68 protein-coding genes (2 of these 68 running past the window's edge) are annotated in these 51,963 nt (G+C 69.2%); 40 read left to right on the top strand and 28 right to left on the bottom strand.

The window, feature by feature from the left end:
• Positions 1-240: the 5' end (the start) of a flavodoxin family protein gene (locus tag ACFV15_RS07185; RefSeq protein WP_378349266.1), read on the bottom strand. The gene continues 366 nt to the left of window position 1, outside the view; the window shows 240 of its 606 coding nt (coding positions 1-240); it begins with the start codon at positions 238-240; the stop codon falls past the left edge of the window.
• A gap of 437 nt (positions 241-677) precedes the next feature.
• On the opposite strand from ACFV15_RS07185, the gene ACFV15_RS07180 reads away from it, so the two are divergent.
• The 12 genes from ACFV15_RS07180 to pcaB are packed head-to-tail and all read left to right on the top strand — an operon-like array spanning position 678 to position 12,529.
• On the top strand, positions 678-1,484 hold the full coding sequence (locus ACFV15_RS07180; protein ID WP_378349265.1) for a 2-amino-3,7-dideoxy-D-threo-hept-6-ulosonate synthase: 807 nt from the start codon (positions 678-680) through the stop codon (positions 1,482-1,484).
• Positions 1,481-2,560, top strand: coding sequence for a 3-dehydroquinate synthase II family protein (locus tag ACFV15_RS07175; RefSeq protein ID WP_378349264.1), 1,080 nt, complete (start codon positions 1,481-1,483; stop codon positions 2,558-2,560). Before ACFV15_RS07180 ends, ACFV15_RS07175 begins: the two co-directional genes overlap by 4 nt.
• A complete protein-coding gene (locus tag ACFV15_RS07170; RefSeq protein ID WP_378349263.1) occupies positions 2,560-3,927 on the top strand; it encodes a class I adenylate-forming enzyme family protein in 1,368 nt (455 codons plus the stop codon). Before ACFV15_RS07175 ends, ACFV15_RS07170 begins: the two co-directional genes overlap by 1 nt.
• Before the next feature lie 14 nt (positions 3,928-3,941).
• A complete protein-coding gene (locus ACFV15_RS07165; RefSeq protein ID WP_378349262.1) occupies positions 3,942-4,211 on the top strand; it encodes an acyl carrier protein in 270 nt (89 codons plus the stop codon).
• The gene (locus ACFV15_RS07160) at positions 4,208-4,459 is read left to right on the top strand and encodes a hypothetical protein (protein ID WP_378349260.1); all 252 of its coding nucleotides are present in this window, start codon (positions 4,208-4,210) and stop codon (positions 4,457-4,459) included. Before ACFV15_RS07165 ends, ACFV15_RS07160 begins: the two co-directional genes overlap by 4 nt.
• A complete protein-coding gene (locus tag ACFV15_RS07155) occupies positions 4,452-5,600 on the top strand; it encodes a beta-ketoacyl-[acyl-carrier-protein] synthase family protein (RefSeq protein ID WP_378349259.1) in 1,149 nt (382 codons plus the stop codon). Before ACFV15_RS07160 ends, ACFV15_RS07155 begins: the two co-directional genes overlap by 8 nt.
• Complete coding sequence (locus tag ACFV15_RS07150) at positions 5,597-6,178, top strand: beta-ketoacyl synthase N-terminal-like domain-containing protein (RefSeq protein ID WP_378349258.1); 582 nt, start codon at positions 5,597-5,599, stop codon at positions 6,176-6,178. The genes ACFV15_RS07155 and ACFV15_RS07150 overlap by 4 nt, the downstream gene beginning before the upstream one ends.
• A complete protein-coding gene (locus ACFV15_RS07145; RefSeq protein WP_378349257.1) occupies positions 6,175-7,845 on the top strand; it encodes a class I adenylate-forming enzyme family protein in 1,671 nt (556 codons plus the stop codon). The genes ACFV15_RS07150 and ACFV15_RS07145 overlap by 4 nt, the downstream gene beginning before the upstream one ends.
• Complete coding sequence (locus tag ACFV15_RS07140; protein ID WP_378349256.1) at positions 7,842-8,357, top strand: hypothetical protein; 516 nt, start codon at positions 7,842-7,844, stop codon at positions 8,355-8,357. The genes ACFV15_RS07145 and ACFV15_RS07140 overlap by 4 nt, the downstream gene beginning before the upstream one ends.
• 3 nt (positions 8,358-8,360) lie before the next feature.
• Complete coding sequence (locus ACFV15_RS07135; protein WP_378349255.1) at positions 8,361-9,275, top strand: NAD-dependent epimerase/dehydratase family protein; 915 nt, start codon at positions 8,361-8,363, stop codon at positions 9,273-9,275.
• Positions 9,265-11,118, top strand: coding sequence for an FAD/NAD(P)-binding protein (locus ACFV15_RS07130; RefSeq protein ID WP_378349253.1), 1,854 nt, complete (start codon positions 9,265-9,267; stop codon positions 11,116-11,118). The genes ACFV15_RS07135 and ACFV15_RS07130 overlap by 11 nt, the downstream gene beginning before the upstream one ends.
• A 10-nt stretch (positions 11,119-11,128) precedes the next feature.
• Positions 11,129-12,529 carry a 3-carboxy-cis,cis-muconate cycloisomerase gene (gene pcaB, locus ACFV15_RS07125; protein WP_378349252.1) on the top strand — a complete coding sequence of 467 codons (1,401 nt, stop codon included), beginning with the start codon at positions 11,129-11,131 and terminating at the stop codon, positions 12,527-12,529.
• Between the two features lie 51 nt (positions 12,530-12,580).
• Here the strand turns inward: pcaB and ACFV15_RS07120 are convergent, their stop codons facing one another.
• Genes ACFV15_RS07120 through ACFV15_RS07080 form a run of 9 tightly spaced genes read right to left on the bottom strand, consistent with a single transcriptional unit; the run spans position 12,581 to position 16,417 of the window.
• On the bottom strand, positions 12,581-13,144 hold the full coding sequence (locus tag ACFV15_RS07120; protein WP_378349251.1) for an alkaline shock response membrane anchor protein AmaP: 564 nt from the start codon (positions 13,142-13,144) through the stop codon (positions 12,581-12,583).
• Complete coding sequence (locus ACFV15_RS07115) at positions 13,141-13,665, bottom strand: DUF6286 domain-containing protein (protein ID WP_378349250.1); 525 nt, start codon at positions 13,663-13,665, stop codon at positions 13,141-13,143. The genes ACFV15_RS07120 and ACFV15_RS07115 overlap by 4 nt, the downstream gene beginning before the upstream one ends.
• On the bottom strand, positions 13,662-13,973 hold the full coding sequence (locus ACFV15_RS07110) for an Asp23/Gls24 family envelope stress response protein (protein WP_378349249.1): 312 nt from the start codon (positions 13,971-13,973) through the stop codon (positions 13,662-13,664). The genes ACFV15_RS07115 and ACFV15_RS07110 overlap by 4 nt, the downstream gene beginning before the upstream one ends.
• A gap of 2 nt (positions 13,974-13,975) precedes the next feature.
• A complete protein-coding gene (locus tag ACFV15_RS07105; RefSeq protein WP_091287281.1) occupies positions 13,976-14,152 on the bottom strand; it encodes a hypothetical protein in 177 nt (58 codons plus the stop codon).
• A 22-nt stretch (positions 14,153-14,174) separates the two neighbouring features.
• On the bottom strand, positions 14,175-14,621 hold the full coding sequence (locus tag ACFV15_RS07100; RefSeq protein WP_378349248.1) for an Asp23/Gls24 family envelope stress response protein: 447 nt from the start codon (positions 14,619-14,621) through the stop codon (positions 14,175-14,177).
• A 54-nt stretch (positions 14,622-14,675) separates the two neighbouring features.
• A complete protein-coding gene (locus tag ACFV15_RS07095) occupies positions 14,676-14,981 on the bottom strand; it encodes a hypothetical protein (protein WP_378349247.1) in 306 nt (101 codons plus the stop codon).
• Positions 14,978-15,346, bottom strand: a complete 369-nt coding sequence (locus ACFV15_RS07090; RefSeq protein WP_378349246.1) for an Asp23/Gls24 family envelope stress response protein — start codon at positions 15,344-15,346, stop codon at positions 14,978-14,980. The genes ACFV15_RS07095 and ACFV15_RS07090 overlap by 4 nt, the downstream gene beginning before the upstream one ends.
• Complete coding sequence (locus ACFV15_RS07085; protein WP_378349245.1) at positions 15,336-15,869, bottom strand: Asp23/Gls24 family envelope stress response protein; 534 nt, start codon at positions 15,867-15,869, stop codon at positions 15,336-15,338. The genes ACFV15_RS07090 and ACFV15_RS07085 overlap by 11 nt, the downstream gene beginning before the upstream one ends.
• Positions 15,860-16,417, bottom strand: a complete 558-nt coding sequence (locus ACFV15_RS07080) for an RNA polymerase sigma factor (protein WP_378349244.1) — start codon at positions 16,415-16,417, stop codon at positions 15,860-15,862. Before ACFV15_RS07080 ends, ACFV15_RS07085 begins: the two co-directional genes overlap by 10 nt.
• Positions 16,418-16,612: 195 nt before the next feature.
• Between ACFV15_RS07080 and ACFV15_RS07075 the strand changes: the two genes are divergently transcribed.
• From ACFV15_RS07075 to ACFV15_RS07065, 3 genes are all read left to right on the top strand, one after another.
• Positions 16,613-16,777, top strand: coding sequence for a CsbD family protein (locus tag ACFV15_RS07075; RefSeq protein WP_378349243.1), 165 nt, complete (start codon positions 16,613-16,615; stop codon positions 16,775-16,777).
• A 295-nt stretch (positions 16,778-17,072) separates the two neighbouring features.
• Entirely contained in the window at positions 17,073-17,495 is a 423-nt protein-coding gene (locus ACFV15_RS07070; RefSeq protein ID WP_378349241.1) for a hypothetical protein, read from the top strand.
• A gap of 10 nt (positions 17,496-17,505) precedes the next feature.
• On the top strand, positions 17,506-18,687 hold the full coding sequence (locus tag ACFV15_RS07065; RefSeq protein WP_378349240.1) for a cysteine desulfurase-like protein: 1,182 nt from the start codon (positions 17,506-17,508) through the stop codon (positions 18,685-18,687).
• Here ACFV15_RS07065 and ACFV15_RS07060 read toward each other — a convergent pair.
• Positions 18,667-19,428 (bottom strand): spherulation-specific family 4 protein, encoded by a 762-nt coding sequence (locus ACFV15_RS07060; RefSeq protein ID WP_378349239.1) that lies wholly within the window; start codon positions 19,426-19,428, stop codon positions 18,667-18,669. The genes ACFV15_RS07065 and ACFV15_RS07060 overlap by 21 nt on opposite strands.
• Positions 19,429-19,590: 162 nt before the next feature.
• Between ACFV15_RS07060 and ligD the strand changes: the two genes are divergently transcribed.
• The gene (gene ligD / locus ACFV15_RS07055; RefSeq protein ID WP_378349238.1) at positions 19,591-20,532 is read left to right on the top strand and encodes a non-homologous end-joining DNA ligase; all 942 of its coding nucleotides are present in this window, start codon (positions 19,591-19,593) and stop codon (positions 20,530-20,532) included.
• 1 nt (position 20,533) lies between these two features.
• On the opposite strand, the gene ACFV15_RS07050 is transcribed toward ligD, so the two are convergent.
• Both ACFV15_RS07050 and ACFV15_RS07045 read right to left on the bottom strand, forming a co-directional pair.
• Complete coding sequence (locus ACFV15_RS07050; protein WP_378349236.1) at positions 20,534-21,643, bottom strand: response regulator transcription factor; 1,110 nt, start codon at positions 21,641-21,643, stop codon at positions 20,534-20,536.
• A 134-nt stretch (positions 21,644-21,777) separates the two neighbouring features.
• Positions 21,778-21,975, bottom strand: coding sequence for a hypothetical protein (locus tag ACFV15_RS07045; protein ID WP_378349235.1), 198 nt, complete (start codon positions 21,973-21,975; stop codon positions 21,778-21,780).
• Positions 21,976-22,094: 119 nt separating this feature from the next.
• On the opposite strand from ACFV15_RS07045, the gene ACFV15_RS07040 reads away from it, so the two are divergent.
• The 11 genes from ACFV15_RS07040 to ACFV15_RS06990 all read left to right on the top strand — a co-directional run bounded on the left by ACFV15_RS07040 (position 22,095) and on the right by ACFV15_RS06990 (position 28,695).
• Entirely contained in the window at positions 22,095-22,574 is a 480-nt protein-coding gene (locus ACFV15_RS07040; protein WP_378349234.1) for a DUF1992 domain-containing protein, read from the top strand.
• Positions 22,564-23,091, top strand: coding sequence for an EF-hand domain-containing protein (locus ACFV15_RS07035; RefSeq protein WP_378349233.1), 528 nt, complete (start codon positions 22,564-22,566; stop codon positions 23,089-23,091). The genes ACFV15_RS07040 and ACFV15_RS07035 overlap by 11 nt, the downstream gene beginning before the upstream one ends.
• Before the next feature lie 60 nt (positions 23,092-23,151).
• On the top strand, positions 23,152-23,634 hold the full coding sequence (locus ACFV15_RS07030) for an RDD family protein (protein WP_378349232.1): 483 nt from the start codon (positions 23,152-23,154) through the stop codon (positions 23,632-23,634).
• 178 nt (positions 23,635-23,812) lie between these two features.
• Positions 23,813-24,781: a hypothetical protein gene (locus tag ACFV15_RS07025; RefSeq protein WP_378349231.1), complete on the top strand. Its 969-nt coding sequence runs from the start codon at positions 23,813-23,815 to the stop codon at positions 24,779-24,781.
• Between the two features lie 170 nt (positions 24,782-24,951).
• Entirely contained in the window at positions 24,952-25,341 is a 390-nt protein-coding gene (locus ACFV15_RS07020; protein WP_378349230.1) for a response regulator transcription factor, read from the top strand.
• A gap of 319 nt (positions 25,342-25,660) precedes the next feature.
• A complete protein-coding gene (locus tag ACFV15_RS07015; protein WP_378349229.1) occupies positions 25,661-26,251 on the top strand; it encodes a sigma-70 family RNA polymerase sigma factor in 591 nt (196 codons plus the stop codon).
• Positions 26,252-26,293: 42 nt separating this feature from the next.
• Positions 26,294-27,436 carry a M24 family metallopeptidase gene (locus ACFV15_RS07010; RefSeq protein ID WP_378349228.1) on the top strand — a complete coding sequence of 381 codons (1,143 nt, stop codon included), beginning with the start codon at positions 26,294-26,296 and terminating at the stop codon, positions 27,434-27,436.
• A complete protein-coding gene (locus ACFV15_RS07005; protein ID WP_091287340.1) occupies positions 27,433-27,885 on the top strand; it encodes an Lrp/AsnC family transcriptional regulator in 453 nt (150 codons plus the stop codon). Before ACFV15_RS07010 ends, ACFV15_RS07005 begins: the two co-directional genes overlap by 4 nt.
• Before the next feature lie 24 nt (positions 27,886-27,909).
• Positions 27,910-28,140 (top strand): hypothetical protein, encoded by a 231-nt coding sequence (locus ACFV15_RS07000; protein ID WP_091287343.1) that lies wholly within the window; start codon positions 27,910-27,912, stop codon positions 28,138-28,140.
• Entirely contained in the window at positions 28,127-28,426 is a 300-nt protein-coding gene (locus ACFV15_RS06995; RefSeq protein WP_091287346.1) for a hypothetical protein, read from the top strand. The genes ACFV15_RS07000 and ACFV15_RS06995 overlap by 14 nt, the downstream gene beginning before the upstream one ends.
• A 47-nt stretch (positions 28,427-28,473) precedes the next feature.
• Entirely contained in the window at positions 28,474-28,695 is a 222-nt protein-coding gene (locus ACFV15_RS06990) for a hypothetical protein (RefSeq protein WP_378349226.1), read from the top strand.
• Positions 28,696-28,749: 54 nt separating this feature from the next.
• Here ACFV15_RS06990 and ACFV15_RS06985 read toward each other — a convergent pair whose 3' ends face one another.
• Together ACFV15_RS06985 and ACFV15_RS06980 are read right to left on the bottom strand one after the other, a co-directional pair.
• A complete protein-coding gene (locus tag ACFV15_RS06985; RefSeq protein ID WP_378349225.1) occupies positions 28,750-29,541 on the bottom strand; it encodes an alpha/beta fold hydrolase in 792 nt (263 codons plus the stop codon).
• Positions 29,542-29,553: 12 nt separating this feature from the next.
• Entirely contained in the window at positions 29,554-30,264 is a 711-nt protein-coding gene (locus ACFV15_RS06980) for an SRPBCC domain-containing protein (protein ID WP_378349224.1), read from the bottom strand.
• A gap of 149 nt (positions 30,265-30,413) precedes the next feature.
• On the opposite strand from ACFV15_RS06980, the gene ACFV15_RS06975 reads away from it, so the two are divergent.
• Positions 30,414-30,944 carry a hypothetical protein gene (locus ACFV15_RS06975; RefSeq protein WP_378349223.1) on the top strand — a complete coding sequence of 177 codons (531 nt, stop codon included), beginning with the start codon at positions 30,414-30,416 and terminating at the stop codon, positions 30,942-30,944.
• Between the two features lie 12 nt (positions 30,945-30,956).
• Entirely contained in the window at positions 30,957-31,406 is a 450-nt protein-coding gene (locus tag ACFV15_RS06970) for a hypothetical protein (protein WP_378349222.1), read from the top strand.
• Between the two features lie 25 nt (positions 31,407-31,431).
• Here ACFV15_RS06970 and ACFV15_RS06965 read toward each other — a convergent pair whose 3' ends face one another.
• Positions 31,432-32,511 carry a GDSL-type esterase/lipase family protein gene (locus tag ACFV15_RS06965; RefSeq protein WP_378349221.1) on the bottom strand — a complete coding sequence of 360 codons (1,080 nt, stop codon included), beginning with the start codon at positions 32,509-32,511 and terminating at the stop codon, positions 31,432-31,434.
• 225 nt (positions 32,512-32,736) lie between these two features.
• On the opposite strand from ACFV15_RS06965, the gene ACFV15_RS06960 reads away from it, so the two are divergent.
• The gene (locus ACFV15_RS06960; protein WP_378349220.1) at positions 32,737-33,201 is read left to right on the top strand and encodes a hypothetical protein; all 465 of its coding nucleotides are present in this window, start codon (positions 32,737-32,739) and stop codon (positions 33,199-33,201) included.
• Entirely contained in the window at positions 33,198-34,091 is an 894-nt protein-coding gene (locus tag ACFV15_RS06955) for a hypothetical protein (RefSeq protein ID WP_378349218.1), read from the top strand. Before ACFV15_RS06960 ends, ACFV15_RS06955 begins: the two co-directional genes overlap by 4 nt.
• Here ACFV15_RS06955 and ACFV15_RS06950 read toward each other — a convergent pair.
• The 7 genes from ACFV15_RS06950 to ACFV15_RS06920 all read right to left on the bottom strand — a co-directional run bounded on the left by ACFV15_RS06950 (position 34,088) and on the right by ACFV15_RS06920 (position 41,902).
• Positions 34,088-34,750: an ABC transporter ATP-binding protein gene (locus ACFV15_RS06950; RefSeq protein WP_378349217.1), complete on the bottom strand. Its 663-nt coding sequence runs from the start codon at positions 34,748-34,750 to the stop codon at positions 34,088-34,090. The two genes, ACFV15_RS06955 and ACFV15_RS06950, sit on opposite strands and share 4 nt — an antisense overlap.
• A complete protein-coding gene (locus ACFV15_RS06945; RefSeq protein ID WP_378349216.1) occupies positions 34,747-35,415 on the bottom strand; it encodes an ABC transporter ATP-binding protein in 669 nt (222 codons plus the stop codon). The genes ACFV15_RS06950 and ACFV15_RS06945 overlap by 4 nt, the downstream gene beginning before the upstream one ends.
• Positions 35,408-37,951 (bottom strand): ABC transporter permease, encoded by a 2,544-nt coding sequence (locus ACFV15_RS06940; protein ID WP_378349215.1) that lies wholly within the window; start codon positions 37,949-37,951, stop codon positions 35,408-35,410. Before ACFV15_RS06940 ends, ACFV15_RS06945 begins: the two co-directional genes overlap by 8 nt.
• A 727-nt stretch (positions 37,952-38,678) precedes the next feature.
• Positions 38,679-39,305: an alpha-ketoglutarate-dependent dioxygenase AlkB gene (locus tag ACFV15_RS06935; protein WP_378349213.1), complete on the bottom strand. Its 627-nt coding sequence runs from the start codon at positions 39,303-39,305 to the stop codon at positions 38,679-38,681.
• Between the two features lie 38 nt (positions 39,306-39,343).
• Complete coding sequence (locus tag ACFV15_RS06930) at positions 39,344-39,901, bottom strand: dihydrofolate reductase family protein (protein ID WP_378349211.1); 558 nt, start codon at positions 39,899-39,901, stop codon at positions 39,344-39,346.
• A gap of 23 nt (positions 39,902-39,924) precedes the next feature.
• A complete protein-coding gene (locus tag ACFV15_RS06925; RefSeq protein ID WP_378349210.1) occupies positions 39,925-41,145 on the bottom strand; it encodes a hypothetical protein in 1,221 nt (406 codons plus the stop codon).
• 10 nt (positions 41,146-41,155) lie between these two features.
• Entirely contained in the window at positions 41,156-41,902 is a 747-nt protein-coding gene (locus ACFV15_RS06920; RefSeq protein ID WP_378349209.1) for an NAD-dependent deacetylase, read from the bottom strand.
• Positions 41,903-42,022: 120 nt separating this feature from the next.
• Here ACFV15_RS06920 and ACFV15_RS06915 point away from each other — a divergent pair, with 120 nt between their 5' ends.
• The 4 genes from ACFV15_RS06915 to ACFV15_RS06900 are packed head-to-tail and all read left to right on the top strand — an operon-like array spanning position 42,023 to position 43,669.
• Positions 42,023-42,301, top strand: a complete 279-nt coding sequence (locus ACFV15_RS06915) for a YggT family protein (protein ID WP_378349208.1) — start codon at positions 42,023-42,025, stop codon at positions 42,299-42,301.
• Positions 42,302-42,342: 41 nt separating this feature from the next.
• Complete coding sequence (locus ACFV15_RS06910) at positions 42,343-42,660, top strand: ArsR/SmtB family transcription factor (RefSeq protein ID WP_378349207.1); 318 nt, start codon at positions 42,343-42,345, stop codon at positions 42,658-42,660.
• A complete protein-coding gene (locus ACFV15_RS06905) occupies positions 42,657-43,079 on the top strand; it encodes an SRPBCC domain-containing protein (RefSeq protein ID WP_378349206.1) in 423 nt (140 codons plus the stop codon). Before ACFV15_RS06910 ends, ACFV15_RS06905 begins: the two co-directional genes overlap by 4 nt.
• A 20-nt stretch (positions 43,080-43,099) precedes the next feature.
• The gene (locus ACFV15_RS06900) at positions 43,100-43,669 is read left to right on the top strand and encodes a TetR/AcrR family transcriptional regulator (RefSeq protein ID WP_378349205.1); all 570 of its coding nucleotides are present in this window, start codon (positions 43,100-43,102) and stop codon (positions 43,667-43,669) included.
• A gap of 182 nt (positions 43,670-43,851) precedes the next feature.
• Here ACFV15_RS06900 and ACFV15_RS06895 read toward each other — a convergent pair whose 3' ends face one another.
• Positions 43,852-44,757 carry a GNAT family N-acetyltransferase gene (locus tag ACFV15_RS06895; protein ID WP_378349204.1) on the bottom strand — a complete coding sequence of 302 codons (906 nt, stop codon included), beginning with the start codon at positions 44,755-44,757 and terminating at the stop codon, positions 43,852-43,854.
• 248 nt (positions 44,758-45,005) lie between these two features.
• Positions 45,006-45,350 (bottom strand): hypothetical protein, encoded by a 345-nt coding sequence (locus ACFV15_RS06890; RefSeq protein ID WP_378349203.1) that lies wholly within the window; start codon positions 45,348-45,350, stop codon positions 45,006-45,008.
• Positions 45,351-45,485: 135 nt separating this feature from the next.
• Between ACFV15_RS06890 and ACFV15_RS06885 the strand changes: the two genes are divergently transcribed.
• Complete coding sequence (locus ACFV15_RS06885; RefSeq protein ID WP_378349202.1) at positions 45,486-45,806, top strand: helix-turn-helix domain-containing protein; 321 nt, start codon at positions 45,486-45,488, stop codon at positions 45,804-45,806.
• Here the strand turns inward: ACFV15_RS06885 and ACFV15_RS06880 are convergent.
• The gene (locus tag ACFV15_RS06880) at positions 45,803-46,237 is read right to left on the bottom strand and encodes a GNAT family N-acetyltransferase (protein ID WP_378349201.1); all 435 of its coding nucleotides are present in this window, start codon (positions 46,235-46,237) and stop codon (positions 45,803-45,805) included. The genes ACFV15_RS06885 and ACFV15_RS06880 overlap by 4 nt on opposite strands.
• Positions 46,234-47,181 carry a helix-turn-helix transcriptional regulator gene (locus ACFV15_RS06875; protein WP_378349200.1) on the bottom strand — a complete coding sequence of 316 codons (948 nt, stop codon included), beginning with the start codon at positions 47,179-47,181 and terminating at the stop codon, positions 46,234-46,236. The genes ACFV15_RS06880 and ACFV15_RS06875 overlap by 4 nt, the downstream gene beginning before the upstream one ends.
• Before the next feature lie 50 nt (positions 47,182-47,231).
• Here ACFV15_RS06875 and ACFV15_RS06870 point away from each other — a divergent pair, with 50 nt between their 5' ends.
• The 4 genes from ACFV15_RS06870 to ACFV15_RS06855 are packed head-to-tail and all read left to right on the top strand — an operon-like array spanning position 47,232 to position 50,678.
• Positions 47,232-47,723, top strand: coding sequence for a GNAT family N-acetyltransferase (locus tag ACFV15_RS06870; RefSeq protein WP_378349199.1), 492 nt, complete (start codon positions 47,232-47,234; stop codon positions 47,721-47,723).
• 38 nt (positions 47,724-47,761) lie between these two features.
• Entirely contained in the window at positions 47,762-48,847 is a 1,086-nt protein-coding gene (locus ACFV15_RS06865) for an epoxide hydrolase family protein (RefSeq protein ID WP_378349198.1), read from the top strand.
• 31 nt (positions 48,848-48,878) lie between these two features.
• The gene (locus ACFV15_RS06860; protein ID WP_378349197.1) at positions 48,879-49,637 is read left to right on the top strand and encodes an SGNH/GDSL hydrolase family protein; all 759 of its coding nucleotides are present in this window, start codon (positions 48,879-48,881) and stop codon (positions 49,635-49,637) included.
• A gap of 39 nt (positions 49,638-49,676) precedes the next feature.
• Positions 49,677-50,678, top strand: a complete 1,002-nt coding sequence (locus ACFV15_RS06855; protein WP_378349196.1) for a tetratricopeptide repeat protein — start codon at positions 49,677-49,679, stop codon at positions 50,676-50,678.
• A gap of 42 nt (positions 50,679-50,720) precedes the next feature.
• Here the strand turns inward: ACFV15_RS06855 and ACFV15_RS06850 are convergent, their stop codons facing one another.
• On the bottom strand, positions 50,721-51,963 hold the 3' end of the coding sequence (locus ACFV15_RS06850) for a glucodextranase DOMON-like domain-containing protein (protein ID WP_378349195.1). 2,015 nt of this gene lie beyond the right edge of the window; the window shows 1,243 of its 3,258 coding nt (coding positions 2,016-3,258); the start codon falls outside the window, past its right edge — the gene reads right to left on this strand; it ends in the stop codon at positions 50,721-50,723.

Here is a 51,963-nt window from a genome sequence, read left to right as displayed (position 1 = left end):
GAAACCGTGGAAAGCCGCGGACGCGGTGCCCATGTAGGTGGGTGCGCCGAAGATGATCGCGTCGGCGTCGTCGAGCCGGTGCCACTGCGGGGTGGTGATCTCGCTGACCTCGACCATGACGACCTCGACCCCGCCGACCGCCGACACGCCGTCGGCGACGGCCTCGCCGAGCCTGGCGGTGTGCCCGCGTCCGCCGTGATAGGCGATCGCGACTGTGACGGCGGGGAACGCTTCCGGCACCGGTCCTCCTCAGTGGGTGCGAGTATGTGCGCTGAATATCGCAGACGAGGCTGAGAGATTTTTCAAAGCGAACGAGTGGATTCTCAGAGTTCTTTGAGAAGTGTCCCTTATGCTTGTTCTGTGGGGCCATAGTCCCGGGGTTATTGGCTCCGAGGCAACAGGCAACGGCGATTTCAAGGGTTATCCCTCACAACGCTCACAGCAGGCCCTCAGCAGCGTGTGACTCGGATCTCCGGGTCGGCGACAGTCGTGTGACGCCGTTACGAAACCCGCCCGCCGTCGCGAGCGACGCCATCTTAAAGGGCTTTTTAAGAATATACTCAAAAAGCCATAACCTCCGAGTTATGCCGGGTCGGTATTGGTGTCTACAGGTGTAATCAATGCACTATTACGGCATTGATTGTTCGACCCGTGAACGCAGATGAGAGGAGGATAAGATGGCTATCGACGGCAAGAATTTCCGGTTGCGCCGGCTTTCTGTCGCCGGCGACGGGAAATACCTTTTCGTGCCACTGGACCACAGTGTTTCGGACGGGCCCGTGGTGCGGCGCGGCGGCTGGGATGACCTGATCAGGGCGGTCGTGGCAGGCGGTGCGGACGCGGTCATCGTGCACAAGGGCCGGGCCCGCACGATCGCGCCGGAACTGCTCGGCCGATGCTCACTGATCGTGCATTTGTCAGCGGGCACGATACATGCCGGCGACACCGACGCGAAGGTGCTGGTCGGCGAGGTCGAGGAGGCCGTGCGGCTCGGCGCGGACGCGGTGAGCGTGCACGTCAACATCGGCTCCGACACCGAGTCGAAGCAGCTGGCCGATCTGGGCGCCGTCGCGAATGCCTGCGACACCTGGAACATGCCGCTGCTCGCGATGATCTACCCGCGTGGCCCGCGTATCAAGGACCCGCACGACCCCAAGCTGCTCTCGCACGTGGTGAACATCGCCGTCGACCTCGGTGCGGACCTGGTGAAGACGACCTCGGCCACGCCGGTCGACCGGATGGCCGAGGTCGTCGAGAGCTGCCCGATACCCATTCTCTGCGCCGGCGGTGCCGCCGACGGCTCCAACGTCGTCGCGTACGGCGCGAGCCTCATGCTCGCGGGCTGCGCCGGGCTCGCCATCGGCCGCCGGATCTTCACCAGCCCACAGCCCGCGCCGCTCGTCGCCCGCCTCGCCGCGGTCGTGCACGCCTCACCTGTCCAGACCACCGAAACCCGTCCAACCGTGAAGACAGGCGCCGCATGAAATTCGCATGGATCGACGTCCGCACAGTCCCGATCGAGCACCGCGAGGGGGTGATTGACGCGGCCATCCACGCCAAGGTCCACGGCGTGCTCGCCGACGACGCCGCGCTGCTGGCGACGTTGCCGCCCACGGTCGTCGGCGTCCTCGCCGGTGAGGGCACCGCAGGCATCAACGTCACCGACGTCACCACCGAGGACGAGCTGTCCGCGTTGAGCCACCAGGCCGACAAGAACGTCGCGGGCTGGGTCCACGTCCGCGACGACCGCACGCTCAAGCTCGCCTGCTCCGCCGCGGTCGACCTCCCTTACACCGTCGTCGAATTCGCCGACCCGACGAAGATCCCGCTCGAGATCGTGCTTGCCGCCGCCGACAAGTCGCCCGGCGCGCTGATCTGCGTCTGCGCCGACCTCGAAGAGGCTTCGATCGTCGTCGACGTACTCGAACGCGGTTCCGAGGGCATTCTGCTGGCGCCCAAGGACGCGGGCGAGGTCTTCGCGCTCGTCCGCATGCTGGAGGCCCAGTCGCCGGAGCTCGCGCTCGCGACGCTGACCGTCGACCGGATCGAACACCACGGACTCGGCGACCGCGTCTGCGTCGACACCTGCTCGCACTTCGGTGAGGACGAGGGCATCCTCGTCGGCTCCTACTCGACCGGTTTCATCCTGTGCTGCAGCGAAACGCATCCGCTGCCGTACATGCCGACCCGCCCGTTCCGGGTCAACGCCGGCGCGCTGCACTCGTACGTTTTGGGGCCGAACAACCGAACCAACTACCTCAGCGAGCTCGGGTCCGGCAGCACGGTGCTCGCGGTCAACGCCGACGGCAAGACCCGCCGCGTCGTGGTCGGCCGCGCGAAGCTCGAGTCGCGTCCGCTGCTGACCATCACCGCGCACTCGGCCGAAGGCGTCATCGTGAGCCTGACCGTGCAGGACGACTGGCACGTGCGGGTGCTCGGCCCCGGCGCGAAGGTCCGGAATGTCACCGAACTCCAGCTCGGCGACGAGCTGCTCGGCTACATCGCGACCGACCAGCGCCACGTCGGCATCCCGATCGGCGAGTTCTGCCGGGAGTCCTGATGACGGGGATGACCAGGCTACTGCGGGAGCTGTTCGACGCGCACCCCGGCGACCTGCCGTATCTCGCGCACGGCGACGACATCCGCACCCGCGTCCGCGTGCGCACCGAGGTCGCGCGGGAGGCCGCCGTGTTCGCGGGCTGCGGGATCCGCGAAGGCAGCACGGTGATGCTGCAGGTGCCGCCGAGCTACACGCAGGTGCAGGCGATGCTCGCGCTGTGGAGCCTCGGCGCGCAGGTGATGCTCGTCGACCACCGGTTCAAGCCTGCCGAGGTCACCGCGGTCCGCGCGACGGCGCATCCCGAGTTCACCGTCCGCGGCGGCGTCGCCGGGCAGACGCCGAGCTTCGCCAGGGAGTACGAGCTCATCACCCGGCACCACGGCGACGGGCTGCCGGCGGCCACCGCGCACCGGCTGGTGCAGTTCAGCTCGGGGTCGACGGGCACGCCCAAGGTCATCGGCCGCACACCGGAGTCCATCGCCGAGGAGATCGACCGCTTCACCCGCATCGACGGCATGCCGAAGGCGGGGGAGCGGGTGCTCCTGCTCAGCTCCACCGCGCACAGTTTCGGCCTCATCGCGGGACTGCTGCATTCGCTGAAAGCGGGCGTGACCGCGGTGTTCGCCGACCGGGTGTCCGCAAAGGACATTCTCGCCGCGGCGTCACGGCACGACGTGCATCACCTGTTCGGCACGCCGTTCCACTACGAGCTGGTCAGCACGGCTTCGCGGCTTCCGCCCCTTCCTTCGCTGCGCGCGGCGGTCAGCGGCGGCGAGATCATGGACCCGGCCACCGCGAAACGGTTCGAGGACCGGTTCGGCTTCGCGGTCGGCGAGTCGTACGGCACCACGGAAACCGGTGTCGTCGCGATGGACGTCAGCGGCTCGATGCGCCCGTCCGTCGGCAAGGCCACCCCCGGTGTCCGGATGCGCGTGCTCGACGGCGAGCTCGAAGTCCACCTGCCCGAGGGCTCGCCGTACCTGCACCCGGTGCCCGGCGAGCGCTATCGCGACGGCTGGCTGCGCACCCGCGACCGCGCCGAGATCGCCGACGACGGCGGCCTCCTGCTGTTCGGCCGCGGCGACTCGCTGGTCGTCATCGGCGGCCTGAAGGTCGATCTCGGCGAGGTCGAAGCGGTGCTGCGCAGGCATTCCCAGGTGCTCGACGCGGTGGTCGTGCACGACGGCCTCATCGAGGCCTACGTGACCGGCACGGCCTCGGAATCCGAGCTGCTCGCCTGGTGCCGCGAGCGGCTCGCCGACTACAAACTGCCGCGCCGGATCCGGGTGCTCGCCGAACTTCCCCGTACCCCCAACGGAAAGCTCGTCCGCCGCGGCGAGGTGCTTCGCGGGGCGATTCCCGCTTAACCGGAAGGACAGAAATGCAGACCACCCTTGAAACCGAGATCCGCCTGTTCGTGCTCAAGACCGTCACCGACGACATGAGCCACCCGCTCGAGGGCGAGGTCGACGACGCCGCGCCGCTGGGCTCCGGCGGCATCGACCTGGACTCGCTGAGCCTGATCGAGCTGACCATGCGGCTGGAGCGCCGCTTCGGCGTCGAGTTCCCGGAGACCGACATCGAGCCGCTCGGCGCGATGAGCCTCGGTGAGCTCGTCACCGACGTCGCGAAGCGCGGCGCCAAGGCATGACCACCGACGCCGGGACGCGGATCACCGCCGAGCAGGTGCGGCTGCTGCTGTCCGATCCGAAGATCTTCCCCGATCTGGACTCCGACGACGCCGAGGTCGTGCTCGACTCGCTCGGCCTGGTGTGGTTCCTGCACCTGCTCGAACTGCGGCACGGGATCGCGCTCGATCCCGAGGACGAGCACGTCACCGGCGTCACCTCGGTCACCCGCATCACCGAGGGCCTGGCGAAACGAGGCAGCGATGGCTGAGGTCGTCGTCACCGGGTACGGCGTGCACACCGCGTTCGGCGAGGGCCCGGCGCGGGTGCGGGACGGTGTCTTCGCCGGGCGCCAGGAGTTCCCGGAGATCACCCGGTTCGCCACCACCGGCCTGCGTTCGCATGTCGCCGCGACCTATGACGCCGAGGACACGCCCGCCGTGCGCCCGGTGCTGTCGCGGTGCGCCGACACCGCCGTCGAAATGGCGGATCTTCCGGCCGGTCGGGACACCGCTGTCCTGGTCGGCACGGCTGGCGATTTCACGGCGCTGACCCGGTTCTGGCGTTCGGGCGGGACGAATTCGGCCGGTGTCGGCGGCACCGTGCCCGCCAGGCTGGCCGAAGCGCTGGCCGTCCGGCTGGGGGCGCGAGGGCCGAGGATGGCGTTCACGAACGCGTGTGTCGCGTCGGCCAGCGCGTTGATCCACGGCTGCCGGATGATCGCGTCCGGTCGCGTGGAGAGCGCGGTCTGCGCCGGGGCTTACCTGGTAGAGGAGGAGAACCAGGCCAAGTTCGACTCCGGCTGGGCGCTCGCACGCGATGGCGTCGTGCGGCCGTTCAGCGCGGACCGGTCGGGACTGCTGCTCGGTGACGGCGCGGCCGCCGTGGTGCTGGAATCGGCCGACAGCGCGGAAAGGCGCGGGGCACTGCCGCTCGCGCGAGTCGTCGGCTGGGGTGCGGCTTCCGACGCGCATCACATCGCGCGGCCTCATCCCGAAGCAAGGGGCCTGGTCACCGCGGTGCGCTCGGCACTGCGTCGCGCGGGCGACGACGCCGGCGCGCTCGTCGACTACGTGAACGCGCACGGCACCGGCACCAAGCACAACGATCTCGCGGAGACGCGGGGCTTCCACGAGGTCTTCGGCGACCGCGCGCCGGAGGTGCCGATCAGCTCGACCAAGAGCACCACCGGCCATCTGCTGGAGGCCTCCGGTGCGGTCGAGTTCGTGATCTCGCTGCTCGCGCTGCTCGACGGTGTCGTGCCGCCGACCGCCGGTTTCACCACGCCGGACCCGGAGTGCGACCTCGACTACGTGCCGAACGAACCGCGTAAGGCGAAGCTGCGCCGCGCCTTGACCGTCAACGCGGCCTTCGGTGGCGCGAACACGGCATTGCTGCTGGAGCGAGTATGAAGATCCTGTCCGCGGCGATCGCGGGTCCCGGCGAACCGGCGCAGGTCAGCGGCTTCGTCGAGTCCCCGTTCAACCCGCTCGTGTACGAGGTCGCGGCAGGCTGCCTGAACACCTACCCGGCCGACGGCACGCGCACCGCCATCGTGCTGGCGAGCGTGATCGGCGACAGCGGCACCACCGATCTCGCCAGCAAGCTGCTCACCGAGGGGCAGCCGCACAACGCGCTGCTGTTCATGCAGGCGACGTCGAACGCGATCCTCGGCTACGTCAGCAAGGAGTTCGGCATCACCGGGCCGCTGCTGTCGGTGTCCACAGGGGACGAACCCGGCTCCGGACCGCTCGACGTCACCTCGGTCCTGCTCGCCGACGAGGACCTGGACCAGGTGCTGGTCATCGGCGTCGAACTGGCCGAAAACCCGCGCACGGCAGCGGTGCACCGGGTGCTCGGCACCGCCGCGCCCGCCGAACACGTCGCGGTCGCGCTGCTCATCGCGAGCCTCGACGACGAGCCACCCGCCGGCGGCGTGCCGGGACTCGTCGCGCTGGCCCAGACCTCACTCAAGGGAGAATCATCGTGATCAGCAAGGAAGATCGGGCCCAGATCCTCGGCGACGAGCGGCTCGGCGCGGGCAACGTCATCCACCGGCTCAAGGCCTACGGCCGGTCGATGGACGACGAGGTGCTGTGGACCGACGGCACCTGGCTGGCGCCGGACGGCACCCGGCCGGATGTGCTCACCCTCGGGCAGCTGCACGACATCGTCGAGATCTACGCGGGCTGGTATCACGCGCGGGGCGTCAAGCCGCGTGATCCGGTCGCGGTCCAGACGTTCTCCAGCACCGAGTTCGCGATCAACTTCATGGCGGTGCAGTCGCTCGGGGCGATCCCGTCGTTCGTCAACGGCAACCTCAAGCCCGAGATCGCGCTCGAGTACGTGCGCCGCCAGGGCGCCGTCGGGATCATCACCGACGAGGCGCATCAGGAGAACTTCAAGCAGAACTACGAACGCCTCGGCCTCGGCTTCTGCGTCACCGCCTCGGCGATCCGAGCCGACGACCGGCAGCCGCTGCCGAAGGTCTTCCCGTACGCGCACGACAAGACCGACCCGATCATCATCTCGCACTCCTCGGGCACCACCGGCATGCCGAAGGCCGTCCCGCACACCCACGAGACCCTGCTCTATGCCCAGCTGCACCGGCTGAAACTCTCCGTCGGCACGGCCATGGGGAGGTTGCTAGTAGCACTTCCGGGCTCGCACAACGCAGCCATGTCCGTGATGATGTTCGGGCTGCTGCTCCGGTCGCCGGTCTACCTGCAGTCCAGCCAGCGTGGGTCCGATGTCCTCGATGCCATCGACCGGTTCCAGCCGACTACCGTGTTCGGTTTCGCAGGGACCTACGGCGAGATCGCCACGAGTGATCTCAGCGAGCGCAAGATGAGCAGCATCGAGGCCTGGTACAACACCGGCGACGCCGCGCACGAGGCCCACGTCCGCGAGCTGATCGCGCAGGGCAGCTACGTGACCGTCGGCGAGGACTTCAAGCGACACCGGGTCGCGGGTTCGGTGTTCACCGACGGGCTCGGCTCGTCGGAGACCGGGTACTCGATCTTCCACAATGGACACAAGCCGGGCAGCGCCTCGTACGGCAGGTGCATCGGCAAGCCGATGAGCTTCGCCGAGGGCGCGGTGCTGTCCGAAGAAGGCGTCCCGTTGCCGCCGGGGCAGGTCGGCAGGCTGGGCGTGAAGTCGCCGACGCTGACCCCCGGCTACTGGAACGACACGAAGACCTGGCATCAGCTACGGCTCGGCGGCTACTGGCTGACCGGTGATCTGTCCATTCAGGACGAAGAAGGCAACTTCTATCACCTCGACCGCGCGCCGGACGCGATCCGCACCGTCAACGGGATCGTGTTCAGCACCCGCACCGAGGAACTGCTGTTGCGTGAACTGCCCGAGCTGGCCGACTGCACAGTCGTCGCCGTCGCGCCGGACGGCGTCCGCGCAGACTGGGATGGTGACGGCGTCGCCGATGCATACGTGCTTGTCCAGGTCGCGGACGACGCGTCGCTCAGCGACGCCGAGTGGACGTCGGTGATCAACGAAACCCTTGACACGCATGGCTTCCCGCAGCTGACGAAGGCGATGCGGATGGACGCCGCCGACGTCATCAAGGGCGCCACCGGCAAGGTGCTCAAGCGTGAGATGCGCGAGAAGTTCCGCACCCGTCTCTTGGCGGAGAAATGACCGCGGTCGAACCGCGCGCCGCGCGCGCGATGGACGTGTATCGCCAGTGGTGGCTGCACGACGCGCGCTGGTATCAGGGCGTCGCGAAACGCTTCGGGCACGCGGTCGCGAACGAGATCAACGCCGAGGCGCTGCGGTTCGTCGCCGCGCACGTCGGCAAGCGGATGCTGCGCCAGTTCGGCGGCAAACCGGCCGCTGACCTGGACGAACTCCGCGCCCGCTACGACGCCTGCGCCGAGTACATGTTCCCGTCGGAGCTGCGTGACGGCGGGATCGAGGTGATCGGCGATGACCTGCTGGAACTGACCATGCGGCAGAACTTCGCCGTGACCATGGTCCGGATGGCCGGTTCGCTCGACGGCTACGAATGCCCGTGCACCGAGATCCACGCGGGCTGGTCGGCAGGGCTCGGCGTCGAACTCTCGGAGAACTGCGCCACCGGATGTCTCCGGCACGGCGATCCGGCCTGCCGCCTGCTGATGCGGGTCGCGGCCCACGACGGAAAGGACTGAGGGATGCGCGTGCTGATCGCCGGCGCGACCGGGGTGATCGGGCGGAGGTTGCTCCCGCTGCTGCGGGCGCGCGGTCATCACGTGACGGCCATGGTCCGCGAGCCCGCCCGCGCGCCGTCAGCCGATCTGACGGTCGTCGCCGACGCGCTCGACCGCGACGCGGTACGCGCCGCGCTGCTGGTGGCGAGACCGGACGTGATCGTGCACCAGCTCTCGGCGCTGCGTGACCGTGGTTCGCTCGGCTTCGAGGTGACGGCCAGGCTGCGCACCGAGGGCACGGCGAACCTGCTCACCGCCGCGCGTGACGCCGGTGTCCGGCGGATCGTCGCGCAGAGCATCGCGTTCGGCACGGCGCCGGAGGGTGACCCGGTGCTCAACGAGGACGCCCCGCTCTACCTCGACGCGCCCGACGAGGACTGGGCGCGCACGGTTCAGGCGATCGCCGAGCTGGAACGGCTCGTCCTCGGCACCAAGGACATTTCCGGTGTGGCCCTCCGCTACGGCACGCTCTACGGCCCCGGCACCTGGTACGGCCGCGACGGCGCGACCGCCACCGCGGTCGCCGCCGGAAAGCTGCGGATGCCGGACATCGCGGGCGGGATCACGTCGTTCGTGCACGCCGACGACGCCGCGCAGGCCGCGGTGCTCGCCGTCGAGAGCGACGCGACCGGGACGTTCAACATCACCGACGACGACCCGGCCGAGGCCTCGGTCTGGCTGCCGCACTTCGCCGAGCAGCTCGGCGGGCCACCGCCGCGGGCCGTTCCGGCCGACCTCGCCGGGCGGCTGCTCGGCTGGTTCACCGCGTACCAGCTCACCGAGATGCGCGGCGCGTCGAACGACCGGGCCAGGCTCAGCCTCGATTGGAAGCCGGGCAGGCCCAGCTGGCGCGACGGGATGGCCGACGATGAGCGGTGAGCTCCGGCTCTGCCTGGTCGGTGCGGGGCCGCGTGGCACCTCGGTGGTGGAACGGCTGCTGGCCAATGTGGACAGCACGCGTGTCCCGGTCGTGCTGCATGTGGTCGACGAGTTCCCGGCAGGACCCGGTGCGGTGTGGCGGACCAGGCAGCGCACGGGGCTGCTGATGAACACGGTCGCGTCGCAGGTCAGCCTGTTCACCGACGAAAGCGTCCAGTGTGCAGGCCCGATCGTGCCGGGTCCGAGCCTGTACGAATGGTCGACCTGGCTGCGTGATGGCGAGCTGCCCGGCGCGTACCCGGCCTGGGTGCGTGCCGAGGCCGATCAGCTCGGCCCGGACGACTACCCGTCACGCGCCTACTACGGCCACTATCTGCAGTGGGTCTTCAGACGATTGGTCGCCAACGCGCCGGAGCAGGTGTCGGTGATCGTCCACGCGTCGGCCGCGGTCGCGCTGGACGACACGGCCGATGGCAAGCAGACGTTGTCATTGCGGGACGGCACCGTCCTTTCCGGACTGGACGCCGTGGTGCTCGCGCTGGGCCACGGCCCGGTGGCGCGCTCGGCCGAGCAGGAGCGGCTGAGCACGTTCGCCCAGGCGCACAAGCTGATCTACCTGGAGCAGTCCAACCCGGCCGACGCCGAGACCCGGCGGTTCATGCCGGGCGAGCCGGTCGCGTTGCGTGGGCTCGGCCTGAATTTCTTCGACTACATCAACCTGCTCACGGTCGAACGCGGTGGTGTCTACGAAAGGCACGCCTCCGGTCTTCGGTACGTCAAGTCCGGTTTGGAGCCTCAGCTGTTCGCCGGTTCGCGGCGCGGAATCCCTTACCACGCACGAGGCGAGAACCAGAAAGGCGCGTCGGGACGCCATCTGCCGCTGTTCCTGACCTCGGCGAAGATCAGGGAGTTGCGCACGCTGGCGCCGGTCGCGTTCTCGGACTCGGTGTGGCCACTGGTCGACCTCGAGGTCAAGGCGGTCTACTACCAGACCTTGTGTTCGTCCGAAAAGGACGGCCAGGCGTTCGTGTCGGAGTTCGTCCGCACCCGTGACGAGGAACCACTGCTGGAGCGCTACGGCATCACCGAGCGCTGGAGCTGGGAGCGGATCAGCAGGCCGCAGGGTGACCGGGAGTTCGCCGACACCGGCGAGTTCACCGCCTGGCTGCTGGACTACCTGCGCGCTGACGTCGAGCAGGCCAGGATGGGCAACCGGACCAGCCCGCTCAAGTCCGCTTTGGACGTGCTGCGCGACCTGCGCAACGAGATCCGCCAGGTCGTCGACCACGGCGGCATCGACGGCGAGTCCTATCGGGACGAACTGGAAAGCTGGTACAACCCGCTCAACGCCTACACCTCGATCGGCCCGCCCGCCCGGCGCATCGAGGAGATGATCGCGTTGATCGAGGCGGGTGTGCTGCACATGACCGGTCCCGGCATGACGGTCGAACCGTCAGGAGGCCGTTTCCTGGTGGGCTCCTCGATCCCGTCGCCCGCCGTCCCGGTCACCGGCCTGATCGAGGCCAGGCTGCCGGAGATCGACCTGCGCCGCTCCGGGAACCCGTTGCTGCGGCACCTCTTGGCGACCGGGCAATGCCGCCCGTACCGCTTGCCGGACGGAGCCTACGAAAGCGGCGGCCTGTCGGTCACCGCCCGCCCGTACCGCGTCGTCGACTCACACGGCCGCGCGCATCCGTCGCGGTTCGCGTTCGGCGTCCCGACCGAGGGCGTGCACTGGGTGACGGCGGCGGGCATCCGTCCCGGCGTCGGCTCGGTCACCCTCGAGGACGCGGACGCGATCGCCCGCGCGGTGCTGGCACTCGACGCCACGCTCGCCGTCTGACAGGAGAGCCATGACCACCAGTTTCACCGACGGGGGCCTGCTCGCACCGACCTGGGCCGGCACCCCGGTCGAACCGATCGTCGCCGACGAGGCCTGGCTCCAGGCCATGCTCGACGCGGAAGCCGCACTGGCGCGAGCCCAAGCCAGGCTCGGCCTGATCCCAGCCTCTGCGGCCACGGCCATCACCGCGGCCGCCCGCCATGAGTATCTGGACGTTGCGGAACTGGCCCGCGCGGCCAGAGCGGCGGCCAACCCGGTCGTCGCCTTCGTCCCGGCCTTCACCAAGGTCGTCGCCAGGCTCGACCCCGAGGCGGCCGAGTACGTCCACCGAGGCTCGACCAGCCAGGACATCCTCGACTCGGCGTCGATGCTCGTCGCCCGCCGCGCACTCGACCTGATCAACACCGATCTGGAGGCGATCGCGGCGGCGTTGGCCCGCTTGGCCGACGAGCATCGCCACACGGTGATGGCCGGGCGGACGCTGGCCCAGCACGCCGTCCCGATCACGTTCGGTTTGAAGGCGGCGAACTGGCTCCAGCTGATCTTGGACGCCCAGATCCGCCTGCGCGCACTGGTCTGCGCCGGCCTGCCCGCCGAACTGGGCGGCGCGGCAGGCACCCTCGCCGCGTACGGCGAGTACGCCGAGATCGACTCGGGCACACGCCTGCCACTGGGCGGCGTCGAGCTGCTCGGGCCGTTCGCCGAGGAGCTGGAGCTGACGGAACCGACGACGTGCTGGCACACCGCGCGGACCCCGATCGCCGATCTCGGGGCGGTGCTGCAGTTCGTCACGGGGGCTTTGGGGAAGTTCGCACTGGACGTGCAATTGTTGTGCCGCACGGAGATCGCGGAGGTTTCGGAACCAGAGGCCGCGGGGCGCGGCGCCTCGTCGGCGATGCCACAGAAGCGGAATCCAGTGCTGTCGACGCTGATCGTGTCGGCGGCCCGGCAAGTGCCCGCGCTGACGTTGATCCTCGCGCAGAGCATGCTCGCGGACGACGAGCGACCCGGCGGAGCCTGGCATTCGGAGTGGCAGCCGTTGCGCGAGGCACTGCGATTGGCCGGGGGAGCGTCGCATACCGCGGTCGAGCTGAGCGAGGGCTTGGTGGTGCATCCCGAGCGTATGGCCGAGAACCTCGCGCTGACCGGGGGAGCGATCGTGACGGAACGCCTGAACGTGGCATTGGCGCCGTTGCTGGGCAAGACCCAGGCCAAGAAGTTGCTCACCTGCGCGGCTCTGCAGGCGGCCGGCACCGGCAAGACACTGGCCGAGGTCGTCCAGGCGACACCGGAACTCGACGGCTTGATCCGTCCACAACGCCTGACCGAGCTGCTGGACCCGGCCGGCTACCTGGGCGGCGCTGAGAGCCTGGTCGACCGGGTGCTGAACCGGTACCGCCGCACCCTCTGACCTGGGGTCGTGAGTGGTATGGCCGGTTCTAACCGGCCATACCACTCACGACTACCTAGCCCGAGCCCCGGCTTTGGCCGAGAACCGGAACTCGAGCCGGACCGGCAATTCCTCGAGGTCGAGCGCCTGCCGTAGCCGGGGAAACCCTTCTTCGTCGAGACGCCGCCGGATCGCGGTCAGGTCCCCGTCCTGTTCGACGGTCACCACCAGCGCCAGCGAAGCCGACTCCTGGTTCCCCGCCAAGGCCGCGCTGACGTCGTGCACTCCCGGATACCCGCCGACCTCGGCCGCGAACGGCGCGCAGGCCGTGGCGGCGGCCAGTTCGGTCCGGCCGCGATCCTGATCGAACACCCAGGCGGAGGCCTTGGGCTTGCGCACCAGCTGAGCGGCCAGCCAGCGCACCATCAGCAGCCCGGCCACGATCGCGGCCGCGGCCGCCACGTAGTACACCCAGGTCGACGGCGTACCGGCGGGCAACACGGTCGCGTCCGGCGCGATCACCGTCAGCTTGCCGAAGTGCGTGGCGACCGCGAAGCCGCCACCCGCGATCAGCACCAGCCCGAACAAGGCGAGCACCGCGCGGTTGAGCCGTGCCGGACGATTATGGCTGCTCATGACACACTCCTGGCCGCTTTGACCCTGACCTTCACCGTCGGCCGCTCGACCGGCCCGATCTGCTCCAGCCGGTGATCGAGCGCCGAGCGCACGGCGTCGGCCAGGCCGTCGACGACCGTGCGCTCGGTCGAGACCACCGCCGCCACCTGACGACGGCCCACCTTCAGCTTCGCGCTACGGACACCGTCCACTCCGGACGCCGTGGCCCGCAGCGTGCTTCGGTAGCTCCGCCGGGAAGCCCCTGAGTCGATGCCGGATTCCTCCCCGCGCAACGGGAACACCGTCAGACGGCCAGGAACGACGGCCGCGAGCAGCAACACCAGGCCCAGCGCGGCCGCGACCCCGCCCGCGATCGCCGGGACCAGCTCGTTCCAGCGGACTCGCGTCACGACCCGGTAGTCGACCCACGGCCGCTCACCGACGATCAGCTGGATCGACACGATCGCGACCAGCGCACACAGCGCGAGCAGGACGAGCGCGGTCAACGTCGCGGGGAGACTCCTGCGCGACCGTCGCTTCACAGGACCCTCCTGGTGACAGCGGCCGCACTGGCCAAAGAGGTGACAGTGATGTCCATTCGCGACACGGTGAGGCCGGTGTATTCCTCGACCCTGCTCAGCAGGTGCGCGCGGGCCCGCTCGGTCGTCTTCGCGACCGAGAGCGGGTAGTCGACCGAGAGCCGCACACCGAGGCTGGTGAAACCGCCGTCGACCTTCGCGCTGGCCTTGGCGGTTTCCCCGATGCCGTCGACCTCGGTGGCGGCGCGCGCCGCGATGCGCTCGACCGCGCGGTCCGCGATCGTGAGCGTGCCCAGCTCGGCGATGGTCATGGTCAGCCCCGATCGCGGCCGGTCAGCTGGGACAGGTCGAGCTTGCCGTCGAGCACACGGCCTGCGAGCAGGCCGAGCGCGCCGAGTACGAGCACGACCAGGAAGGCGCCGAAGCCGCCGAAGGCCGCGGCGAACCCGAGTGCGAGGCCGGTCAGCAGGCCGAGCTGGGTGGCGGACATGGTGTTCTCCTTGGCTCAGTGGTTACTGGACGCGGGTGGAGTCCGAGCTTTCGTCGTCGTCGCCGGGGATGTGCACGTCCGAGACATTGATGTTGACCTCGACGACCTCGAGCCCGGTCATCTGCTCGACCGCGGTGATCACGTTGCGGCGCACCGAACGCGCGAGCTCGGCGATGGACACGCCGTACTCGACGAGGATCACCAGGTCGATCGCGGCCTGCTTCTCGCCGACCTCGACCGCGACGCCCTGGCCCGCGCTGGCCGAACCGCCGGGGATGCGCTCACGCAGCGCCGAGAACGCCCGCGCGGTGCCGCTGCCGAGCGCGTGCACGCCGGGGACCTCGCGGGTGGCGAGCCCGGCGACCTTCTGCACGACGGTGTCGGCGATGGTCGTGGTGCCCTGCGAAGAGGCCAGCGCGTCGGTCTTGGCGATCTCGGTGCCGGGTGCCTTGGTGGTCGTGTTCGTCATGGCTGCTCCCTCAATTCGTCGGTCTGGTGTTAGGACCCGCGGTGCGCGGGAATGTCACGGGCTGATCATGTGACCCGGCTCTCTTTCCCGGGTGAGCGCGGCCGCGTCGAGATCGGTGACCAGCAGCCGCAGCCGCGCGGCCTGCCACGGCGAACCGTCCACAATGGAACGCAGGACGGCTTCCGCCTTGCTCAGCAAGGGAGGCAGGGGGAGTGCCAGCGCGACGAGCCGGATCTCGATGAGGTCCGCGTCCACGCCGATGGCCAGCGCGCCGAGGTCCCCAGGCGCGGCGGGACGGAGACCGTCCAGCTCGCGCAGCGCGGCCAGCAGTGCCTGGGTCAGGTCGCTCCGCGCGGTCATCGCAGCCCGCCCTCGATGTCCACAATGGACACGGTCACCGAGGCCGCCGTCAGCCCGGTGGCGTCGGCGACGGCGCGGGCGACCGTGCGCTGCACGGCCTGCCCGACGGCGGCGACCTGGTCGAAACCGGAGCTGGTCAGATCGATCTCCAACCGGACCTCCCCCTTCTCGATCGTGACCCGGACGCCTTCGGTCGGCGCCGGGTCGAGGCCCTTGATCTTCTGGCGTGCCGTGCGGACGACCGAGCCGGCGAGCCCGCGCAGTCCCGGTTCGAGCCGGATCACACCGGGCACGGTGGCCGCGGCGTACGCGGCGACCGCGGCGATCACCGGCTCGGCGATCACGGATTCGGTTTCAGGATTCATAAAGGTCGTCCATGGTGAGATCGAGCCGGGCCAGCCGGACGCCGACACGGGCGCTCGCCGCCGCTGCCACCCGATCGCGGACCAGTGCCAGCGCGGTTCCGCTGAACTCCCGATACGCGACCGCGATGGTCATCTCGACGATCACGGAGTAGTCGGCTGCCTCGGTCACCTTGCACCGGCGCGCGCGCACGCCCTCGACACTGTCGGCGGCGAACCGCAGCACCGCGGCCACGGCCTGCGCGCTCACCCGCACCGCGCCGGGTTCGGTGGTCGCCACCGGCAACAGGTCGCGCTTGCGCACGTCGGCGCGCACGGCCGCCATGATCCGGCCGGTCAGGTCGAGCGACGGTTCCGGCTCGTCCGCGATCAGCTCACCGGTCAGCTCACGCAGCACCAGCAGGCTCGCCCGCGCGCCGCCGCAGTGTTCACAGCCGGTTTCGTGCTCGTCCGGCTCGTCGAGCCGCTCCCACATCGTCTCGACGTCGCGGCCGCAGGGCAGGAGGTAGTCCTGTGCTATTTCCATGGCGCCATCACCTCCGCCAGTTGTGCCCGAGCGCGCGCGATCCGTCCGCGCGCGGCCGTGGCCGTGGTGTTCAACGCCTGCGCGATCTCGTTGTAGGACCGCCCGTGCACCTCGCGGAGGAGCCAGCAGGCGCGTTGTTCCGGAGTCAGCAACGCGAGCGCGTCGGTCAGCGCCGCCAGCTGCGCACTCGTTTCGGCGGCACGCTCCGGCCTGCCCGCCGAACCGGTCGACGCGTGCTCGTCCAGCTCGACGTCGGCGACCGGCTTGCGGCCGCGGATGACGTTGAGGCACCGGTTCGTCGTGGTCCGGTAGAGCCACCCGACGAACGCGGCGTCCTCCTGCAGCTGCCCGAGCCTGCGCCACGCGGTGAGGAACACTTCCTGCACCACGTCCTCGGCGTCCCCGGTGCTCGCCAGCATCCGCATCGCGAGCCGGTACATCGGCCCCTGATAGCGCCGGACCAGCTGTTCGTAGGCATTCGTATCGCCATCGCGCGCGCGAGCCACCAGCGTGGCGTCGTCGAGCGCGATCTCGGTGGATGTCGTCATCTGCTGCTCGACAATCCTTTCCCCGCGGGAGCTGACGTCCTCAAGACACGGCATGTCCGGATTCGTCACGCTTACCCGCAAAAATGGGTCCAGGTGATCGTTGTCACCCGAAGGAGGTCGTGACGATCCCGCGCACCCCCGTGTCGATCCAGTGAACGGCGCCGCGGGGTGCCGCTGAAGAGCGAGGAGAACGCGATGTCTTTGAGCGACAAGCTGGGCGGCAAGGCCAAGGAAGCGGCGGGCGAGGTCACCGGCAACGACAAACTCCGCGCCGAGGGCAAGGCCGACCAGGCGGCGGCCAAGGTCAAGGAAGCCGCGACTGAGGTCATCGACAAGGTCAAGAACATCGTCAAGAAGTAGGACTCGTGCGCGTTGCGGGCGGTTATTGGGCGGAAGGGCGAAGGTGTCATGTCGTGCTGGCGACCTTGGCCGGCGTCGGCCCTGGCCTCGAAAGAGTGACTGTGTGGGTTTTGGGTCGTCTAACGCCCCAAAACCCACACACCCCCAGCCGATCGGGGTCATGACTGCTCGCGACGGCGCCTGGCCTGCGCAGGATCCGTGGTGACGGTTGCAGGCGAGGGGTTCCCCTGCTGCATTGCGCGGAGCGGGGGAACCTCTCGTTCAACATGGGCGAGTGGTAACTCTGCTCCGTTAGATGCAGCAGAGTTACCACTCGCGGACCCCGCCAGAGGTGGACGGCGGCGTCGACTTCGCCGAGGCCTGCAAGATCCTGGCCGCCGAGCATCAGGCAGGGCCCAGGCCATGGGCGAGCTGGGGTGACTACGACCGCCATCAATTCACCCGCCAGTGTCAAGCCGCGGGAGTCGCGTACCCGTTCGGCGCGAAGCACATCAACGCCAAGGCTGTCTTCACCACCGCGCGCGGGCTTAAGAAACGTCCTGGGATGGCTCAGGCGCTCAAGCTGGCGGACCTGCCGCTCGAAGGCCGTCCGCGACCGGCGCGCACACCCTGCGTGCCCGCGCCACCGACATCACCGGCGCCACCCAGCCGGACGTCGCGCGCTTCAACACCCAGGGCTACCTTTTCGGCGCCGTCGTCCGGCATCCGGTGCGGGTAGTTTGACAACCGTGGCCTATGACGTGACTTCGGTACGCAAGCACTTCCCGGCGCTGGCAGACGGAACGGCCTACTTCGACGGCCCCGGCGGCACGCAGACGCCGTCCGCGGTGGCCGCCGCGATCGCCGAGACGCTGACCGCCGGCGTGTCCAACCGCGGCCGGGTGACGGCGGCCGAGCGCCGGGCCGACGCGGTCGTCGCCGAGGCCAGGCAGGCCGTCGCCGACCTGCTCGGCGCGGTGCCCGATGGCGTCGTCTTCGGGCGCAGCATGACGCAGGTGACCTATGACCTGTCGCGGGCGCTCGCCAAGGGCTGGCGTGAGGGCGACGAGATCGTGGTCAGCAGGCTCGACCACGACGCCAACATCCGGCCGTGGGTCCAGGCCGCCGAGGCACGCGGCGTCACGGTGCGCTGGGCGGAGTTCGACCGCGAGACGGGCGAACTCGGCGAGCTGCCGCTGACCGACCGGACCAGGCTGGTCGCGGTGACCGGCGCGTCCAACCTGCTCGGCACCAGGCCGGACCTTCCGGCGATCGCCGCCGAGACGCACGCGGCCGGCGCGCTGCTGTACGTCGACGGCGTGCACCTGACCCCGCACAGCCCGGTCGACATCGAGCAGCTCGGCGCGGACTTCTACGCCTGCTCGCCGTACAAGTTCCTCGGCCCGCACCTCGGGCTCGTCGCCGCGAGCCCCGCGCTGCTCGAAACCGTCCACCCCGACAAGCTGGAGCCGTCGGTGAACGTGGTGCCGGAGCGCTTCGAACTCGGCACGCTGCCCTACGAACTGCTCGCGGGCACGACCGCCGCCATCGACTTCCTCGCCGGGCTCGTCCCGGGCACCGGCACGCGCCGCGAACGGCTGACCACGTCGATGCGCGCACTGGAGGAGTACGAGTCAGCGCTGCTCAACCGCCTCGAAACCGGCCTTGACGACCTCGGCGCCCGGCGATACGGCTCGCCGGAACACCGCACGCCGACGGCCTTGTTCACCCTCGACGGCGTCAAGCCCAAGGCCGTCTACGAGCACCTCGCCACCCGGGGCGTCAACGCGCCGGCGGGCACGTTCTACGCGCTCGAGCCCGCCCGCAGGCTCGGGCTCGAGCGCGGCGCGGTACGCGCGGGCATCGCGCCGTACACGGACGAATCCGATGTGGACAGACTGCTCGCCGGGCTACTTGAGATAGCAAAGTAGCTTGTCCAGATAGGGCGGCAGCCCGTCCCACGGGTTCGGCATGCCGCCGTGGGTGAAGTAGACCCAGCCGACCTTCGAGGTACACGAGTCCACTGTGGACTCGCGCAGACTTTCGATGTTGTAGCCCAGCACGGCGAAATTTCCCTTGTTGTGCCGCCGTTGCCAGCTCGCCGTCGAGCACGTGGCTGGCAGTCCCGAGTTCTCGTAGACGATCAGCGTGTCCACGGTGCCGACGAAACTGCGCAGCGTCGACGTACCCGGATTGGCGACCGTCCGCTTGAACCCGGCCTTCTTCGAGTACTGTGAGAGGTCGCGGTAGTACCCTTCCAGACCCTCCACATTGGACATCTCGTCGAGGAACATGCCCTGAAGTTTCGGGTACCAGGCCTGGTAAAGATCGATTTCGGCCCGTACGGCCTCGGCTGTCCTGGTGGCGTAGGAGGTGGTGACGTACCCGATCGGGATGACACCCGCCTCGCGCAGCCTGCTGATGCCGATCAGGTATTCCGGATCGGGCGCGACACCAGGCCCGCTGGCCGGGTTCACGATCGCGATGACCGGGACACTCGGGTACCGCTTCTTGGCCTCGATCAGCGTGGTCCAGGTGCCCGCGGTCGGGTAGCTGTAGAGCGGGACGATCGTGCCGGGCCGTTCGTCGCAGGCCGCCGCGATCCCCGGCGCCGAAACGGCGGTGGCGAGCAGCAGTACCGCGGTCGCGGCCAGGTGTCTTCGGAGTTTCACCGGTCTTCTCCCGCCCATAGCAAGGTCGCTATACGAGCTGGTCGCGGCTCGGCGCGTGTCCGTTACGTCCTAACCGCGAATGGCACACGGATGGCTTGTTTCGCACCACGGCCACTCGCCGCGGTCGGTGCAGGTCAGCGCCCGGCGCGGTAGGTTGAGCCCATGGCCAAGGATTCCGCGGTGGAGCTCGAGGTCGGGCATCGGACAGTGCGGATCTCGAACCCGGACCGGGTGTACTTCCCGGCGCGCGGCGAGACCAAGCTGGACCTCGCCCAGTACTACCTCTCGGTCGGCGACGGCATCGTGCGCGCGCTGGCCGAGCGGCCCTGCATGCTGCACCGTTTCCCGTCAGGGGTGGCGGGGGAGAAGGTCCACCAGAAGCGCGTGCCGAACGGCGCGCCGCCGTGGCTGGAGACCGTCCGCGTCGACTTCCCCCGCTTCAAACGCCATGCCTACGAGCTGTGCGTGACCGAGCTGGCCAGCGTCATCTGGGCGGTCCAGATGTCCACAGTGGAGTTCCACCCGTGGAACTCGCGCCGCGCCGACACCGAGAGCCCCGATGAGTGGCGCATCGACCTCGACCCGATGCCGGACTGTGACTTCGCGGCCGTCCGGCGGGTCGCCCACGTCGCGCACGAGATACTCGACGAGCTCGGCGCCGTCGGCTGGCCCAAGACCTCCGGCGGCAGTGGTCTGCACATCTACGTCCGCATCGAACCCCGCTGGGGCTTCAGCGATGTCCGCCGCGCCGCGCTCGCGTTCGCCAAGGAGGTCGAGCGCCGCGCACCCGACGGCGTCACCACCGCGTGGTGGCGCAAGGACCGCGACCCGTCGAAGGTGTTCGTCGACTACAACCAGAACGCCCGCGACCACACGATCGCGAGCGCGTACTCGGTGCGCGGCGTCCCCGAAGCGCTGGTCTCGACGCCGATCACCTGGGACGAGATCGACGACGTCGAGCCGGGCGACTGCACGATCGCGACCGTCCCCGCGCGGTTCGCGAAACTCGGCGACCTGCACGCCGGCATCGACGAGGCCGTGTTCTCGCTGGACACCCTGCTCGAGTGGGCCGACCGCGACGGGCTCGAAGCCGAAGAGGACTGACCTACCGATCCTCGTTGAGCATCCGCTCGGCGTGGCTGTAGCCGACCTGTTCGCTGGTGTCCGGCCGCGTCGAACCGTCGGACGGCCGGTAGAAGTATCCCTTGCCGCGTGCCGAGACGATCGAGTCGCCACCGAGGTCGGTCAGATCGAGTTTCCGCCTCAGCCTGGTGACGAGGATGGGGACCAGGCGCGCCTGACTGCCAGTGGCTTCGCCGGGCCAGACGGCTGAGACGATCGTGGTGACCGACCGGGTGGCTCCCGCCGGGCGCACCAGCAGTTCGAGTAACCGATGCTCGGGCTGGGTCAGTTTGAGCATCACGCTGGCCACCCGCGCGACCCCGTGTACGAAGTCGAAGTGGAGCAGGCCGTCGTCGAAGACCTGCTGCTCGTGCCCGTTGCGTCGCGTTCTCCGCAGCACGGTGTGCATCCGGACGACGAGTTCCTCGACGCTGAACGGCTTGACCAGATAGTCGTCGGCACCCATCGTCAGACCGCGGATCTGGTCGCGCTGCTCGCCGCGCGCCGACAGGATGAGCACCGGGATGTCGCTGATGAGGCGTAGTTCCCGGAGCAGCTGCATGCCGTCGATGTCCGGTAGCCCGAGGTCGAGCAATACCACGTCGAAGTCCCGCTCGGCGGTTTCGAGGCAGTGCATGCCGTCGCGCCCCGAGGCGACGCCCTTGACCGTGTAGCCCCGGCGTTCCAGCGCGAGGATGAGCGCTTCGCGCACGCGGTCATCGTCTTCGATGTAGAGGGCCCGGCCGCGGTTGGTGCTGGGAAGAGGCAGTTCGGGCGCCTCACCGATCCGCCGCATCGCCACGGTCGTCACGGACTCGCGTTGCTGGTTGAGGAAGGTCCAGGCCAGCTCGCGGCAGACCGAGCAGACCTTGAGTTCCTGACCGTCGGCCGTCACGACGAACTCGACGGCACGATCGCAGGTGCGCCCGAAGACCTCGAACTCACAGAGCGGGCCCCGGCGCGCCTGAATCCGCTCGCGCAGGCGGTGCGCGCGTGTCCGGCACTTGTCCGAGCAGAACTTCCGCGGCCTGCCTACCTCCGGCGTCGCCGGAAGCGCTCCACCGCACGCCGGGCAGGTCGGTTCCTCCGCCACCGGACGATCATCCCCCACGTTCCTCGAAAAGGTGACACGAAACGGGTTTCGTGTCGCTGGCTCTTGGCTTCCGCCGGTCGATGCTGTTCCCTGACTGGTGGAGGTCCGGCCGTCTGTGACGGCCGGACCGGGTGTCATGATCGCGTGTGCTTGCCTGCTTCGACGATCAGGTCACCGACCCAGATGAGCGCCCTTGTCACCAAGGCAAGGGCCTCATCGCCTTTCAAGGCCGCCACGATGGCCTGGAGCACGAACAGCGCCGCGCGCGCTTTGTTCCAGGCCCTGGGTTTGCCAGCGTCTCGAGCTGGATCCGACTTCCGGGGTTGCCACATCAAGACCTCCTTTCGGCAGCGCGGCTTTGCGCGCTGAGGCCAACACTCGCCCGCGCCGCAGCCGGTCGCAAGGAATCGCAAACAACATGACCGGCGCCCGAAATCCCTAAACTGGACCCATGACCGAGCGCAAGCCATCGGGGATGAGCTTCGAGTCGTTCATCGACAAGCAGATCCGCGAGGCCATCGAACGCGGCGAATTCGACGACCTGCCCGGCGCGGGCAAGCCGTTGCCTGGGCTGGACAAGCCGCACGACGAGCAGTGGTGGATCAAGGGCTACCTCCGCCGCGAAGGGCTCACCGCCGACGCGCTGCTGCCCGAATCGCTCCAGCTGCGCAAGGAGATCGAGCGCCTGCCCGAGACCGTCCGCGCGTTCGGGCGCGAAGACGAGGTCCGCGAGCACGTCACACAGCTCAACCGGCGGATCGCCGAGTGGCTGCGGACGCCGAGCCCGCCGCACGTGCCGCTCGGGCCGGTCGATGTCGACGCGGTCACCGATCAGTGGCGATCCGTAACCCCGTCCGCGCCTCCCGCGACTCCCCGGCAGGAGACGCCACGCCGGCGTCGATGGTGGAAGGGGAGAGACCGTGGCAAGTGAGTTCCAGCGCCGCAAGATCGCCACTGTGTTCGCCGCGATGGACGCCGACGGGGATTCGTACCTCGACGAGTCCGATTTCGAGGCGTTGACCGGGCGCTGGGTCGCGCTGCGCGGCGTGACGGCCGATTCGGCGGAGGGCGCGGGCCTGCGCGGGATCATGATGGGCTGGTGGGCGGCGCTACTGGCCGCGGCCGACCGCGACGACAAGGTCACCCTCGAGGAGGTCCTGATGGTCGTCGACCAGCTCGGCGGGATGCTCGACGCGGTGACCGGCACCGCGGAGACGATGTTCGACGCGATCGACGAAGACGGCGACGGCGCGATCTCCCGCGCCGAGTACCGCCAGCTCATCGAGGCGTGGAACGGCACGGCCACCGACACGGACGAGATCTTCGGACTGCTGGACCTCGACGGCGACGGCCACATCTCGCGCAAGGAGTTCGTCGAGCACTGGACCGAGTTCTGGGCGGGCGACAACCCCAACGCACCCGGCACCTGGGTCTTCGGGCGCTTCTAGCACGCGGGCAACCTGGGCGTTCGCGGGATTTCGGCACGCTGATCGGGCATCATCTGCGGCATGAGCCTGCCTTCTTCCGAACGTCACGCGCCCGCCAAGCCCGCTGCTGAGAGCAGTGAGCTGCTGGTCGTCCGGCGCCGGGACGTCCGGCGGCTGCCCTCGCTGGATCTGCCGGGTCTGGGCTCACTCCCGCGCGGCTACCCGCGGGATCCGCGGTATCCGTCGCCGCGCAGGCTGCGGCAGTGGCTGGCGTTCCCGATCGACATGGTCGTGCACCTCGGCGCCGCGTTCGCGGTCGGCACGGCGGCCTTCGCCGCGGGCGTTTCCGCCGGCATGACGATCCTGGTCAGCTGCGGTGCTTTTGTGGGCTTTTCGTTCGCCGACCGCGTGTTCTTGCAGCGGGCGTGCGGCGCGACGGTCGGCAAGCTGCTCACCGGGCTGTGCGTGATCCGCTGTGACAACGGTGAGCGGCCGACGGTGCGGCTGCTGATCAGGCAGTGGTTCATCGGCGTGTTCATGATCGTGGCCTCAGCGCTGGGATGAGGCCACCTCAACCCGCTTCGGCATCCACCTGAACCGGTCCGAGCGACCGTAGATCGCCCGCTGCACGGGCAGGGTCCAGCGCCGGACCCCCAATGGGCTCGTCCGATGACCGTACGTGTTTACACGGTCTCTGAACAGGGAAATCCTGGTGGAACGCCCACGAGGAGGCCAGGTGTTCATGAACGATGAAACCGGCGGGCAGTATCGGCCGCAAGGCCGGGTGGGGCTCGCGGATGTGGAACGTCTGGAGACCGCGACGCGGGTCCACCGCGCCCTCGACTACCGCAACGGCGGCGGCGCCAGCCGGGAGCGGGTGCTCGGCGAGCTCGCCAGGGAAGACGAGCTACTGGCTGGCGCCCGCACCGACGAGGTGCGTGAGCGGCTCTGCGTCGCACTGTCCGACCTGCACAACGTGGCGGGCTGGGCGAGCTTCGACCTGGGCCTGGTTTCCGCCGCACAGCACCATTTCCGCCGCGCGCTCCGTCTGGCCGAGAACACCGGCCACGACGGACTGATCGCCAACATCCGCTACCGACTCGGCCGCGTCGCGCTCCAGCATGACCAGCCAGGCGAAGCGCTGGCCCAGTTCGCGCACGGCGAAGCGGCCGCCCAGCGCGCGGGTTCCTCCCGCGCACTGGCGATCCTGCACGCCAACAAAGCGTGGGCATGGGCCAAGCGCGCCAACCACGAAGAGGCGGCGAAACTGCTGGCCAAAACGGCGGCGGAGTTCGAAAAGGCCGGCACCGACGACCGCGCGCCCTGGTCGGCCTTCTTCAACATGATCGACTTCGACGCCATGACCGGCACGGTCTACACCGAACTCGCACTGACCGGCGCCGGAAAGACCGCCGCGCGCAAGGCCATCCCGGCGTTGTCCCGCGCGTCGGTCCTCTACAGCGAGGAGATGTCACGCAGCCGCTCGTTCACGCTGATGATGCTCGCCTTCGACCACGTCGTCAGCGGCGATCGCGAGCAGGGCGTCTCGATCGGCGAGGAGGCACTGCGCACGGCCGCGAAGGTGAAGTCGGTCCGCACCAAGGCCCGCATCCGGCCCCTCTGCGTGGAGCTCGCCAAGCAGACCGACGACGCGCGGGCGACCGACCTCGCCCGCCGCATCAACATCTTCATCAAGACCCCGGTCGTTTGAGGGGTCGTGAGTGTTTTCGCCGGTTAGAACCGGCCGTACCACTCACGACCCCCGCGCCCCGGCCTACGTCATGTGTCTCGCTTCATCCGGGTCATCGGGCCCTGGTTCACGATCTCTCCGCGCGGTTCACTCGATAGGAGGTATGCATCCCTGTCTTCAGGAGCCAATGGATGGTCCGTGACGACGGCGCCGGGCCAGCCCGGGTGCTCATTGCCGACCAGGACCCCAGGGTCCGGGCGGCGCTGCGTGCGTTCCTGCGCGCTCATCCCGGCTTCGACGTGGTGGCCGAGGCCGGCAGTTCGACCGCGGCGCTGACGCTCGCCCGCGAGTGCGGGCCGACCGTCGCGCTCGTCGACGTCTCCCAGCTCGACAAGGGTGAGCGGCTGGAACTCGTCCGCGCGCTCACCGGGGAGCTGCGCATTCCCGTGGTCGCGATCGGCTTCGAAGGCCGGGTGCGCGCGGGTGCGCTGGAAGCGGGCGCGTTCCGGTTTCTCGACAAGGGGAGCGTCTCCGAACTGCTGCTGCCCGCGCTGGAACAGGCGGCCGACCACGTGGCGTGATCATGGTCTGGCAACTGTCCGCCGATTGAGTTAAATTGACTCAATCTTGTTGGTCATCCGATGAATCCGAGTGTGACCATCGGCGCGACACAACGCCGGCACCGACTGCCCGTCACATGATTTGGACCCAAACGGTGTTCGAATTCGCCCATGTGGACGCCAAATCCTAAGTCGAATGACGTAGACGCACGGCGACACTCGTCGTGCTCTGTCTCGCCTCAACCTCCTATGCCAGTTCGGTCGGTCGTCTGATGTATTCCCCTGTGACTTAGAGCACATTGGGATAGACCAGCGACGCCAGGAGGCGAGAGCAGTGACCGTGACACGGCAAACCACATCGCATCCGCAACTCAGCGTGGTCGTTTCCGATCGCGAGACCTTGACCGACGGCCAGCTCGAAGAGCTCTACCGGCTGCACGGCCGCGCCCTGCTGCGCTACCTGCTCGGGCTGACGTTCGGCGACAGTCAACTCGCCGAGGACATCATCCAGGAGACGTTCCTGCGCGCCTGGCGCAATCCGCAGCTCGCCGCCGACAGCCTCACCGCGTGCCGGTCATGGCTGATCATCGTGGCGCGCAACGTCTCCATCGACCGCCTGCGCCGCCGCGGCCGCCGCCCGCAGGAGACCGGCGACGCCGCGCTGCCGCAGATCCCGGCGCCGCACTGCGAGATGGAACGCGTCGTCACGTCCATGACACTGCGCGACGCGATGGCCAAGCTGACCCCGATGCGCCGCGAGATCTTGATCCACATGTACCTGCACGACCGCAGCCACAACGACGTCGCCGAACGGCTCGGCATCCCCATCGGCACCGTCAAATCCCGCGCCCACTCGGCGTTGCGCGCGCTGCGGGACGCGCTCGGTGAGCAAGCCGCCATCGACCTGCCCGGGATGCGGATCGCGAGTTAGCCCGGCTGATCCGGATCGGCGGATCCGGCTAGGCTCACCATCATGTCTCGCCGTTCGCCGAATACGCCCGCCCCCGACGTCGCCGGCCTGCGCGCCAGGCTCGACCGAGCCCGAGTCGCCGCAGCGAAGTCCGGCACCGACGCGTTGCTCATCACGCCCGGTTCCGACCTGCGTTATCTCATCGGCGCCGGCGGTGGTTCCTTCGAACGGCTGACCACCCTCGTCGTCCCGGCCGACGGCGCGGCCGCGCTGGTCGTGCCGAAGCTGGAAGCGCCCGGCTACGCGGACACCCCGATCGAAGAGCTCGGCATCGACATCCTCACCTGGGTCGACGGCGACGACCCGTACAAGCTGGTCGCCGGCCGCCTCGGCAAGCCGGGCCGCGTCGCGGTCAGCGACTTCACGCCCGCGCTGCACGTGCTCGCGCTGCGCGACGCACTCGGCTCCGCCGAGCAGGTGCTCGCCGGTCCGGTCGTGCGCGAGCTGCGGATGCGCAAGGACGCCGCCGAGATCGAAGCGCTGCGCACGGCGGGCGCTGCCATCGACCGCGTGCACGCCCGCGTCGGCGAGTGGCTGCGCGCCGGTCGCACCGAGGCCGAGGTCGGCGCGGACATCGCCGCCGCCATCGTCGAAGAGGGCCACACCGAGGCCGAGTTCGTCATCGTCGGCTCCGGCCCGAACGGCGCGAGCCCGCACCACAGCGTGTCGGACCGGGTGATCGAGCAGGGCGACGTGGTCGTCGTCGACATCGGCGGCCCGATCGCCGAGGGGTACAACTCCGACTCGACCCGCACCTACGCCGTCGGCGAGCCGCGCGACGCCGACGTCGCCGAGACCTACGCGATCCTGCAGCGTGCGCAGGCCGCCGCGGTCGCCGCCGTCCGGCCGGGCGTGACCGCCGAGCAGATCGATGCCGCGGCCCGCGACGTCATCGCCGAAGCCGGCTTCGGCGAGTACTTCATCCACCGCACCGGTCACGGCATCGGCCTCGACGTGCACGAGGAGCCGTACATCATCGCGGGCAACGACCTGCCGCTGGAGGCAGGCATGGCGTTCAGCGTCGAGCCCGGCATCTACCAGCCCGGCCGCTGGGGCGCCCGGATCGAGGACATCGTCGTGGTCACCGAGACCGGCGTCGAGTCCTTCAACAACCGTCCCCACGAGCTCGTCGTGCTGGGCTCGTGACCAGCCCCCTGGAGCCACTCGACCAGGCCATCGCCCGCGAACTCGCCGCCGACGGCCGGTGCAGCTTCACCGACCTCGCCGAGCGCGTCGGCCTGTCGGTTTCCGCCGTGCACCAGCGGGTCCGCCGCCTGGAACAGCGCGGCGTGATCCGTGGCTACGCCGCGCGCCTCGACGGTGAGCAGATCGGCCTGCCGCTCACGGCGTTGATCTCACTGACGCCGAACGACCCCGGCGCGCCCGACGACTACCCGCAGCGTGTCGAGCACATCACCGAGATCGAGTCGTGTTACTCGGTGGCCGGCGACGAGTCCTACATCCTGCTGGTGCGCGTCGCGTCGCCGCTGGCGCTGGAGGACCTGCTGCGGCGGATCCGTGAATCGGCGAAGGTGTCGACGCGGACCACGGTCGTGCTGTCTACGCCGTTCGAAGGACGTTCACCGACGTTGTGACCGATGGCTGGTACGGTAAAAGGTATGGCGACACGTAAGGTGACACTTTCACTGGACAGTGGAGCGCTCGAGTTCGCCGAGCGCGCGGCCAAGGCACACGGGATCTCCGTGTCGTCCTGGCTCTCGAAGGCCGCGCGGCGCGAAGCCGTCCGCACCGGCTACGTCCCGCAGAAGGCCCAGCATGCCGAGCATGCCGCGTTGGGCGACGAGGCCGATTTGGCGGCGGCGGAAGAGGACCTGCGTGCGGAGGGGTGAAGTCTGGACGTACCACCCCCCGACCGACCCGGCGCGTCAGCGCACCGTGGTGCTGTTGTCCTCGGACGGGGTGAACGACTCGGAGCGCCCGTGGCTGCTGGGCACCGAGCTGCTGGACCGGGATCCGCAGGACATCCTCGGCGTCGCCGTCGACGCCAGATACTGGGTGTCCACCCTGAACCTGACGCGCCTCTACCGGCCGTGGTTCAACGAACGGGTCGCCGAGATCGACCACGAGGTGCAGGAGCGCATCGACATCGCCTTGCGAGCCGCACTCGACCTTTAGCCGCGAAACCCCATCGCCAAGCCTGAGCAGTTGCTAGGTTCCTGGCCATGAAATGTGCTGCCTGCGGTTCCACCGCGCTGGACCAGGGTTTCGTCATGGACTCCGGCGAGGGTTCCGGCGGCTACTCACGCTGGATCGCGGGCCCGCTCAAGCGCGGCATCCTCGGCGGCGCGAAACTGATGGGCAAGACCAGGCACCCGATCGCGGCGTTCGCCTGCCGCCAATGCCACTTCCTCAACAGCTACGTCGTGCGCGAAGACGAGTGGTAGTCGTGAGTGTTTTGGCCGGTTAGAACCGGCAATACCGCTCACGACCCCTTCCTGTCAGCCGAAGAAGTCCTTGAGCACCGGAGCGTGGACCTTCGGCTTGACCATGTGGTTCTGCCCTGCCAGGTTCTGGTATTCGGCTTGGGGGAGCAGTTCGGTCAGGTTGCGCACGCCGTTGCGCATCCACTGAGGACTCTTGGCGCCGTCCGCGATCAGCGTGGGCATGGTGATGTTGGTCCACCGATCGGCAGGCAGCGGCTTGCCCTCCTGCGTCGTGCCGACGACCGCCATGTCGTACGGCAGGGTGTGCGCGACGCCCTTGATCTTCTTCCAGGCTGGCATCAGCCGCATGACCACCATCATGAACGCCGGCATGCCGACGCCGGTGACCAGGAATTCCCGCAACGCTTCCGGGCGCCGGTCGGCGGCGATGTGCTCGCGGATGCGGCCGGAGTAGCCGGTCGGGATCTCGCGGCTGTCGTCCACGATGAACGGTGGCTCGTACAGTGCGAGTTTCTCGATGGCGAGCCCGCGGGTGGCCGCTTCGAGCGCGAGTACCGCGCCGGACGAGCAGCCGAAGACCATGGCCGAGCCGCCCGCTTCCTTGATCAGCGCGTCGAGGTCCTCGACCTCGCGCTCGACCGAGTAAGGCGCGGTGTCACCGCTCTCGCCGCGGCCGCGGCGGTCGTAGGTGAAGACGGTGTAGGCCGGCGCGAGTTCGGCGGCGAGCGCGTCGAGCGGGCCCATGCCTCGGAAGCACATGGCGCCGTCGACGAGGATGATCGGCCTGCCGGAGCCGACCTTGCTGTAGGCGATCGTGGTTCCGTCGGCGGAGGTCGTGGTGGGCATGACTGATCCTTTCTAGGCGTAGAGACGGGTGAGCCGGTCGTCCCAGGCCTGCTGGTCCGGTTCGCCGTCGAAGAAGTGGTGGCCCGCGACCATCGCGCCGTGGAAACCACGCAGGAAGCGGTAAAGCGCGCCTTCGGTGCGGATGCCGAGGGTGTGCGGGTTGACGAAGTAGACAGTGCCTTCGATTCCGTCCACAACGGCACGGTCACCGACGTGGATCGGGGCGCTGAGCCCGAGTTCGCGGTGCAGCACGGTCCACGCGTGGTCCCAGTCGGAGACCGGCGGGCCGAACGCCGTGAGCGGGCGCGCGGTGCGGCCCGCGAAGTGGTTGAGGTAGGTCTCGAGTGTGGCGAAGAACAACGCTCCACCGAGCGACATGGCCTCGAACTCGTCGGCCCAGTCGTCACCGGGGAGGAAGCCGCTGGTGACCGCGCGGAGCACCGTGCTGCCGCCGTCGCGGCCCTCGATGAGGAACTCGTACGCGATGAACCGGCCGTCCTCGGACTTCGGCGACTCGTAGGCGAACCGCCTGCCCGGCTCGGCGGCCGTGACCGCCATTTCGGGGTTGTACTGGCCGAAAGCCGTGCGCACGACGCCGTTCTCGACCTCGTTGCGGCCCATGAACCACGAGTCGATGCCGGGTCCGGTCGCGATGGCGTCCCACACCTGTTCGGGCGTGGCGCCCACCACGGCCTCGTTCTCCGTCTCGAACTGATGACCCATCGCCAACTCCTCCAGTGTTCGGTGGCGCTCACTCTGCTACCGACAACTTAATTTGTCAAGCCCGTGGATGTTGTCGGCGAGTCGGGGTTTTTACCGTCCCGATGATCGGCTCGCGGCCCCAGAATCGGCTCTTCGGAGGAGGGGAGAGCATGAGTTCGACGATCGAGGTCCACCTCACCCGCGCGGAAGCACGCGCCGGTGTCACGCGGACGATCCTGACGGAGGAGCACGAGATCACGTGCGACATACCGGCACGGATCAAGGACGACACGACCTTCCAGCTGATGGAAGGCCTGTACCTGCGCGTACGGGTGGCGAAGAGCCGAGCGAAGGGCCCGCTGCTGATCGGCGTCGGCGTGGTGTCGGCGCTGATGGTGTCCGCGATCGTGATCTCCGCGATCAACAACAACACGCCGAAGACCGCCCCGCCGCCCACCACGGCCACGACCACGGCAGGCAGTAAGTCCGCTCCGGCGGTCGCGACCGTCGGCCAGTGCGTGAAGGAAGCGGTCGTGACCATGGATCTGGCCCCGGTTCCGTGCGGGCCAGGCACGCTCGAGGTGCTCGACGTGGTCAGCAAGTCGGCCACGGGTATCCCGTGCAAGCTGAGCACGGCCACGACCCACACCGCGGAGACCTACACCCCACCCTTCCTTATCTTCTGCCTGAAGAAGAACTAGGGAGGGATCAGGATGTTCGGTTCGAAGAAAAAGAAGAAGACGAAGCTCATCGATCTGATGGCGCAGCTCAGGCCCGACCTGAGTCCGGAATCGCTCGGCGTCGGGCCCGACTTCCCTGGCGTCGCCCCGAACCCGCTCATGAGCGGTGCCGCGATGAAGCGCATGGCGGAACTGCGTACGGGGGCGCTCGCGCTCGGCGTTCTCGTCGACTGGCGGGAGGTCAACAGCAATCCACGCGTGGTACTGATGCTCGACGTGGAGACCGCCGACGGCCTGTCGTTCCGCGGTATCGCGGACGAAAGCCTCACGATCACCGAGCTCACCCGGCTCGTCCCAGGACAGACGTTGCCCGTGCGCTACCGGCCTGCCGTCATGGACCACTACGTCGCCCTTGCCAGGGACGCGGACCCCGCCCACGTGCGGCAGCTCTCTGACATGATCGCGAGCCGCAAGCGGACCTGACCCGAATCACGGGATCGGCCGCTCGTCAGTTCGCGGTGACCTCGGGCGCCGGATGCAGATTGCCGTCGGCGCCGGTCAGGCAGGCGGCGTTTCCGTCGGGCGTGCCGAGGAATTCGCTCAGGCAGCGCGCCATCTGGGCATGGCCGGCCGCGTTGGGGTGGAACGACTCCTGCAGCGCGTGCGGTGCCCGGTCGAGGTCCTTGAGATCCTGCAGCTGCAACGTCAGCCGGGTGAACCACTCGCGGCCCGTGTCCGCGCCGCCGCTGCACGCCTCATGCCCGCCGCCGGACCTGGAAAGGTCGAGGAACCGCGCGCCCGCCTGTTTCGCGGCCAGTTTCAATCCGACCGCCAAGCTCTTGACCGCCTCCTGGCTGACCCAGGCGAGGTCCTCGACGCGGAACGGGCAGCCGTTGAGCGTGCGCAGGTTCTCCGGGATGCCGGGGCCGATCGGCGCGGCGTAGGACTGCAGCACCAGCTGGTAGTCCGACGGCACGTAGCCCGCGTCGGCGAGCACCTTCTTGATGTCGCCGAGCGCGTTGACCACCTTGGGCACCATCGCGTCCACAGTGGACTGCCAGGATTTGCGGATCGCCTCGCTGCACGGCGGCCCGCTCGCGGAGAACCAGGCCTTGAAGCAGCCGTTCACCAGCGCGGAGAAGTGCGGGTCGTCGTTGGCGCCGACGGCGACCACGACGGCCGTCACCCGGTGGTCCTTGAGCAGCGCGGCCAGCTGCTGCGACTGCGACGGCTCGGTCCACTGCTTCACGTCGCCCAGCCCGACCTGGGCGGCGGGGGCGCCGGAGCAGGCGAGGTTGATCCGCGCGTCGATGCCGGTCAGCTTGGTGAGGTTGACGAACGCGTTGGGCGAACGGTGGCACCAGTTGCCGTTCGCGCCGTTGGTCTCGGGGGTGTAGACGCCGGCGCCCTCGCCGGACACGGTGCTGTCACCCATCGACACCAGGGTGAGCGGCCCGGTGCCGGGCGGCCCCTGCCTCGGGTTGGGTCTGCCGACCTGGCTCTCCGGCCCCGCCAGCACGAACACCGCCACGAGTGCGCCCACGAACAGGAGCGCGGCCACCCCCCATTGCCACTTCAGCTTTCGCATCGCCGCCCAGCCTACCGGTGCGCCGTTTGTACCAACCGGGTTGCATCTGAGGTGACTTGTATTTCCTCCGGTGTTGGGCCGCTCTTTACTGGAAGAGCAGTCGGGAGGGTGAGGAAGATGAAGGGGTACCGGAACGCCATTTTCGTTGTCACGGCGCTATTCGTGGGCGGTTGTCAAAGTCCTGCGTCGCTGGGAGGGTCGCAGCCAGAGGGACGGCCGACAGAATTGTCCGTCGACTCCTCCGCGGAGCAGTCCGATGGGGGAACCGAGCCGACCGAGGTCACGACGACTCGGCCAGGGAATTCCCCCGCGCCGAAAACCACCGGCAAGGTGCCGAAGGTGCTCGGTATCCCGATCGACTATCAGCCCAGCGAAATCCAGTACATGGAGGTCTCGCGCGCGGAGGCCTACATCACCCGCCAGGTCTCCGAACTCACCTTGTGCGCCCCGGCGAAATGCACGATCAAACTGACCCGCAAATACGTGTCCGATCCGTACCCGTTCGATCCGCCGGAAGGTCAACCGCCCGTCCAATGCGCGGTCCAGGGCGGCGAATGGGTCGGGCCGCGGGTTTCCGGCGGGACGTTCCAGCTTATCGTGCTGAGCCCGTGCGGCAAGAATCCCTCGGCGAAGAAGACCCCCACCACGACCACGAGCAAGTCCTCCAGCCCGGCGACGAAAACGTCATGAGGTCGACGCGGCTGAGGCGGCCGGTCGCGCCACCGGAGGGCAGCGACGAGGACCCCGGCCTATCCCGCGCGGTCAAGCTCGTCGGGTCGTTCGTAGCCAACACGACCTTGCTGACCGCGCTGGTGTTCTACTTCGGATTTGTTTACACACAACAGTATTTCGGCTATTTCCGGGTGCACTACACACTGCTGAACCAGACCACACCGGAAATACTCGCCCGCGGCGTGGACGGCCTGTTCATGCCGCTCTCCGTCGTCACGGGCGCGCTCCTCATCGTGCTGTGCGTGATCCGCTACGTGCGGAAGCGGCTCACGGCCGATGCCTGGTCGAAGGTCTTGCGCGTGAGCACCCCGCTGGCCGCGCTCGCCGGGCTCGCGCTGCTCGGCGCGGCCGGTTTCGTCGCACTGGACCCGTCGCACCGCTCGCTGGGAATCCCCGGGCTGCCGGGGCTCGCGTTCGCGGTCGGGGTGCTGCTGCTGATCTTCGCCTGGCATCGGGTGATCGCGGGTACGAACGTGGTGGAAGGCGCGATCGCCATCCTGCTGATCACGATCGGCTTGTTCTGGGCGGTCGGCGAGTACTCGGTTGCGCTGGGCCGCTATCAGGGCTGGTGGGAGGAGACGGTCCGGCTGCCGACGGCGCCGGACGCGCTCGTCTACAGCGCCAAGAGCCTCAACCTGTCGACACGTGGCGTCCACGAGGTCGTCTGCAAGCAGCCCGACGCCGCGTACCGCTACCGCTACGACGGCCTCAAGCTCCTGCTCCAGTCGGGTGGGCAGCTTGTCCTGCTCCCGGCGCGCTGGACGGCGGAATCAGGACCGGCGATCGTGCTGCCGCGTACCGATTCGATCCGGCTCGAGTTCGTGACCACGAGCGCCGGTTCCTGCTAGGTCAGCACGCCGTCGAGCAGCCGCACCCTGCGGTCGGCGATCTTGTGCACCAGGTCGTCGTGCGTGGCGACGATGACGGCGGCGCCCTCTTCGGCACAGCGCCGCAGCAGCCTGAGCACCGCCGGGGTGCTGGCCGCGTCGAGGTGCGCGGTCGGCTCGTCGGTGAGCAGCACCTTCGGCTTGCCGGAGACGGCACGCGCCAGCGCGACCCGTTGCTGCTGGCCGAAGGACACTTCCAGTGGATACCGGTCGGCCAGTTCGCCGATGCCGAGTTCGTCCAGCAGCTCGGTCACCCTGGACTGGATCGCGGACCGGCTCAACCGCGGGATGTCCGAACGCAGACGCAACGGCAGCGCGACGTTCTCGGCGGCCGTCAGCTCGGTTGCCAGGCCCAGTGCCTGCGGCAGTACCGCGCAGGTGTGCCACGGGGGCGCGCCCGCGATCGGGACGCCGTCGAGCAGGATGCTGCCGTCGTCGGGCGAGTCGAAGCCGGAGAGCAGTGCCAGCAGCGCGCTCTTGCCGGACCCGGAACGGCCCGAGACTGTGACCAGCTCACCGGCGGCGACCCGGAGTTCCAAGCCGCGCAACACTTCCACGTCGCCGCTGGGGTGGGTGAACTTCCGTCTGAGGCCGAGCGCCTCGAGTGCGGGAGGTTTCATGCGACGCTCTCCAGTTTGCCGTCGCGCAGCCTCGCGACCCGCGCGCCGAGGCTGATCAGCCGCTCGTCGTGCGAGGTGACGAGCACCGCGAAGTCCTGCGCGACGAGGTAGCGCAGGGTGTCGAGTACGAGGTCGGCCGACGCCTCGTCGAGCTGGGAGGTCGGCTCGTCGGCGAGGATGACCGTGGCCTGGCGGGCGAGCGCGCAGCCGAACGCGAGCCGTTGCTGCTGGCCGCCGGAGAGCGCGGTGATGTCCCAGCCGCCGGTGCCGTCGAGGCCGAGCTGCCCGAGAATGTCGTCGGGACGGCAGGTGACCTTGGCCGAGTCGGCCGCCGCGCGCAGGTTGTCGGCGACGCTGAGGTAGCCGAGCAGGTTGTCCGCCGGGTTCTGCAGCACCAGGCCCAGATGCTTGCGCCGCAACGCCCGGCGCGCGCGGTGCCGCATCGCGCCGAGGTCGGCGCCCTGGAACCTGACCTCGCCGCGCGCCGGTGGCTCGAAGAGGCCGAGCACGCGCAGCAGCGTCGACTTGCCGGAGCCGGACGGCCCGGCCAGCACGGTGATGCCGTTCGCCGGGATGTCGAGAGTGACGTCGTCGATGCCGGTGACCACCCCGGCCGGGGTGCGGTAGTCGACGCCGACGCCGCGCAGCTTGAAGATCTCAGGCACGGATCAGCTCCGCGGTACGGGCGGTCCGCACCGAGCGGACCGCGAGCCATCCCGCCAGCGCCACCACGAGCGCGCTGATCACCAGCACGCTCGCGACGAAGCCGGTCGGGTCGGGCAGCTGGGAACGCGGCGACAGGAACGTCGCGGGATCCAAGCGTGGCAAGGAAAGCCCGGCGACGGTGACCCCGCACGCGACGCCGGTCGCCGCGGCGAGCGTCATCAGCGCGCCGAGTTCGATCAGGTGACTGCCCAGCAGCGCGCGCAGCCGCATGCCCATGCGCAGCACGAGCGCGCCGGCGAGCGCGTTCTGCCGCCGCCGCGTCTCGACGGCGACGAGCAGCGCCAGTACGGCCACCACCCCGAGCACGGCGCCGAGCAGCGTCAGGAACTCGACCGTCCACTCGACCACGTAGAACGGCAACGCGTTGAGCGCGCCGGACTTGCTGACCGCGTCGAGCCTGCCGATGCCCGCCGCGTCCAGCGCCGCGAGCGCGCTGTCCTGCGACACGGTCGAAACGATGCTCCACCGTCCGATGTCGGCGAGCTTCGACTTCGACAGGACGTTGCGCGAGATGACATAGCTGACCTGCGTGCCCAGAATCGGGAAGCCGGGCAGGTGACCGACGACCGTCGAGTTCGGCAGCGGAGGCAGGGAACTCGGCGGGCCGACGCGGATCGCCGGTACCGGTGCGTTCGGGGCGCCGTCGAGTCGCGCGATCAGCGCGTCGACCTCGTCGCGCGGCAGGGCGCCGAATTCGGCGGACTTGGCGAACGTCGCGGGGTCGATGACCAGCACGACCCCGCTGGCGTCGCTGATCCGCCCGACGACGGTGCTGGTGTCGCGCAGCGCTTCCGGCAACGCCTTGGTCCCGAGCCCGAGAGCGCTTTCAGTGTCGACACGAACATTGCCGCCGACGAAGAAGCCTGCCTTGGTCTGCAAGGCTTCCTGTTGCCCCGTGGCGATACTGGTGCCCGCGGCGAGCATGCCGATGGCGAGTGTGCTGATCACCAGCACCCCGGTGACCGGCGCGCGAGCGCTGGCCAGCCGCCGGATCGCCAGCTGCAGCGCCGGGCGCGACCAGAAGCGCGCGCGGTGCGAGGCGTGCAGCAGCAGCCAGACGAGCCGCGCCGCGACCAGACCGGCGGTGAGCACCACGAAGACCGGATAGGTCAGCGCGAGCGGGTCGATCGCGGGCAGCGGGTCGCCGAGTTTGCCGGCGTCGCCGTAGCCGACCATGCGGTTCCAGCTGATGACGGCCATCGCGGCGGTGGTGAGCTCCCAGGGGAACAGCCGGAGCACGCGGGTGAAGCGGCCGCTGCCGTGCACGCGTGCCAGTTCGAACTCGCGGTGCGCGCGGACCGCGATCACGCCGACCAGCAGCACGAGCGACACCACCAGCACGGCCGCGCTGAGCGCGAAGCCGAGCGTGATGGCTTCGCCGCCGACATCGCCGCCTGGTCCGTACACCTTGAGCAGGCCCCTGGCGAGCAGTCCGCCCGCGACGCCGCCGAGCACGATCGCCGGGCCGAGTTCGACCGCGGCGAGCCCGCCGAGCGAGACCGGCGCGCTGCCGCGCGACGCGAGCAGCCGCAGCCTGGTGTGGCGGCGCTGGTACCACTGGAGCGCGACGGTGGCGATGCCCGCGCAGCCGACCAGCACGCTGATCGCGGCCAGCGGCAGGATCGACACCAGCACGTTGTGCTCGGTCTGCCGCGCGATGCTGAGCGACCGTTCGAACGGGAGCGAGCCGTAGACGACGTCGCCGAGATCCGCGCGGACATCGGCGACCATCGCGCGGGCGCGCTCGGTGAGATCTTCGGCGGCGGCCAGCGACCGCGGCGCCGGCTCGTAGAAGGTGATGCTGACCTGGTCGAGCACGGCGATGTCGAGCCGGCGCATGGCGTCGTCGAAGGTGGCGCGGTCGGTGGCGAACAGGACGGCGCCGGTCACCACCTTGTCGTCGACCCGGTTCTCCACCGCCCACGGCTGCTGGGAGCACCACCAGCGCGGCTCGGGCCTGGTGAGGTCTTGATAGGTGCCGCTGACCGGTGGCATCGGGTTGCCGAGGAACGTGCCGGTGGCGCCGAGCCCGGTGCGGGTGGCGCCGCTGAGCGTCTCGCCCATCCAGAGGCCGGGTGCGCGATCCCCGCTGACCTGCTTGAGCTGGTCCAGCCCGCCATCGCGGTAGGCGAGGCGGGTGCGGTAGGCGGATCCACCGTATTCCGACCGCATGACCGGGGTGTACATGCCGGTCACCGGCGTGCCGAAACCGTGCTGCGCGGCGCGTTTCGCGATCGCCTCGTTCACCGCGGGGATGGCAGAAGGCTTGGCGAGGTGCGCGGTGAACATCGGCCCGTACTCGTCGGGGCAGACGACGCCGGACTGGTGCTGGGCGGTCGCGCCGCCCGCCGCCGAGGCGTGCAGCACCGCCGCGGTGGCCAGGAAGCACGCGATGAGCGCGGTCACCGCCGCGACGATCATGGTCAACGGGCTGGAAAACGCGGCTTTTCCAGCCCCGCGCCAAGGCAGCTGCATGAGCGCGAACGTAGCGGTTCGCCGCCGTGGCCACGATCGAATTGGCGAATTCGTTGCTTGTTGTGTAGCAAAGTTGGAAACGCGGACCCGCCCGGGATCTGGGGGTGCCCCCGGACGGGTCCGCTGCTGCCGGCCCGAGTGGGGGCGGACCGGCGACGGTCTTCGCGGCGGCTGCCGGCCCTGGGGAAAGCCTGCCCGACTTCGCGTAGACCTCGGAGGGGGTCTCCCTGGAACCGCCCTCGCTTCAGGACACGGACCCGCGGCCGAGATGGTTCGGGCCAAAACGATTGTCACCCGAACGGTGCAGCCCGGCCGTGCCATGGGGTCGCGAGTGGTCCGGCCGGCTCTAACCCAATGTCGGGTAGTCAAGGGTCGGGCAGGTTGGTCAAGCCCGCTGCTCGGCGGGTGCCGCGGGGGTGGTTGAACGTTGCGAACGTTGCGAACGGGGCGTTCGCAACGCTGAGCGACACATACGCCCCGTTCATTCCGTCCACCCCAAAAAGCGGGCAAATGCGACATAGCGGGGCGAAATTCAGCCGCTTGAGTCCTTTGTGGATGTTAGATGCTTGCGGTCGGGCCACCGACGCAGGCCAAGCCTCGACTACCCAGCATTGGGTTCTACTGAGGGGAAACGCAAAAGTGGCGTGATCGTGGATTCGGCTTGGGCGTGGGGGTCGTGAGTGGTACGGCCGGTTCTAACCGGCGAAAACACTCACGAGCTCGTGGCTTAGCTGACGCCGCGCGGCCGGAACTGGATGCTGATGCGCGGGCCGACGGCTTTGCCGGTCTTGGGGATCGCGTGGTCCCAGGTCCGCTGGCACGAGCCGCCCATGACGATGAGGTCCCCATGGCCGAGCGCGCGCCGGATGACCTCGCCGCCGCCCTTCGGCCGCAACGCGAGCACCCGCGGCGCGCCGACCGACAAGATCGCGACCATGGTGTCCTCGGCGGCGCCGCGGCCGATCGTGTCGCCGTGCCAGGCGACGCTGTCGGCGCCGTCGCGGTACAGGCAAAGCCCGGCGGTGCGGAACGGCTCGCCGAGCTCCCGCGCGTAGTGCGCGCTCAACGCGTCGCGAGCCTCGGCGAGGATCGGCTGGGGGAGCGGGTCGCCTTCACGGTAGGAGCTGAGCAGCCGGGGCACGGCCACGACCCGGTCGTACATCTGGCGCCGTTCGGCTCGCCATGGCACGTGCTCGGCGAGCAGGTCGAACAGCGTGCTCGCGCCCGCGAGCCAGGCCGGGAGCACGTCGATCCAGGCGCCCCGGCCGAGGATCGTGCGCCGAACGTTCTGCAACGAGCCGAGGCTCATTTCCCCGGTGTCGTCGAAGAGCGAACCCTGCAGTGCCGCTGACATGCCACCCAGCATACTCGAACATGTGTTCTAGTGAAGAACTAGCGCGAGTACCTGGTCAGGAGCACGCCGTCGGGAAACGTCCGGGTCTCCGCCAGCGTCAGGTTCACCCAGTTGTCCAGTGCCGTGAAGAACGGCGTGCCGCTGCCCACCAGTACCGGTGCGGTGACCAGCACGTACTCGTCGATCAGCCCGGCCCGCATCGCCGCCGCGGCGAGGGTGGCGCCCCCGATGTCGATGGGGCCGCCGTCCTCGGCCTTGAGCCGGGTGATCTCGGTGACCGCGTCGCCGGTGACCAGGCGGGCGTTCCAGTCCACCGTGCTGATCGTGGAGGAGAACACCACCTTCGGCATGTCCAGCCAGCGGCGGGAGTACTCGATCGCCGCCGGCGTGGCACCGGGCTGCCGCCCTGCCGTCGGCCAGTGGGAACTCATCGTCTCCCACAGTTTGCGCCCGTACAGCGCCAGCTCGGTCGCCCCCACCCGGTCGGACCACCACTGGAACAGCTCGTCGCTCGGCACGCTCCAGCCGAGATCGTCGCCGGGCGCGGCGATGTAGCCGTCCAGGCTGACGTTCATGGCAAAGGTCAGTTTCCGCATGACGTCAGCCTGACGCATGACATCTAGCCGCGCGCGGGGACCGTGATGGGCACGCAGGGGTAGTCGCCCTGGGCGATGGGGGCTTCCGGCGTCGGGGCGCAGAGCTTGAAGTCGGTACCGGTGACCGAATCCGGGATTTCGAAGCCCGCCAAGCCGATCAGCGTCTCGCCTGGCTTGACCGTCGTGCCCATGGGCGGCTCCATCCACGAGTGGCCGCGCCACTCACCCTTGGCAACGGGGTCGAGCCGGCTCACCGGCCTGCCACTGCTGAAGCACGCGCTCGTCCCGGCCGCCGCGTCGCAGCCGCCCGCGGACGCCGGGTAGCGGACCGCGAGACGGTCGAGCCGGACGCTCTCGACGCCACGGTCGGCGAGGTCGGGCGTCACGGCGACGTACACGCCGAGGAAGTGGAAACCGGGCCTGGCAGGCTTGCGCATGAGCTCGGCGGCCCAGGTGGCGTCGACCGGTTTCACGCGCACGCCCAGCTTCTCGTTCATGTTGGTGAACACCACGTGCTCGCCGGGGTAGTCGGCGAACGTGCTTCCACCGGACTGCGGGGCGGCACTCGGCTGACCGGCCCGCGGCTGCGTCGCCTTGATCGGCACGCACGGGAACTTGGCCCTGGTCGTCCGTTGCTCTTTGCTCGGCGCGCACAGCTCGAACGTGGTGGTGTCCACGTTGTCCGCGACCTTGAAGCCCGCGACGCCGATCACCGTCTCGCCCGTTTTGATGTCGGTGCCCATCACGGTCGACTTCTCCCACTTGTGCTCGCGCCAGGTGTTGTCGGCGACCTTCGCGAGGTCGCTGTAGGGCCAGGACTCGCTGAAGCAAGAGGTCTCGTTGTTGAACAGCTCGGTTTTGCCGCACTTGCCGCCCGCGGGCTGGTACTTGATCTCCAGGTCCTTGAGCTGCACATTTTCGACGCCGCGGTCAGCCAGTTCGCCGGTGACGGCGAGGTAGACCGCGAGGTAGTGGTAGCCGGGGTCGGCGGGCACCCCGGCCAGGTCGGCCGCCCACATCGAGTCGACGGGCTTGATCCGCGTGGCGGGCTTCGCGGGGTGATCGAAGAACTTGAGCTCACCGCCGGGGAACTCGTCGAACGGGGTGAACTTCGGCGCGGCCGGCGCGGATGGCTCCGACTCGTCCGTGGGCGCGGCCGCACCGGGGATCTTGTCGCCACCCGAACAAGCCGTGGTCAGCAGAATCAGCCCGGCGGCCAGTGCGGCCAGGAAGCGACTCGACATGTAACACTCCTCATCGATCTGTCACAAACTTGCGGATGTGACGTACCGCGGTGGCGATCGGTTCCCGGATCACTTCGACGGCTTCGTCGTCGTAAGGGGTCGGGTCACGGTTGATGATGACCAGCTTCGCGCCTGCCCGCACGGCGATCGAGCACAGCGACGCGGCGGGCTCGACCTGCAGCGAGCTTCCGATGGCCAGGAACAGCTGGCTCGCGGCCGCGATGGTGCGCGCCTGGCTGAGCACGTCGGCGTCGAGCGGCTGTCCGAACAGGACGATCGCGAGCTTGAGGACGCCGCCGCAGTTCAGGCACGGCGGATCCGGCTCGGCCGGGATCCTGGCCAGCACGCTTTCGGTCGCCGTCTTCGCGCCGCACCGTGTGCAGACGGTCGAGCGCATCGAGCCGTGCAGTTCGAGCACCTTGCGTCCGGCGAGTGTGGTGCGCCGGTGCAGCCCGTCGATGTTCTGGGTCAGTACCCGCACCGCGAGCCCGGCCGCGTCGAGTCCGGCGAGCGCGTGGTGGGCGTCGTTCGGCTCCGCGCGCCACGCGGCGTGATCCACGTACGTGCGCCAGAACCGGCGGCGCACCTCGGCGTCGGCCATGTAGTTGGCGTAGGTGAACAGGCTCGCCGCGTCCGGGTTCTTCGTCCAGACGCCCTCGGGGCCGCGGTAGTCGGGGATCCCGGAGTCGGTGGAGATGCCGGCGCCGGTGAGCACCGCGATCCGGGTGACGCCGTCCGACCAGTGGTTCTCGTGCATGGACCCGAACGTAGAGCCGCGAAATCCATTGGACGACCGGTTTTGCGGCGTGCCCGGCGGTTTCTCAGCCGGGTCCTAGGAAGCGCGGGCAAACTGGCGTCACCGGGCGAAAGGATCACCATGAGCGCACTGGGTTATCTGCTGGGGGTCTTGCTGACCTTGTTCGAGATCGTGCTGATCGCGCGGCTCATCCTGGACTGGAGTGTGAGCCTGGCCGGGCGGCTGCCGTCGTGGACGTACCGGGCGCGCGGCCTGACGCACACCGTCACCGAGCCGGTGATCCGGCCGGTGCGCAGGCTGCTGCCGCCGGTGCGGGCCGGCGCGATGTCGCTGGACCTGGCGTTCACCGTGGTGTTCGTGATCGTGGTGATCCTGCAGGGGGTTGCGTTCAGTCTCTGAGGTTCGAGCCTTGATAGGTAGGAGATCTCCTACCTATAGTGGTGAGCGTGAGCGATGAGGTCTTCACCGCGCTGGCCAGTCCAGTACGGCGCGAAGTGCTCCGGCTGCTGCTCGACGGGCCCAAACCCGTCGGGGAGCTGGCCGGGCACTTCGACATGCGACGGCCGAGCCTGTCAGAACACCTGAAAGTGCTGCGGGACGCCGGTCTCGTGCGCGAACGCAAGGAGGGCAGGCACCGCTTCTACTCGTTGGAGCCGGAACCACTGCACGGGCTGACCGAATGGCTCACCCCGTACGAGCGGTTCTGGCGCGAGAAGCTCGCCAACCTGCGTGACCTGCTGGACGAGGAGGATTTGTGAGCACCATCGAAGTCGACCAGTTCCTGGCGCACCCACCGGCCAAGGTGTGGCGGGCGCTGACCGAGCCGGAGCTGTTCGAGCGCTGGGTGAAGATGCCGAACGACATCCGGCCGGTCGTCGGGCACCGATTCGAGCTGCTCACCGAGCCCGTTCCGGCGGCGAACCATCCCGGCGGCCCGGTGCGGTGCGAGGTCCTGGTCGCCGATCCGGAAAAGACACTGAGCATCCGCTGGGGTCCGGTGTGGACGGTCACCTGGCGCCTCGAACCCGAAGGCAACGGCACCCGGCTGTTCCTGACCCACGCCGGATTCGACCTCGACGATCCCGGCGAGGCGATGGCGTACAAGATCATGGGCGGCGGCTGGCGCAGCGGCGTACCGCGTGCGCTGGAGCAGGTTCTGGACGCGCTCGCCGTCTGACAGGCATACGATCTACGGTTGTGACCGAGGAGAAGCCGCTGCGGGCGGACGCCCGCCGCAACCGCGCGCGGGTGCTCGAAGCCGCCGAAGCCGTCTTCGCCGCGAAAGGCACCTCGGCGCCCACCGAAGAAGTCGCCAAGGCGGCAGGCGTAGGAGTCGGCACGGTCTTCCGGCACTTCCCGACCAAAGAGGCGCTGCTCGAGGCGGTCCTCATCGACCGGCTGCACCGGTTCGCCGAGGAGGCGGAAGCCGCGGCCGAGGCGGACGATCCCGGCGCCACGTTCTACGAGTTCCTCAGCGGCTGGATCGAGATGTCCGCGGCCAAGAACGCCTACAGCGACGCGCTCGCCGCCGCCGGTGTCGAGGCGCCCAAGACCGGTTCGGTCGTCGGCGCCCGGCTCAAGGCCGCGCTCACCGTGGTGCTCAAGCGAGCGCAGGACGCGGGCGCTGTCCGCGAGGACATGGGCGTCGCCGAACTGCTGCCCGTGGTGATCGGCGCGGCCCGCGCGGCCGAGCACATCGGCGACGACCGTGAGCTGCGCGCTCGCACGGTCGCGATCATGTTCTCCGGCCTCAAACCCGGGACGTAGCGGGTGTCATCCCGGCCTGGGATGACACCCGCTACGAACTCGGCAGCTGTTGCCCAGCGACATGTGCCTGATCAGCGAGAACCGATTCCGGTCGAACTCGCCCGCGGCGAACCCGGCTCGCCAGCACGTGATCAAGTTACCGTGAGCGCCGGCCGGGCGAACCCGGACGGCGCTCACACACTTCAGATCAGATCGATCCGATGCGCCTCGACCGGATACCCGGCTTTGGTGAACGTCGCGGCCATCGCGGCGTTCGGCACGTCGGTCGCCGCGATGATCCGGTCCGCGCCCTCGGCCACCAGCAGATGCGTGGCCTCCACCAGCAGGTCGTAGGCGTACCCGTGCCCGCGATGTTCCGGCACCACGCCGATGTATCCGATGACGGGATTGACGTGGTTGCGGCTGGGCAGGCACAGCCCGGCGAGCTCGCCTGCGGGCGTGTAGGCCAGCCGCCACCACTCACGCGGTGACGGCATGCCCAGCATGATGTCCAGGTCTTCCCGCGCGGCCGCTTCGAGCCCGGATTCCGCGATCGTCCGCTGGACATGGGCGTCCAGGCTGCCGTTCGCGATACGCCGGAAGACGTCGAGGAACACCTCGTCGTCCGGCTCCTGCCGGAATTCCAGCCTGCCGGGCCGAGCGGGCAGGCCACAGCCCGGCGTCCACCGATAGAGATAGCGCTCGACGAGCAGTTCGAACCCGGCCGCCGTGGCCGCGGCGATCCTGCTGTTGGCGGCTTCGGCGACCGCCGGGTCGTCACGCCAGCCGGCGGGCAGCTTGATCGAGTATTCGGCCCGTTGGGGAGCGGCCCGCAGCACGGCGACGGCGGCGTCGAAGTCGGTGAAGTCGAACCACGCCAAGGCGAACGGTTCGGCCGACTCGGGATAGGCCCACCAGGCCGCCCGCGCGACGACCTTGTCGTCGCGCAGCGCGATCCACGACCATTCGGGGCGCAGTTCGCCGCGGTCGGTCATGGCCTGCAGCGAGGTTTCCGGGTATGCGCCGAAGCCGACGAGCCCGGGGTCGGGCAGTGAAGCGAAGAGTCCTTCCTCGCCCGCGGCGAGGTGACGGATGACCAGATCGGTCAAGGGAGGTCCTTCCAAGGAAGCGGTGCGCTCCCCGGGTCAGGTCCTCGTCACCCTCGAGGCGAGTGGGAAGCGCATGATCTGCGTTGGCGTGATCACGGGGTCCACCTCCTTCTCGCGTCCGGTTGAGGGCGTGGCGGCACGGTAGCCGGTGCGGCGAGGGGCTCGCAAGGGATTAAAAGGGCCGCCGGCTCCCATGCTGGGGGACAGGGAACCGGCGGCGGCACTGAGGTCTAAAAGGTCTACGAGGTCTACACGCCTTCGACGACCTCGACGTAGTTGACGCCCCAGTAGCAGCTGGAGGTCGGGTAGAGGGTCTTCCAGCCGTCGCTGGAGTCGGTGTAGATGAACACGCTCTCGGGGTTGAGACCGAAGCTGCAGCTCACGCGCACCTTCCACTTCGACACGTACGGCGAGTAGCAGGTGGCGTAGCCCCAGTAGGCGCCCGTGCTTCCGGTGGTGCCGGTCGAGCAGGTCATCTGGTAGCGCGGCGTCACGAAGTCCTGGGTCGCCGACGCCTGTGAAACCGGCCCGGCGACACTCACCCCCGCTGCCACCGCGGCGACGGCCAGCGCCCGCTTGACGATCTTGCCCATATCGCTCCCCTTCGATGGTGGATGTATCACGGGAAGCATCCAGTTGATCTGCCCCAAGGAACACCCACAGGCACCTACACAGTTCGCGCTGTCCGGGTTGGACTGTGGGCCGGCATTTCGACCAGGGGGTATCGGGTGGAGGAACGGTTCGGGCTGGAGCTGCGGCGGCTACGGGAGCGCGCGCGGCTGACCCAGGAGCAGCTGGCGGAGAAGGCGGGATTGAGCAGCAACGCGATCAGCTCGCTCGAGCGGGGTGTGCGCCGCCGGCCGTACCCGCACACGGTGAACGTGCTCGCCACGGCACTAGGCCTCAGCGCCGAGGAAGACCGCGCACTGCGCACGCTGATCCCCCAGCGCGGCGCCCCGCCCGAGCCGCGGATCACCGGGATCGACGGGTGCCAGTGCGAGACGGCGGCGCTGGTGTTGCTGCTTTACCGGGGAATGAGCGCCCGCTAGAGCGCGATGTCGTACAGGATGAAGCCCCGGTTGTCGGCGATCCGGTCGTACAGGCGGCGCGCGGTCGCGTTGGACTCCTTGGTGGACCAGTACACCCGGCCGCAGCCGCGTGCGCCGGCCCGCTCGGTCACCGCCTCGATCAACGCGCGCGCCGCGCCCATGCCACGTGCTTCCGGCGCGGTGAACAGGTCTTGCAGGTAGCAGGAGTCCGGCGAAGTCGTGCTGGGGTGCACCAGGAAGTGCGCGATCCCGATCAGCGAGCCGCCGAGTTTCGCGCCGAGCGCGTGCATGCGGATGTCGGCCTCGAACTCCGTCCACGCGCGGTCGGCCATCTCGGTGGTGAGCTCCCGGCCGTAGAACTCGTTGTACCCGGCGAAAAGCTTCTCCCACTCGGGCCGGTCCGCGGCCACCAGCCTGCCGATCTCGATCATGTCGTCCCTCCGGCCGCCCTGGTCATTCTGGCACCCAACGTACGCAGATATTCGGCGAGCTCGCGTGGTTCGTGGACTTCGAACGCGCAGCCGAGCAGGATGAGCCGGATCGCGAGCCATTCGATGGTGTCGCTGTGGCTGCGCAGCACGCAGGTGCGCTCGTCGACGGTCTCCAGCTCGACGGGGAGGTCACCGAAGCGGGCGGCCACCTCGTCACGCGGGGCGTGGACGGTGGCGACGGCCGCGTAGGTGGGCGCGGACGAGTACATCTTGTCGATGACGAACGTCGCCGCGTCCTCGGCGGGCAGGTCGCGGGTGGTACTGCGGGCGCCGGTCGGGAACGGCTCGATGACCCGGTCGGCGCGGAAGGTGCGCCAGTCGTCGCGGTCGAGGTCGAACGCGACGAGGTACCAGCGCCGTCCGGACGCGACCAGCCGATACGGCTCGGTGTGCCGTTTGGCGTCGCGGTAGCCGAAACGGACGCGCTCGCGGTTGGCGATGGCGCCGGCGAGCAGCGTCAGCACCGAGGGGTCGACCGCGGCGCCCGTGGTGGCGACCGCCATCGTCGCCGTGCCGAGCGCGCCGACCCGGTACCGCAGCCTCGATGGCAGCACCTGCTCGAGCTTCGCCAGCGCGCGGACCGAAGCCTCCTCGATGCCGGCGATGGCCTGCCCGGCGGCGGTCCGCAGGCCGACCGCGATCGCGACGGCTTCCTCGTCGTCGAGCAGCAACGGCGGCATCGCGGTGCCCGCGACGAGCCGATAGCCGCCCTCGGCTCCCATGGACGCCTCGACCGGGTAGCCGAGTTCGCGCAGGCGGTCGATGTCGCGGCGGATGGTCCTGGTGCTCACCTCGAGCCGCTCCGCGAGCTCGCTGCCCGGCCACTCGCGCGGGGTCTGCAGCAGCGACAGCAGGTTCAGCAGCCGGGCGGGAGTGTCGGTCATGGCCGGATAATGCCAGGCGTCTAGGACGTTTCCTGTCCTATATTGGCGAAATGGTCCAGATCGAGGTGCACGACGGCACGGTGTCGTTGTCCGAGGAACTGCTCGCGCTCTATGTCGCGGTGTTCGCGGAGGCCCCGTACCACGACACCCAGGCCGACACCGACGAGTTCGTCGCGGAGTGGCCCGAGCTGACAGCCGAACCGGGCTTCCGGCTGGTGCTCGCCCGCGCGGAGACCGGCGAACTGGCCGGTTTCACGATCGGCCACGTCCTCGAGCCGGGCACGTCGTGGTGGTCCGGCCTGCGCGAACGCGGCTACGGCGTCGCGGAACTCGGTGTGCACCGGGACTGGCGCCGTCACGGCATCGCGCGCAAGCTGCACGACGCCTTGCTCGACGGCCGCCCCGAACGCCAGGTCGTGCTGTGGGCCCGCCCGGCCGCGGAGGTCGCCAGGGCCGTCTACGCGAGCTGGGGCTACCGCCAGGTCGATCTCATCGAGGGACCGAAGCGGACGAATCTCGTGCTGTGCCTCGACCGCAACTAGGACATGACCTGTCCTACTAGGCCTCTAACTTCATCCACATGAACCCTTTCCGCATCGCATTCCCGCAGGCCGACCTCGACGATCTCAACCAGCGCCTCGCCGCGACCCGGTGGCCACGCCAGATCCCCGGTGACGGCTGGAGCCGTGGCGTGCCCGTCGACTACCTCCGCGAGCTCGCCGAGTACTGGCGGACCGGCTACGACTGGCGCTCGCACGAACGCAAGCTCAACGAGTTTCCCCAATACACAACGGAAATCGACGGCTACACCGTCCACTTCATCCACTCGCGCTGCGCGGACCCCGACGCACCCGCCCTGCTGCTCACCCACAGCTGGCCGGGTTCGATCGCCGAGTTCACCCGGATACTCGGCCCGCTCGGCGAGCACTTCCACCTCGTCGCGCCGTCCTTGCCAGGCTTCGGTTTCTCCGAGGCGCCCCGCGAGACCGGCTGGTCGCTCGAACGCGTCGCCCGGATGTGGGCGGACCTCATGACCGAACTCGGCTACGACCGTTTCGGCGCACACGGCAACGACGCGGGCGCACTCATCTCGCCGACGCTCGCGCGGCTCTGCCCGGAGCGCGTGACCGGCGTGCACCTCACCGGCGGCCTCGGCTTCCCGTCGGACTTCAGCGAGCTGACCGAGGCCGAGCAGGCGGGGTTCGCCGGGATGGGCGAGCTGATGGAGAGCGGCGCGTTCCTGCACACGGAGATCCTCGGCAAGCTCCCGCAGACCTTCTCGTACGGGCTCACCGACTCACCGGTCGCACAGCTCGCGTGGATCGTCGAGAAGTTCAAGCACTGGACCGACGCGGCCGCCGACCGGCCCGAGGACGCCGTCGACCGCGACCAGCTGCTCACCAACGTCACGCTGTACTGGCTCACCGGCACGGCAGCGACGTCGAGCTGGATGTACTACGAGGGCCTGGCGGGCTGGGCGCCTTCGCAGTCGCTGGTGCCGAGCGCGAACCTGGTCTTCCCCAACGACCCTTCGCTGCGCCGCCTCGCCGAACGCGACAACAAGATCGCCCGCTGGACCGAAGCCGGTGCCGGGGGCCACTTCGCGGCGATGGAGGTGCCTGACCTGCTGGTGGACGACATCGTCGCGTTCTTCAGGCCCGCGTAGCGCCGCCGGAGTGACGATCTAAAGTAGAGGCATGAGCGGACGCTTAGTATGTATCGGCGACTCCTTCACCGAGGGCGTCGGAGACGAGGACCCCCGCTACCCGAACGGGGTGCGCGGCTGGGCCGATCGCGTGGCGGAGGAACTCGCGGTGCACACGCCGGGCTTCCTCTACGCGAACCTCGCGGTCCGCGGGAAGCTGGCGGGCCAGATCCTCGCCGAGCAGTTGGAGCCCGCTCTCGATCTGCGTCCCGACCTGGTCACCTTCTACGCGGGTGGCAATGACCTGATGCGGCCGAAGGTCGACATCGACGGGCTGCTCGAGGACTACGACAAGGGTGTCGCGCGGCTGGTCGAGTCCGGCGCGAAGGTGGTGCTGTTCACCGGCGTCGACGGGGTCGAGGACGCGTTGTTCCGCAAGATGCGGGGCCGGGTCGCGATCTACAACGAGCATGTCCGGCTGATGGCCGCGCGTCATGGCGCGACGCTGGTGGACATGTGGGCGATGCGGCCCCTGCGTGACCGGCGGCTGTGGTCGGCCGACCGGCTGCACCTCAACGATCTCGGCCACACCGAGGTCGCCGTCGCGGTACTCGACGCGCTCGGCGCGCCGCACTCGCTCAAGCCGGCCGACCTCGGGCCGCGCGAGACCGTCGACCCGCGTACGCGGCGCCGGGAGAACGTCGCTTGGGCGAAGGCGTACGCGCTTCCGTGGGTCCAGCGGCGGCTGCGTGGGGAGTCCTCCGGCGACACGGTCACCGCGAAGCGGCCCGCGCTCGCGCCGGTCGAGTAGCCGGGACCGCTCCCGGAGCCGGGCTCCTACGCTGCGCGGGTGACAGACAGGCAGGGTGTCTATCCGTTCTGCGGGCCGTGCACCGACGGGACGATCGCGTCGCGCGCGCCGGACACGCAGACCGTGAACGGGATCGGCACGTGCCTCTACGGTGCGGCCGATCGCTGCCCGAGGTGTGGCTCGGTCGTGAAACGGCTGTACTTCTGCCTGCTCTGGATTCCGATCTGGCCGATGCGCAGCTACCGGATCATCTGGGTGGGCGGTTCCCGCTACGTCGGGCGCGAGGTGCCGGACGGGCGCAACCCGTACGGCTTCGACAAGAAGACCGCCGCGCTCGTGGCGCAGGCGGAAGCGGCGGTCGCGGAGGCGCAGGAGACCTGGCCGGAGCCGCCGCCGTCCCGGCTGGACGAGCACCCCGAACTGCGCCGCGGGCACTTTCGGAAGGCCGAGCGGTATTGGAGCGCGGACCGTCCCGATCTCGCGCTGCCCGTCTACGAGGAAGTGCTCGCCGCGCACGAGCTGGTGCTGCCCGCCGATGACGTCGCCACGCTGTGGCTGCGCCAGCGGGTGGGCGAGGCCTATCTCGCGGTCGGCCGCCCGGTGGCGGCGCTAGCGTTGCTGCGGCAGACGCAGGCGCATCTCAAGCGGGTGCTCGGACCTGGCCATCCGGATACCCGCCGCGCGAGCGAGGACGTGCTCAACGCGCGGATGCAGCTGGGCAAGATCGGCTTGGCGAAGGAGGAGGCGGAGGCGCTCGAGGAGGCGCTGGCCGAGCTGGTGTCCACGGTGGGGCCTGATCATCCGATGGCGCTGCGCACGGCTTGCGCGCTGGCGGACGCGCTCCGAGCCTCCGGAACGGTGATCGCGCTCGAGCTGTTGGAGGAGACACTTGAGTTCTCGGAAGCCGCGCTCGGGGCGGAGCACCCGGACACCGTTCAGGTCAGGCTTGAGCTGCTGGACGCGTGCGAGGAGGCCGACCGAGACGGCACCCCAGATGAACGACGGACCGCGGCTCTGATCAGGCGAAAGCTGGGGTCGTGAGTGGTATGGCCGGTTAGAACCGGTCATACCACTCACGACCTTCTAGATCGTGAGTGCGCGGATCGCGACCGGGCCTCGGGTCGGGTCGAGGATCTCGGCCTGGGTGGTTCCCGGCGGGGTGAGGATGTCCATCGCCTTCGGGGCGGTGGACGGATCGATCGCGCAGATCGGTACGGCACCGCCCGCCGCGCACAGGCCGAACGAGTAGGCGCCTGCCGTCGGCGTGAAGCCGCGTGCCTGGTCGGGGCTGTTGCCCTCCTGGCCGGTCAGCACCACCGCGAACTTCCAGCCGGGGCCGGGGGTGCCGAACGCCGCTTTCGGGACGCTGATCGAGATGTAGCGCGAACCCTGACTGGCCTGCACGGACGCGGTGCCGGGCCGGGCACCGGACGCGTCGGTGAAGACCGGGTCGGCGAAGCCCTGCACCTCGATCATCGAACTCCACGCGTCCTGCGCGGCGATGCCGTACCGGCGGCTCGCGAACGGCGCGGCCGTCGACGTGCGCGCCGCGGCCGGGTCCCGCGCGTACACCGTGAGCAGCTGCGCGCCGAACGAGGAGCCGAAGGTCGGGCTCAGGTCACGCAGCTGGGTGCGCAGCACCAGCGTCGCACCGGAGTCGATCACCTGGAACCGCTGGATGTCGAACGCGCCATCGTGGAAGTCACCCGCGGTCGGGTAGGTGAAGGTGCCTGGCCCGTTGTCGTCGTGGTCGGGATCGGTGACGTCGAGCAGCACGGTGCCGGTGACGAAGTCCGAGGTCACCACCCGCTGCGCGTACCCGGTGTCGCGGCCCTTGGACGCCGTCGCGGTCACGACGGTCGCGCCGAGCGGTGTCGGCACGACGGCGCTGAACGCACCCGCCGCGTCCGCCTGGGTGCTCACGACGGTGGTCGCACCGCCCGCGTCGGTCGCGGTCGCCGCGACCTCGACCGCGCTGCCCGCCGGCGCGGACCCGGTGACCGTGGTCGTCGGCGTCGAGACGTTCGCGGGCGCCGTGACAGTGACCGCGAGCGTGCCGGGCGCACGGGTGTAGCGGGCGCGGACCTCTGCGGGCTGCTCGACCGGGCGACCTTCGTCGAGCCCGCGGGCGAGCCGGGCGTACTGCGACTGGGCCCAGCTCAGCGGCGAGGCCGAGCCGACGGACTCGCCCGGCTTGAAGCCGATCGACGCGGTCGCCGGATCGGTGCCGAACGGCGACGCGGGCACCGCCGGGTTCTCCCAGATCTGCTCGGGCACCAGCCCGGTGCCGCTCGTCTGGTCGCGCATCGCCTTGAGCAGGCTCGCG

Origin of the sequence: Amycolatopsis sp. NPDC059657 (genome assembly GCF_042734395.1) — a bacterium.
Lineage (GTDB): Bacteria > Actinomycetota > Actinomycetes > Mycobacteriales > Pseudonocardiaceae > Amycolatopsis.
The sequence above is the reverse complement of the archived record's forward strand: the minus strand, read 5'-3'. Positions and strand labels throughout refer to the sequence as shown.

Excerpts from the sequence above, each read along its gene's own strand:
- ACFV15_RS07180 (WP_378349265.1), top strand. The coding sequence starts at position 678 with ATGGCTATCGACGGCAAGAATTTCCGGTTGCGCCGGCTTTCTGTCGCC.
- ACFV15_RS07175 (WP_378349264.1), top strand. The coding sequence starts at position 1,481 with ATGAAATTCGCATGGATCGACGTCCGCACAGTCCCGATCGAGCACCGC.
- ACFV15_RS07170 (WP_378349263.1), top strand. The coding sequence starts at position 2,560 with ATGACGGGGATGACCAGGCTACTGCGGGAGCTGTTCGACGCGCACCCC.
- ACFV15_RS07165 (WP_378349262.1), top strand. The coding sequence starts at position 3,942 with ATGCAGACCACCCTTGAAACCGAGATCCGCCTGTTCGTGCTCAAGACC.
- ACFV15_RS07160 (WP_378349260.1), top strand. The coding sequence starts at position 4,208 with ATGACCACCGACGCCGGGACGCGGATCACCGCCGAGCAGGTGCGGCTG.
- ACFV15_RS07155 (WP_378349259.1), top strand. The coding sequence starts at position 4,452 with ATGGCTGAGGTCGTCGTCACCGGGTACGGCGTGCACACCGCGTTCGGC.
- ACFV15_RS07150 (WP_378349258.1), top strand. The coding sequence starts at position 5,597 with ATGAAGATCCTGTCCGCGGCGATCGCGGGTCCCGGCGAACCGGCGCAG.
- ACFV15_RS07140 (WP_378349256.1), top strand. The coding sequence starts at position 7,842 with ATGACCGCGGTCGAACCGCGCGCCGCGCGCGCGATGGACGTGTATCGC.
- ACFV15_RS07135 (WP_378349255.1), top strand. The coding sequence starts at position 8,361 with ATGCGCGTGCTGATCGCCGGCGCGACCGGGGTGATCGGGCGGAGGTTG.
- ACFV15_RS07130 (WP_378349253.1), top strand. The coding sequence starts at position 9,265 with ATGAGCGGTGAGCTCCGGCTCTGCCTGGTCGGTGCGGGGCCGCGTGGC.
- pcaB (WP_378349252.1), top strand. The coding sequence starts at position 11,129 with ATGACCACCAGTTTCACCGACGGGGGCCTGCTCGCACCGACCTGGGCC.
- ACFV15_RS07120 (WP_378349251.1), bottom strand. The coding sequence starts at position 13,144 with ATGAGCAGCCATAATCGTCCGGCACGGCTCAACCGCGCGGTGCTCGCC.
- ACFV15_RS07110 (WP_378349249.1), bottom strand. The coding sequence starts at position 13,973 with ATGACCATCGCCGAGCTGGGCACGCTCACGATCGCGGACCGCGCGGTC.
- ACFV15_RS07105 (WP_091287281.1), bottom strand. The coding sequence starts at position 14,152 with ATGTCCGCCACCCAGCTCGGCCTGCTGACCGGCCTCGCACTCGGGTTC.
- ACFV15_RS07100 (WP_378349248.1), bottom strand. The coding sequence starts at position 14,621 with ATGACGAACACGACCACCAAGGCACCCGGCACCGAGATCGCCAAGACC.
- ACFV15_RS07095 (WP_378349247.1), bottom strand. The coding sequence starts at position 14,981 with ATGACCGCGCGGAGCGACCTGACCCAGGCACTGCTGGCCGCGCTGCGC.
- ACFV15_RS07090 (WP_378349246.1), bottom strand. The coding sequence starts at position 15,346 with ATGAATCCTGAAACCGAATCCGTGATCGCCGAGCCGGTGATCGCCGCG.
- ACFV15_RS07085 (WP_378349245.1), bottom strand. The coding sequence starts at position 15,869 with ATGGAAATAGCACAGGACTACCTCCTGCCCTGCGGCCGCGACGTCGAG.
- ACFV15_RS07080 (WP_378349244.1), bottom strand. The coding sequence starts at position 16,417 with ATGACGACATCCACCGAGATCGCGCTCGACGACGCCACGCTGGTGGCT.
- ACFV15_RS07075 (WP_378349243.1), top strand. The coding sequence starts at position 16,613 with ATGTCTTTGAGCGACAAGCTGGGCGGCAAGGCCAAGGAAGCGGCGGGC.
- ACFV15_RS07070 (WP_378349241.1), top strand. The coding sequence starts at position 17,073 with ATGCAGCAGAGTTACCACTCGCGGACCCCGCCAGAGGTGGACGGCGGC.
- ligD (WP_378349238.1), top strand. The coding sequence starts at position 19,591 with ATGGCCAAGGATTCCGCGGTGGAGCTCGAGGTCGGGCATCGGACAGTG.
- ACFV15_RS07045 (WP_378349235.1), bottom strand. The coding sequence starts at position 21,975 with ATGTGGCAACCCCGGAAGTCGGATCCAGCTCGAGACGCTGGCAAACCC.
- ACFV15_RS07040 (WP_378349234.1), top strand. The coding sequence starts at position 22,095 with ATGACCGAGCGCAAGCCATCGGGGATGAGCTTCGAGTCGTTCATCGAC.
- ACFV15_RS07030 (WP_378349232.1), top strand. The coding sequence starts at position 23,152 with ATGAGCCTGCCTTCTTCCGAACGTCACGCGCCCGCCAAGCCCGCTGCT.
- ACFV15_RS07025 (WP_378349231.1), top strand. The coding sequence starts at position 23,813 with ATGAACGATGAAACCGGCGGGCAGTATCGGCCGCAAGGCCGGGTGGGG.
- ACFV15_RS07020 (WP_378349230.1), top strand. The coding sequence starts at position 24,952 with ATGGTCCGTGACGACGGCGCCGGGCCAGCCCGGGTGCTCATTGCCGAC.
- ACFV15_RS07010 (WP_378349228.1), top strand. The coding sequence starts at position 26,294 with ATGTCTCGCCGTTCGCCGAATACGCCCGCCCCCGACGTCGCCGGCCTG.
- ACFV15_RS07000 (WP_091287343.1), top strand. The coding sequence starts at position 27,910 with ATGGCGACACGTAAGGTGACACTTTCACTGGACAGTGGAGCGCTCGAG.
- ACFV15_RS06990 (WP_378349226.1), top strand. The coding sequence starts at position 28,474 with ATGAAATGTGCTGCCTGCGGTTCCACCGCGCTGGACCAGGGTTTCGTC.
- ACFV15_RS06985 (WP_378349225.1), bottom strand. The coding sequence starts at position 29,541 with ATGCCCACCACGACCTCCGCCGACGGAACCACGATCGCCTACAGCAAG.
- ACFV15_RS06980 (WP_378349224.1), bottom strand. The coding sequence starts at position 30,264 with ATGGGTCATCAGTTCGAGACGGAGAACGAGGCCGTGGTGGGCGCCACG.
- ACFV15_RS06975 (WP_378349223.1), top strand. The coding sequence starts at position 30,414 with ATGAGTTCGACGATCGAGGTCCACCTCACCCGCGCGGAAGCACGCGCC.
- ACFV15_RS06970 (WP_378349222.1), top strand. The coding sequence starts at position 30,957 with ATGTTCGGTTCGAAGAAAAAGAAGAAGACGAAGCTCATCGATCTGATG.
- ACFV15_RS06965 (WP_378349221.1), bottom strand. The coding sequence starts at position 32,511 with ATGCGAAAGCTGAAGTGGCAATGGGGGGTGGCCGCGCTCCTGTTCGTG.
- ACFV15_RS06955 (WP_378349218.1), top strand. The coding sequence starts at position 33,198 with ATGAGGTCGACGCGGCTGAGGCGGCCGGTCGCGCCACCGGAGGGCAGC.
- ACFV15_RS06950 (WP_378349217.1), bottom strand. The coding sequence starts at position 34,750 with ATGAAACCTCCCGCACTCGAGGCGCTCGGCCTCAGACGGAAGTTCACC.
- ACFV15_RS06940 (WP_378349215.1), bottom strand. The coding sequence starts at position 37,951 with ATGCAGCTGCCTTGGCGCGGGGCTGGAAAAGCCGCGTTTTCCAGCCCG.
- ACFV15_RS06935 (WP_378349213.1), bottom strand. The coding sequence starts at position 39,305 with ATGTCAGCGGCACTGCAGGGTTCGCTCTTCGACGACACCGGGGAAATG.
- ACFV15_RS06930 (WP_378349211.1), bottom strand. The coding sequence starts at position 39,901 with ATGCGGAAACTGACCTTTGCCATGAACGTCAGCCTGGACGGCTACATC.
- ACFV15_RS06925 (WP_378349210.1), bottom strand. The coding sequence starts at position 41,145 with ATGTCGAGTCGCTTCCTGGCCGCACTGGCCGCCGGGCTGATTCTGCTG.
- ACFV15_RS06920 (WP_378349209.1), bottom strand. The coding sequence starts at position 41,902 with ATGCACGAGAACCACTGGTCGGACGGCGTCACCCGGATCGCGGTGCTC.
- ACFV15_RS06915 (WP_378349208.1), top strand. The coding sequence starts at position 42,023 with ATGAGCGCACTGGGTTATCTGCTGGGGGTCTTGCTGACCTTGTTCGAG.
- ACFV15_RS06890 (WP_378349203.1), bottom strand. The coding sequence starts at position 45,350 with ATGGGCAAGATCGTCAAGCGGGCGCTGGCCGTCGCCGCGGTGGCAGCG.
- ACFV15_RS06880 (WP_378349201.1), bottom strand. The coding sequence starts at position 46,237 with ATGATCGAGATCGGCAGGCTGGTGGCCGCGGACCGGCCCGAGTGGGAG.
- ACFV15_RS06875 (WP_378349200.1), bottom strand. The coding sequence starts at position 47,181 with ATGACCGACACTCCCGCCCGGCTGCTGAACCTGCTGTCGCTGCTGCAG.
- ACFV15_RS06870 (WP_378349199.1), top strand. The coding sequence starts at position 47,232 with ATGGTCCAGATCGAGGTGCACGACGGCACGGTGTCGTTGTCCGAGGAA.
- ACFV15_RS06865 (WP_378349198.1), top strand. The coding sequence starts at position 47,762 with ATGAACCCTTTCCGCATCGCATTCCCGCAGGCCGACCTCGACGATCTC.
- ACFV15_RS06860 (WP_378349197.1), top strand. The coding sequence starts at position 48,879 with ATGAGCGGACGCTTAGTATGTATCGGCGACTCCTTCACCGAGGGCGTC.